Origin of the sequence: Gordonia sihwensis NBRC 108236 (assembly GCF_000333035.1) — a bacterium.
Taxonomy (GTDB): Bacteria; Actinomycetota; Actinomycetes; order Mycobacteriales; family Mycobacteriaceae; genus Gordonia; species Gordonia sihwensis.
In genome coordinates this window covers 1-57671 of sequence record NZ_BANU01000006.1, presented here as the reverse complement: position 1 = coordinate 57671, position 57671 = coordinate 1, and the positions used below count along the sequence as shown (strand labels likewise).

Sequence of the window (57671 nt, the reverse complement as noted above, 5' to 3'; positions counted from 1 at the left end):
GCCGTCGAGTTCGTCGAGTATTTCCTGGTTGAACTCACTCCAGAGGGGCTTGGCCCACGGCCCGAAAGGCCGGTCGGTGAGGACCACCGCGGCGGCCCGCCGGTCGGGGTCCACCCACAGGAAGGTCCCGGCCTGGCCGAAGTGCCCGTGAGTCCGCGGGGAATGAGCGGGAGCCGTCCAGTGCGGGCTCTTGGTTCCCCGGATCTCGAAGCCGAGGCCCCAATCGTTCGGCCGGTGCTTACCGTAGCCGGGGACGAATCCGTCGAGCCCGGGAAACTGCACCGACGCCGATTCCGCTGAGAGACCAATGGAGATCAGCCGGGGTGCGAGCCGCTCGGCGGCGAACCGGGAGAGGTCCGCGACGGTCGACCGTGCACCGTGCCCGGCCGGACCGTATAGTTCCGTCGCCGTCAGTCCGAGCGGATCGCAGACGGCCTCGCGCAGATAGTGGGCGAAGGCGATGCCGGTCTCCGCTTCCACCGCTTCGGCTAGCACCTCGAATCCCGCGCTCGAGTAGATCCGCTGTTCGGCCACGCCTGCGACCACCTGCCGGCTGTCGAAGGCCAGGCCCGATGCATGCGCCAGCAGGTGCGCGACGGTGGCTCCGGGCGGGCCGGCGGGAGTCCGCAGATCGATCGCGCCCTCTTCCACCGCGACGAGCACGGCCTGCGCGACGAGGAGCTTGGTGACCGACGCGAGCTCGTACACGCGGGCGAGGTCGCCGAACGTTCCGGCGGTTCCCTCCGCGGTGAGCACGGCCGCGGAGACGTTGTCGACAGGCCAGTCCGAAAGCGTCTCGAGTGATCTCACGCCTACCGACCCTACTCACCGGCACGATCGCGCGTTCGGTGTCCCGGCGTGGCGGGATCCCGCTCCACCCTGATGATGTTGACCGACCGCGCGTAGACCGACTCCACTGTCAGCACCACCGCGCACAGGATCGCGATCGTGCCCGGTACGAAGACCAGCAGATCGTCGATCCTGTCCCATGCGGCCGGACTCCACAGCGCGACCCACGTCAGCATCAACGCCACCACCGTCGAGAGTTCGCCGAGAAAGCTCACCACCACGAACAGCAACGCGGCCCGCCGGTGACGCCGCACCGACGTACGCGAGAAGTGGAAGTTGGCCGCGAACGCCAACAGCAGGACCGCGAACAATGACAGCAGCAGCCCGAGATCGTCACTCGTCAGCTCACGCACGACACTCCCCGTCTCCGATCGGTGCGGTCAGCGGCCCGGCGTCGGCGTGCCTGCGGGAGCGGGCGTCTCGACATCGGTGTTGACCGAGGGCTTTCCGTCGGAGCCCGTCGTGAACTGGTCGTCGTCGAGCGTGGAGGTGACGTCGTCGACGTCGCCGAGCACGGCGTCGACCCGCTCCACCGGGATCCCGCAGTTGTTGATCGCCTCGGAGACCCACTTCTTCGTCAGCCGGTCCTTGCCGTCAGCATGCGCCTGGTCCACCGTGCCGTCGAGGATCGTCGCCGACCGCCGGAGATCGGGTACGTCGGCGCAGACGTGGAAGACCGAACCGCCCTTGGTGTAGTACACGCGGTTCTTGCCCGTCAGCTGCTCGACCACATTGGTCTCGACGCCGTACTGCTCCACCGAGGGCGGATCCCAGTCGGCGCCGGCCAATCCGACCAGAGCCGCGACGACGATCGCCACTGCGCCCGCGATCCCCTTCTGCTTCCCGTCCATGTCCTTGTTCAGGAAGATCAGGACGATCAGCGGGAGGAAGGCGATCACCGTGACGATCACGCCGAGCTGGTTCTGAACGAAGAATCGGACCCGGTCCTTCTCGGACGCCGGATCGTAGCGATTGGCCTTCTTCCACAGCAGCGATCCGGCCAGCGCGAACGCGCCGATGACGACGATCATCACGATCAGCAGCCACATCCGGAGCGGATCCTGACGCAGCACCCAGAAGATGGTGACGAGTTCACCCGCGATCGCAACTGTCCACAGCACTGCGGCGACGATGCGCAGAGTCAGAGCCGTCGACTTCGCCTCCGGCGAGGCCGCCCAGGCTCCGCCCTCGACGGTCTCGCGCTCGGCGATCTCCGCTCCCCGCTCGGCACGTGAACGCGAGCTCCTCTTCTCGGTCATCTCTCCCCTTCGCCGCCGGCAGTCGGACCTCCGGCCGCTGCCCGGGCCCACTGCATATGAAGATCCGCCGGCCCGATGAGCCGGCGGATCTTCAGGATGTCAGAATCTCGCGAGCGGGGCCTAGCGATCGGCGTCGGTGTAACGGATGACGCCGCGGATGTTCTTGCCGTCGAGCATGTCCTGGTAGCCCTCGTTGATCTGGTCCAGACTGTACTGGCGGGTGATCATCTCCTCGATCTTGAGCTTGCCGATCTTGTACATCGACAGCAGATTCGGGATGTCGAGCTTCGGGTTGGCGCCGCCGAAGATGCTGCCCTGCAAGTTCTTCTGCAGCAGCGTCAGCATCGACAGGTTGAGCGTGACCTGGTTCTCCATCATGTTGCCCATGCCGGTCAGCACGCACGTGCCGTTCTTGGCGGTGATGCTCAGCCAGGTGTCGACGTCCTCGCCGTGCACCTCGCCGACGGTGACGATCACCTTCTGGCACATCCCCCACTCGGTGGCGTTACCGATCTCGTTCATGGCCTCCTCGACGGACGCGAAGGCATGAGTCGCACCGAACTTCAGGGCCTGCTCACGCTTCCACTCCACCGGATCGATGGCGAAGACGTTGCGCGCGCCGGCGATGACCGCACCCTGCAGGGCAGCTGTTCCGACGCCACCGACGCCGATGATCGCCACATCCTCACCCGGGCGGACGTCGCCGCTGCGGGTGGACGATCCGTAGCCGGTCGGGATGCCGCAGCCGCACAGTGCCGCGACCTCGAACGGGATCTCCTTGTCGATCTTCACCGCCGACGCCTCGTGCACCACCATGTACGGGCTGAACGTGCCGAGGAGGGTCATCGGGTACACCGGCTCACCGGCGGCCGTGTGGATGCGGAAGGTGTGGTCGGAGACGGCTTCGCCCTGCAGCAGCATGGCACCGAAGTCGCACAGGTTGGCCACGCCCGCCTTGCAGGAGCGGCACTTGCCGCACGACGGGATGAACGACAGCACCACGTGGTCGCCGACCTCGAAGTCGGTGACGCCCTCACCGATCTCCTCGACCACACCCGCTCCCTCGTGACCGCCGAGGATCGGGAACCCGCCCATCGGAATGCCGCCGGTCATCAGGTGATGGTCCGAGTGGCACATGCCCGCTGCTTCCATGCGGATCTTGATCTCGTGCGCCTTGGGATCACCGATCTCGATCTCTTCGATCTTCCACGGCGTGTTCAGCTCCCGGAGGATGGCGCCCTTGGTCTTCACAGTCATTTACCTCGATTTCGAATCCCGTTGCGGCGAGGCCGCATCCCACAGATGACGTACGGCCTCAGCCGCATCTGCTAGTGAGGGTAGTCACTTCTCGACAAAAATGAAACACGTTACAGTTCTCAATTCTTGAGTCCGGCGTCTTTGCTGCCGTACGCCTCTCGCAACTGCGGCTTGACGACCTTTCCGCCGGCATTGCGCGGCAGTTCGTCGACGATGACGAGATCCTTCGGGTGCTTGAACCGCGCCAGATTCTCGTTCAGGAACGGTTCCATCTCCTCCAGCGTCAGGTCGTCGACCCCGTCGGCGAGGACGACCACCGCGACCGGCACCTCTCCCCACTTCTCGTGCGCGCGGCCGATGATCGCGGCCTCGGCGACCTTCGGGTGGCCGAAGAGCACGTTCTCCACCTCGGCGCAGTAGATGTTCTCTCCCCCGGATATGATCATGTCCTTCGCTCGGTCGACCACGTAGAGGAAACCCTCCTCGTCCTGACGCACCAGGTCGCCGGAGTGGAACCAGCCTCCGGCGAAGGCGTCCGCGGTGCCCTGCGGGTTCTGCCAGTAGCCGGCCATCAGGTTGGGGCCGCGGTACACGATCTCGCCGACCTCGCCCTGCGGCACGTCGTTCATCGCGGCGTCCACCACGCGCGCGGTGACGCACGGGACGACCTTCCCGATGGAGCCGAGTTTGCGCAAGGCGTCCTTGCCCTCGAGCACGCACGTGATCGGCGACATCTCGGTCTGTCCGAACACGGCCACGTTCATCGCGTCCGGGAAGGTCTCGTTCATGGCTCGCAGCACCGTGTCCGAGGCCGGCGCAGCGCCCCAGCTGACCACGCGCAGCTTGAGCTCGCGGGGACGTGCCTGCTGCGCGGCGCACACCGCCTGCCACTGCGCGGGCACCAGGAAGATGGAGGTCGTGCCCTCCGCCTCCAGGACGTCGAGCATCTGCTCGGGATCGAAATTGCCGAGCGGATGAATCACGGTGGTCGCACCCATGTAGAAGGTCGGCGTCATCGCACCGAGCGCCGCGATGTGGAACATCGGGGCGACGCAGGACGCGATGTCGTCGGATGCGGTGTTCAGCGCCTGAATGCACGTGACCGCCTGCGCCTGCAGATTCTGGTGCGTCAGCATCGACCCCTTCGGCTTGCCGGTGGTGCCGGACGTGTACATGATCAGGGCGACGGTGTCCTCCGGCACGTCGATATCGGGCAGCGGCTCACCCTGCTCGGACACGAGATCCTCGTACGCCAGGTGCGCGGGGTTCGCGACGTCGCCGACCGTGATGATCTCCTCGACGGAGCCGGTGATCTGCGAGACGGCGTCGGCCAGCGGGGCCAGCATCGTCTCGGTCGCGATCACCCGGGCACCCGAGTCGGAGACGAGGAAGGCCACCTCGGCGGGTGCCATCCGGATGTTGACCGGGACCGGGATCGCCCCGATCAGATTCGCGGCGAGCGTGAGTTCCACGTACTCGGTCCGGTTGAGCATCAGGACCATGATTCGATCGCCGAATCGCACACCGCGGCGCAGCAGCGCCGCCGCCAGCGAATGCGTCCGGTGGTCGAGCTCCCGCCATGTGGTGCTCTTGCCCAGGAAACGCAAGGCCACCCCGTCCGGGCGGGTCTCGGCGTGTCGGCGGACCTGGTTGTTCCAATGGTTGCGGCGCGAACGGAGCGGTTCGTCGGTGAGCGTGAAGCCCAGGGTCTCGGTCATGTCATCTCCTGTCGAGGTGCGGAAATAGCGGGCGCGGCGAGAAGCACGGGTGACGCCGGTCGGTCAGCGGCCGGCGACGAACGACGTCAAGGCGGACTGGAACTCCGGCGACTGGAGGAGCTCGGTCTGACCGGAGATCTCACGCTCGAGCGCCTCGTCGAATCCGCTCAGCGAATGGCGGTCGAGAGCCGACTTGGTCAGCGCGAGCGCGCGCGGGGAACGGCGGGCCAGTCGTCCGGCAACCCGGTCGACGGCCGCCGCGAGCCCGGCCGGGTCATCGAAGAACGCCGTGATGAGCCCGGCGTCGTACGCATCGGCGGCCGACAGCTTCTCCCCGAGCAACGCCATCGCGTTGGCCCGAGCACGGCCGACCGCCGCGGTGAACAGGGCCGACGCCCCTCCGTCCGGCATCAGGCCGATATTGACGAATGCGAGCATGAAGTAGGTGCGGCTGGTGGCGTAGACGAGATCGGCCGCGACAGCCAGCGACGCGCCGATGCCGACTGCGGCACCGTCGAGCGCGGCGATCACCGGCATCGGCAGCCCCCGAACCGCGCGGACCAGATTCGACCCGTTCTCGATGATCGCCCGGGAGGCGGCCTCGTCGAAGCCTCCCGAGCCCCGCGCGTCCTGCGCCATCCCCGCCACATCGGCTCCCGCGCTGAACGATCCGCCTCGACCGGACAGGATCACCACGCGGACGTCGGGACTCGCCGCCCACTCGTCACACAGGGCGATCACGCGCGCGGACGCGGGCCCGTCGAGTGCGTTCATCTGCCGGGGCCGGTCGATCTCCAGACGCGCGATCCCGTTCGCATCGATGCTCGCCCAGACCCCGTCACGGCACTCGGCCTCGCTGATCATCGCGCTCCTCGACTCGGTGAACCCTGGCAATCGCCCCCACCGTAGCACCGGAAGTGATCTACATCATGCGAATGTAAATTAACTTACCACCCTAATAATTGTCCTCTACCAGCTTGTTCTCTCTTCTAGGTTTCCAGATTCATCGCAACGGAGGTTCGCTAGCATCGTTTCTCATGGAAACCGGAGACGACTGCGGCACCGCCGAACGCACACGCAGACGCCCGGCCGACAGGCGGGAGGTGATCCTTGCTGCCGCCGCGCGCAGTTTCGCTTCGTCCGGATTCCACGCCACCCGCCTCGGGGCGATCGCCGACGAGGCCGGAATCTCAGCGCCCGCGCTGTACAAGCACTTCTCGGGCAAGTACGAACTCTTCGCTGCCTCGCTGATCCATCTGGCCGGACAACTGGCCGCCGCGGTCGCCGCGGTGCCCTCCGAGGACGACCCGCGCAGCGAACTGCTCGCCGTCGTCCGGTCGATTGCCGCCAACGCGCTCGACAACCGCGAATCCGGGAACGTCTACCGGCGCGAACCCCGGCTGTTGCGGGGAGACGATCGCCGACGCCTTGCGGAACTGTCGGCGACGACCCGGAACCGGCTCACCGCACTCCTGCGCGGAATGCGCCCCGAAGTCGACGACCGGACCTCGCGGATTCTGGTGACCGCCACCCTGTCCGTCGTCGCCAGCCCGGTGACGCACCGGATCGGTCTCGCCCGTCGTACCGTCCTCGACGTCCTGTGCGCGGCAGTGGAGACTCTCATCGATCTGGACCTGCCAGAGCCGCAGCCCGCGGCCGGCACTCGGGGTCTCGCCCCGGCCGGTCGGCGCGAGACGATCCTCACCGAATCGATCCGACTGTTCGCCGACCGCGGGTTCCATGACGTGACCCTCGAGCAGATCGGCGCCGCCGCCGGTCTTCCGCCGTCCGGCGTGTACCGCCATTTCCCGTCGAAGAACGCGATTCTCGCCGCGGCCCTGTGGCGCGGCTCGGAACGCACCACCGCCGCGATCGCCGAAGGTCTGGCACACGCGAACACTCCCCGCGAGGCACTCGTCGCGCTCGCCGCCGAGTACAGCGCACTGTGCGTCGGCGACCCCGGGATCATGACGGTCTACCTGCGCGACACGGGAGTGCTCGATCCCGCCGACCAGCGCGCGCTGCGGCGTCAGCAGCGCGTCAACGTCGACGAATGGGCGACGTGGCTGCAGCGCGCCCGGCCCGGGGTGGCCCCCGGCGTCGCCCGATTCCTGGTGCACGCGGCACTGAACGTCGCCACGGACCTGACGATCGCCGACCGCGACCTCGATGCACCGACCATCGCGGTCGTCGTCACGGCGGTGCTCACCGGCGAGACCGCTTCGGCACAGGCCGTCGGGGCGCTCACACCACCGACAGATCCGACAGCTTCCACGAATCACCGTCGCGCGACATCGTGATCTTGATGCGCGACTGGTAGTCGATGCCCTCCTTCGACGCATCGGGCGCCAGCGGCGTCTTGACGTTCTGGTCGATCGCGACCAGGACCACCGCCTCGTCGTCGGAGATCGACACGACTCCGGCTTCCCTGGCCACGGCCGTTCCGGTGGCCTGCGCGGCGTCGTTGCCCTCCCGCGCCTGCTGTGAGGATCGGATGTACCGGTCGGCGAAATCAGGCGTCGAGATCGATCGGATCCGCTTGTCGAGATCGGCGTAGTCGCCCGCCGAGTACGTCAGCACGGTGGTCGCGTACTGCTTCGCTGCGACGATCGCCCCCTGCTCGTCTGAGCGCCCCGAACCCGCCGAGTCCTCCGAGACGAGCAAGTAGGCGAGGATCCCGACGACCACCACCAGAAGCGCCGTCGTCGCGGCGAACGCGATGGCGAGCTTGCGCGGCGAATCGGCCGGTCCGCCGACACCGATCTCGATGAGATCCTGATCGCCGTCGGCCTTCTCGACGCGCTCTTCGTCACGGATCCGGGCCCGGCGTTCGCGGTTCTGCGCCAACAACTCCGCTCGGTCCGGGTCCGTTGCTTCCGGCTTCGTCGCTCGTTCGTCGTCGCTGCTGTCGGCCATGATCACCCACTGTAATGATGCGCGAAGGATGGTCGTATGTGACACATGCCACTTCACCGATCGCTAGATATATGTGATACGACTTGTAGGGATCTGTTTCATTCAGCCGATGTCAAGGAGTCACCCCGTGGTCGAATTCACCCCCGAACAGGCAGCTTTCGCGCAGGCGGTCGCCGACTTCTGTGAGCGCGAGGTCGGCACCCGGCAGCGGCGAGACGCACTCACCAACAACGGGACCGAGGCCCACTCCGACGAGCTGTATCGGAAGATGGCCGGCCTCGGCTGGGCCGGAATCAACGTGGCAGAGGAATTCGGCGGCGCCGGCGCGGGCAACGTCGAGATGTGCATCTTCCTGGAGGAGGCCGTCCGCGGCCAGGCTCCGATCGGCGCGGTGGGCCCGACCCTCATCACCGCTGCCGCGTACGCCAAGTTCGCGCACGACGACCTGCGGCGCGAGGTGCTCGCGGGCGTGGTCGCGGGCGACTCACTATCGATCTCGATGTCCGAACCCGAGGCGGGGTCGGACGTCGGCGCCCTGACCTGTCGCGCGGAGAAGGTCGAGGGCGGCTGGAAGATCAACGGGCAGAAGACCTGGTGCTCCAATGCACACTTCTCGAAGAGCATCCTTCTCATCGCCCGCACCGACCGCTCCGGCGGAAAGCACGAGGGTCTCACCCAGTTCCACGTCCCGGCCGACACTCCCGGGCTCAAGATCAGCGGTATCGACACGCTCGGCGGCCGCGAGGTGAACGACCTCTACTTCACCGACTGCTTCGTTCCCGATTCCGCAGTCGTCGGCGAGGTCGGCAACGGGTGGCGCCAATTGATGTCCGGGCTCAATTCCGAGCGCCTCATCCTGGCGGCGATGCAGTTGGGACTCGCGCGACGCTCATTCGACGACACTCTCGCCTTCATCACCGAACGCAAGCAGTTCGGTCGCCCGGTCGGCTCCTTCCAAGCGCTGCGCCATCGGATGGCCGACCACGCCACGGAGATCGCGTGCACCCGGGAGCTCGTCTACAGCGTCGCCCGGGCCGCGGATGCTCATCCGGACCGGCTGATGCCGCGGGAGGCGTCGATGGTGAAGCTGAAGGCAACCGAGACGAGCAAGAAGATGACCATCGACGGGATGCAGATGATGGGCGGGTACGGCTACGCCACCGAATTCGACGCCGAGCGTCTCATGCGGTCGGCGATCATCTCGACCGTGTTCGGCGGCACCAACGAGATCCAGCGCGACATCATCGGAAAGACCTATGGCCTCTGACGCCACCCCGGTCCGTCAGCGGCGACGCCCGCAACTGTCCGAAGAGGTCGCGTCGATCCTCCGGCACAAGATCATGACCGCCGAGGTGCTGCCGGGAGCGCGGATTCGCATCGACGAGACCGCCGTGGAACTGGGCGTGAGCGTCACCCCGGTCCGCGAGGCACTGCTGACCCTGCGGGGCGAGGGCATGGTCCTCCTCGCCCCGCATCGCGGCTACGAGGTCGCTCCGCTCACTCGGACCGACGTCGACGATCTGTTCTGGCTCCAGGGCGAGGCCGCGGCACGGATCGCCCGTCGCACGGCGCGGGTGGTGACCAGTGCGCAGATCGACGAGCTCGCCTGGGCCAACGCCCGGTTCCGCAGCGCCGTGAGGTCAGGCGATCACGAGGACCTCACCGATGCGGAATTCGAGTTCCACCGCACGCACAATCAGATCAGCGGCAATACGAAGCTGGCCTGGGTGCTGCTCAACACGACCCGCTACACACCCCACGCGCTGTACGCGTCGGACCCTGAGTGGGGAGAGCTGACCGCGAACCTGCACGACGAGCTGATCGCCGCCTACCGATCCGGTGACCCGGACGCTGCGGCCGAGTGCATCCGTCGGGAGTTCACCGACGGCGCCGCGCGGCTGATCGCCCATCTGTCGCAGACTCAGATTTGGCAGAACGCCCCCTGAACTGCTGTTTTGCACTCTCCCGGAGACATGGGATAGAGTCTGTTCTCGTTCGCAACGAGAGCAATCCCCCATAGCTCAACGGCAGAGCACTCGACTGTTAATCGAGCGGTTATTGGTTCGAATCCAATTGGGGGAGCGTAAGAGACCCCAGGTCAGAACTACTTTCTGGCCTGGGGTTTTCTCTGTCCGGGAGACAAATCCCAGGAATATCCCAGGAATTGCCAGCCATCTACCGCCAGTGAACGACGAACCGGTCCCGGTCCGACGACTCCCGCAACGGCAGGATGTCGACGTGATCGATCACCGAAGCGATCAGTGCACGCCGGTCCTCGAGCGGCGTCGATTCGTCCGCCCACCATTGAACGACGTCCTCGTCTGTCAGCGACGGAAACCGGTCCACGACGTCGATCAACGCCAGCGACGACTCCGCCTCCGCGCGCACTTCTCGCGCGGCCGCCACGCCGGCCTCAAACGCCGCGGACAGGACCTCCAACTCAACCGAAACCGGCTCATCCCAATCGGGGGTGTAGGAGTTGGGGTCTGAAGCCGCCGGTCTCGAGCAGGCTTCGGGCGATGTAGTTGGTCAGGTTGCGGAACCCGAGTGCGGAGCCGCGCAGGTGTTCGAGCCGTCCGTTGAGCGCCTCGGTCGGCCCGTTGCTGGTGCCGGGTCGTTCGAAGTAGGCGAGCACGTCAGCGGCTCGCTTCTTCAGGGTCCGGCCCAGGGGGGGTGAGCTCGGTGAGCACCTTGGGGACGCCGGCGCTGAGGTCGGTGATCAGCTTCTCCATGAGCTCGCGGCCACGTTGCCGGTCCTCGTGGCGATAGGCGGCGATCATGCGCTGGTAGACACCCCAGGTCGCCTCGACCTCGACGTGAGCGTCATCAACGAACAGCGCGCGTAGCCTGTCGCTCTGCTTGTCGGTGAGCAGGTCCGCGCCGGTGTGCAGCGTGCGCCGCGACTTGTAGAGCGGGTCGTCCCTGAACCCACGGTGCCCGTGGGTCGCGAGTTGGACCCGGCGCCGGCACCTGTCGAGGGCGTCACCGGCCAGGCGCACGACGTGGAAGGGATCCATCACCGTGACCGCGTCCGGGATCTCCTCTGCAGCGGCGGTCTTGAACCCGGTGAAGCCGTCCATCGCGACCACCTCGACCGCGTCACGGAAGGCGTCGTCGCGGTCGGCGAGCCAGGTCTTGAACGCCGCCTTCGACCGGCCCTCGACCATGTCCAGCAGCCTTGCTGGGCCGGCGCCATCGCGGACCGGGGTGAGGTCGATGATCACGGTGACGTACTTGTCGCCACGCCTGGTGTGGCGCCAGACGTGCTCATCGACGCCAATGACCTTCACGCCCTCAAACCGCGTGGGGTCGTTGATCAGCAGCCGCTTGCCTTCAGCCAGGACCGCGTTGTTGGCGGTGTCCCACGCGACCCCGAGTCCCTCGGCGACACGGGCGACGGTGAGGTGTGCGACCACGATCCCTTCCAGCGCCCACCGCAGCCCGGTGCGCGAGAGCTTCGCGCGTGGCTCCGCCGCGGCGCTGGTGTCTTGGCGCCACACGTGTCCGCAGTCGGCACAGCGGTAGCGGCGCACTACAACTTCCAGCACGGTCGGTCGCCAGCCCAGCGGCTCGTGGGCCAACCGCCGGATCACGGTGTCACGAGCAGCGCCTTCGCTGCCGCACCGTCGGCACCACTGATCTGGTTCCACCACGCGGCACGCGAGGACCGCACGATCCGGTTCAAGTCGTTGTCCGGTCACGCTCAGACCGAGGCTGTCGAGTCGAGCGAAGGCGGTCAGGTCAGGGCGGCCGAAGCCGGCCGGCGGGGTAGCGTCGGACACGTCGAGGTCTTTCGGATGGATGGCGTAGGAACCTCCGTCGTCGGGAGACCTCGACGTCTATCTGCGGACCGACGCGCCCAGCCGACCTACACCGTCAGCTGAGAAGACCCCTGAAACGTCTTCGACGACGACAGGACCGGCGAGGAGGAGGGCGCGGTGAGCTAAAGGAATGGAGCTTGCTCGGCTTCGACGCCGCCGCAAGCTCCGGTGAAACGGTCGGTACTGGTCGGTACTGGTCGGTCGTCGTCGGTCACCACCGGATGGCGGCGTCCCCCACGCTCGGCGTTTGAGCAGGTCAGCGGCTCGTTCGCCCAGTGGGCGCATCAAGCGATAGACGCAAAGCCGACGTGATTAGGTCGTCGGTTCGATTCCGACAGGCGGCTCCGGCGAACAGCCCCTGACCTGCGCAAACGCAGGGCAGGGGCGGTTCGGTTCTGGTGGTCGCGCGATGCGCTGGCCTCACGGCTCTGCCCGACACCGACGTCGCTCTCCTCTGCGACGGACCCCTCGCCGGCTGAGCGCTCGCGGCCGGCATCCTGTCCGTGTGCCGATAGGCCTCGCACCGCTCGGCAACGCAGCGTGGCGTTGCGTCGCGACCTGGCGACGGCTCGGCGGGGCGCGATCGTCTCGTGCGTTGGCGGACTACGGGAGCTTGGACGCGAGGACGTCGGCCGCCAGGATCTCGGGTGCTGCGCCGAGGAGGTGCTGATTGTCCGTCAGGGCTGCGACGATGGCGCCGTTGGCGTGGGCGTCGCGAGCGGCCTCGTCGGGGAATGCATCGAAGATCCAGAAAGTGTCGGCGTGGGTCCTGACCGCGAACCAGACAATCGTTCCTACTTCTTCGTTGGCGAGCGCGACAGCGCCGGCGAGCAGATCGGCGAGCGCGTCGTGCTGTCCATCGGCCGCGACGATCTTGGCGACGAAGGCATACGGAAGTGATGCGGGTGTGGACATGAGGGGTTCTCCTAGGTGTCGAGGTTTCCCGGTGAAGCAAGTTCAGCGTAGGACGAGCAAGGGCATGTGAGAAGTGGCGTATACGGCAGTATTGCTATTGTTTGCGCCATGCGTATCGGACTGATCGCGATCGACGGCTGCTTCGGTTCGGCTGTCGCGTCGGTCATCGACATCGTGCGGGTGGCCGACGGAGCCCGCGGCGATGTCGACCCGCGGATCGACCCGATCGAACTCGCCATCCTCGGACCGAAACGGAGAGTGACCACGACGGCATCGATGACCCTGTCGGTGGACCACCCGCTGTCGGAGTCCGCAGAGTTCGACGTGGTCGTCGTCCCTGCGCTTGGAACCCTCACGGCCGCCGCTACCAACGACGCCCTCCAGAGCCGAGATGCTCGTTCGGTCATCGCCTCGCTCGGGCGCCTCGACGACGCGACCACCCGGATCGCCGCGGCGTGCACCGGCGTGTTCGCTGTCGCCGAGACCGGACGGATGCATCATCGGCGGGCGACGACCAGCTGGTTCCTGGGGCCGGAGTTCCTGAAGCGCTATCCGACCGTCGCCCTCGATCTCGACACCATGGTCGTGGTCGACGGAAACCTCGTCACCGCCGGCGCCGCGTTCGCCCACATCGACCTCGCGCTCTCACTCGTGCGATCGATCAGCCCCGACCTGGCCCAACATGTCGCCAAGCTCCTCATCATCGACGAGCGCCCGTCGCAGGCGGCCTTCGTCGCCTACGAACATCTCCGGCACGAAGACCCGATCGTCGTCGAGTTCGAACGCTTCGTGCGCGCCCGCCTGGACGAACCGTTCAACGTCGCCTTCGTCGCGCAGTCGCTCGGCACCAGCCGGCGCACCCTCGAACGACGAGTCCGTGCGGCGCTCAACCTCACTCCGCTCGGCTTCGTCCAACGGCTTCGCATCGAACGAGCTCGGCACCTCTCAGCAACCACGGACCTCACCTCCGCCGAGATCGCGCTACGGGTCGGCTACGCGAACGCCGAGACTCTGCGCTCCCTCCTGCGCAGGGAGCGACGCCGTTCCTGACCTATCGCCATGCCTGTAGCCGGTGTCCTAGCGCTCGACTGGAACCACCTCTCAGCACGTCGCGTCGACGCCCCGGCGTCGCCCCTGGACGACCCACTCGACACACCCGCAGCACAGGCCATGTGACGTGCCCCGGCTTCCCGGACGGTCGGGGTCGGGTGGCTGTGATGTCGCTGCGTTCTCGTCGAGGGGGTCAGCAGACTCGATCAGGGTCGATTGGGATGAGACGCGAAGGCGGTCAGGTCAGCGCGGCCGAAGCCGGCCGGCGGGGTAGCGTCGGTCACGTCGAGGTCTTTCGGATGGATGGCGTAGAAACCTCCATCGTCGGGAGACCTCGACGTCTATCTGCGGACCGACGCGCCCGGCCGACCTACACCCTCATCTGGGAAGAGCCCCGAAACCAGAGGCTCGCCGGAGGAAGGCGAAGGCTGAGCGGCTACGCGCAGATCAGCCAGAAGGCGACAGTCCCGATGCAGTTGATGCCCTACACCGAATGCGCCAAAGCCGGCCGAAGTAGAAGCGACGCTCAATACGATGCTGGACTCGATACGTAACGACGTCCCCACTTACGACGGCGCTGGAGAACCGCAAGTGTCCCGCACGAGAATCGTGAATGGGCACCACGTCCAGGCATTTATTTGCGCGCCGCGGCGCTCCGCGCCGAAGAGCCCGACTTGTATCTCGAGCCCGATGAACTCGAACTCGCCGGGATACCGCAGGCGCTCGGGCATGCGACGAATCAGCAGCTTCTCGACGAGATTCAGCAGCGCGTTGACCCGGAAGCAGCACGACTGTTCCGTGGAGAGGGCGACGCGGTCATCATCACGCCGAAGTTCGCGAGCGCCGACGATGCGATCGAGGAGGAATGCTGGGCGGCCCGTCGCATCGACGAGATGTCGCAGTCGGACTACATCAACCGGGCATCCGCTCGTCGCTGCGAAGAGCCCGATCCCGAAGGTCCCGAGAACGGGGCATAGCAGACCCAGTGTCAGATACGACCGATACGATCCACGCCACACGGTGCGCGACAGGACAGCGCGCCTCACACGAAGGGGATCAAGATGGGGCTCTATGTCGGAGGAGGGATCGGGCCAGTCGGCTGGTCGATGCCGCTGGTACCCCGCGGCCTCGGCAAGGACATGGTCAGCGCAACCGGCGGACTGCTCTACCTCTGCTGGCAGATGGTGCGCTGGTTCTTGCTGCTGACGTGGTGGATGCTCTACGGCGTCTGGCTGTTCTACAAGTACCTCGCGATCGGATGCTGGTGGCTCGGCCGGAAGGGCTGGGAATGGTGGCAGATCCGCCAGGGGAACCGAGCCGCCGTGGAAGCGGCGAACCGCGCGTACGCGAAAGCTCTCGCGGACCGTGCTGACGCCGAGAACGCCGCATGGAACTCCGGCCAGCCCGGCGCCGAGTACGGCCAGTACCAGCCTCACCTGCTGACGCGACATGACCTACCCGATCAGGACCGTCGCGCCAGCTAGCCCCGACTACGACCCCGGCACAGTCTCACCAGCCGTGCCGCGCGAAGGAGATCATCATGCGCTACCACCCGTGGCGGGAGGCATCCGGAATCAAGGACTCGAAATCGTGTTCGTCGACAACCTCCCGCCCGGGGTGCGCGGCCAGAGCTGCGCTGCGGGAACCGCATAGAGATCAGCGCCGGTGCGCTCAGCGACGAGCGACGCTCGACACTGTCCCACGAGATGGGCCACATCGAACGCGGCTGCTTCATCCCCGTTGACCCGGTTCTGCACGCTCGCGAGGAAGCCGCTGTCGAACGCATCGCCACGCGCCGTTTCGTCACCCTCGACCAACTCCTCGATGCCCTCTGCTGGTCGCAGCACGTCGGCGAGATCGCCGACGAGCTCTGGACCGATATCCCGATGCTCAAGGCCCGCGTCGCCGACCTCACACCAGCCGAACAGCGGTGGATCGAGGACGAACTCGAACGTCGGGTAGCCTGATGGGGCGCCGGCGCCTCGAGGTCGGCGAGCACGGACAAATCGCGGTCACGCCGCTCGCCTCGAATAAGTACCGTGCGCGCTGAGAAGTCCGATGCCGCGACGGGAAGATCCGATCCGTTCAGGCAGACGGGCCCTCCGAAGGCGCGGCCACCGACGCGGTCACGAAACGCGCAGCGGAGCGTGCAGCATCCGCCGGCCGTCCCGTCTCTGATGCCGCAGTCGCAGAACTTACTCCGAACCCTGGTGACCGTACTGGCAGATAAGTGGCGGGAGCAGAAGGAGTCCGCGGTCTCGGAACAATCTGTCCAGACCTCGAGCCTTACCATCTCGCGATCACGCGATCGGCGAACTCCGGATCAATAAGGTCACCACGTAGACGATCGAGTGGCTGATCGATCGAGAAGCGTCTGGGCGCCCAGCTAAAGCGAAGGGCTTACGTCGTCAGGTATCGGAGATGTTCGCAATCGCGATCCGGCACGACGCTTACGACGGCGCGAACCCTCTCTTCGCGTTTTCCCACCGGTCTGGCGACACGGCGAAGCCGGTCAACACCGCATCAGCGAACGCCCGGCGTTCCATGCATCGACGAAGGCATCGTCCAGCCTGCTCTCCACTGCCTGGAGGGCCCGGATCCCGAACACGACGTCGTCGGCGAGATCCGGCTCGTCGGCGATGAGCGGCGCGACGACTTGATCACGCATCACGAGCTCGTGCACGGCGTCGGCCTCGACGTGTTCACGGTAGAAATGCCGGGCCGCCTCCGGAGCGTCGATCCGCTCGAGTCCTTTGAGAAGCCACGCCGAGCCCACCGGCGAGGTCATCTCCGTGGCGGCGAAGTGTCCGACCGTCGCTCCGCGGCGTGAGCCTCGCAGCGCGAGACACGACATGAGGTTCACGGTCGCCAGCACCACGGCGGGAGCGTCGTTGAGATAGCCGAGATAACTGTGGTCGAGCCCTGTGGCCGACAGCAGATCGGCGTACAGCTCCTGGTGAACACGCTCACCGCGTCCGCCGCCGTACTCGTCGAACTCCACCGCCACGAAGGCCGCCTTGGCATCTCGACGCAGCCGGGGAATCGCCCACGCGTGGGGATCGGCCTCCTTCAAGTGGTAGATGGAGCGCGCCTTGAAATAGTCGGCGAACTCGTCTTCGGTGCCGTGACGGCGCAGATGCGCCGTCGCTCCCTCGGGAACGGCCCGTGCGAGCGCGTCGAGTTCGGCATCGGCGGTGCCTTCGTCGCTCAGCGGCGACAGCCGATCCGCCACGGCGTCGAGGAACCGGTCCTCGAGACGGACGCGCGCGTCGATGACTGCCGGGTCCCACTCGCAATCCCTCCCGGCGTCGGCCCACCCGCGATAGTGCAATTCGTGGCACACGGTCAACGACAGCTGCAGATCGTCGCCCCACGGATCGAGCCCGTCCGGCACGTCGATCCGGGACGGACGACTGTCGACCTTCGCGCGTATCGCTTCGATGAGGACTTCGGACATCGGTCCGCGCGGTTCCGGCATTCGCGCAATCACGCGTTCCCGAATCGATCCCGGTCGGGACATCGGGCATCACCTGCCTTTCATCGCCACGGCAGAAGTACCCTCCCTGAACGAAAGCAAACCATCGCAGGACGTGACCGACGCCCGGTCGGGTACCCGATGCTTCATCAGGCACTGAACGAAACACGCGAGACGGAGCGAGATCGATGGCCGACGAGAACACCCCGCAACGGAGCACCGCTCCCCTTTTCACCCGTCAACCGCCGCCGACACCCCGGCTGCGCACGCTCGAGACATTGGACGACGTCGTCGACGAGATCGCCGACCGCGAGCCGGTGTACATCAGATACTCACACGGTCCGGCGACGGACGCGGAGGCCGGACCGAGCCTCGACTACGAGGCGGCATTCACGTTGCCCGGGTTGTCGGTCGCATCGCTGACTCCCGAACCGTGGTGGACACGGAGCCCGAAGCCGTGGATCGCGCGACGCATTCGCAAGTATGCCGAACTCGACGCCCCCGACCGCTACGCCTGGCTTCTGGCCGGCGAGGTGGTGGGCCGCGGGCCCGACCACGAGCCGCTGGTCCGCCGGGTCGACGTCATCGCCCGCCTCGCTCCGCAGGTGCTGTCGGAGGCGGCTGAGGTCTACGAGGAGATGTTCGAGGCGGGCCGCGATTCCCGGGCCGACGCATCCGACGGTTGATCGGCCGCACGGCGGGGTACTCCTCACTCGACCGACGAGCCCGTGTGCTCGTACCCAGATGGCCGGAGGTTTGTCCATGAGCACGACCGCGTCGAGAGCTGAGTCCGTATCGAGGCAGCGACCCCTCGGAGTGCGAAGCGCCGTCACCGACTCGCTCCTGATCACGTCGGACGTGTCCGCGCTGCACCGTGTCCAGGACGTCTATCGACCTCAGGAGGACACCGCTCTGCTGGTCGACGAACTGACCTCGGCAGACCTCTCAGGACTCCGCGTGTTGGATCTGTGCACGGGTTCAGGCGCGGTCGCCGTTGCCGCCGCTCTGGCCGGCGCCCAGGTCACCGCCGTCGATTCCTGCCGCCATGCGGTGGCCCGAACGCGCCGGTCAGCCGCGGACGCCGGGGTCGAGGTACGGACCGTCTGTGCCGATCTCGCGGACGTGAGCGAGACCGGCTTCGACGTCATCACGTGCAACCCGCCCTATGTGCCGACCCCGCCCGGCACGGAGATGTCGGCGGTCGGGCCCCGGCACGCGTGGAACGGTGGCCCTGATGGCCGCGCCGTGCTCGACGTGGTGTGTGCCATCGTGCCCGGGCTGCTCGCCGACGGTGGAACGGTGTTAATCGTGCAATCCGAACTGTCCGGCGTCGACGCCACGGTGGCCGCACTGCGCGCCGCGGGTCTGCGGACCGAAGTCACGTCCGAACGACGGATTCCGTTCGGGCCCGTCGTCAGGTCGCGTCACGACGCCCTCGTGGAGTCGGGATTCCTCGACCCTGAGTCGGACGACGAAGCGATCGTCGTCATCCGGGCGCAGCGGACCGGGGACCGCCCGGGACGAGCGGAGCCGGCATGACCGACGGACGCCGCCGAGTACGAGTGGTGCCGAAAGGCCCGATTCTGGTGGAGGGGCCGGTCGACGTGCAGCGGCCGGACGGATCGGTGCTCCACTGCGACCGTTTCCAGGTGGCTGTCTGCGCGTGCGGCTTCAGCGCGACGCCGCCGCTGTGCGACGCCTCCCATCGTCGGCGGCGACCGCGGAAGCCGACCGGCACCGCCGAGGCCGCAAACGGAGACTAAGCACCTCGACCTCGGCGCGGCCGGTCGGGCACGAAACCGTGGTGCACACCCCAGAGAACGGCCTGCGCACGCGTGGTGACACCGATGCGGCGATAGCACGTGCGGATATAGGTCTTCACCGAATTGATCGACAACCCGGTGCTGTCGGCGATGTCGGCATTGCTCAGCCCCTGCGTGATGAGGGCCAGTACCTCGGCCTCCCGCTGGGTGAGACCCTCCTCCCGGCCAGGCCAGTCGCCCGCACTGCTCACCGCGGTCTCCTGCCGGCTCGCGAAGACGGTCGAGGACGGTTTCGCCGCGTGGATCTGCTCCAAGGCGTCCACGAGTTCCCCTGCGGGGAGTTTCTTGGATACGAGCGCGGCCGCACCGTTGTCGAGGGCCGCAGTGACAGCCGGCTCCGAGACCTCCCATGCGTACACGACCACCTTGCGCACCCGATGGTTCGCGACCAGGTCGGAGATCATCGAACGGTCGGCCGGCGGATTGGCGAAGGAGTCGTACAGCGCGATGTCGACGTCCTCGGCGACCTCGCCCGAGGTCGAGAGCGCCTGTACGCGCACGCGGTCGGAGTACCGCCGGAGCATCGTCGCCAGCCCCCGCACCACCACGTCGTAGTCGTCGATGAGGGCTACTCGAATCGGATCCATACCCAACCGTACCCATTTCCGGTACACCCCTAGGGGTGAGCCTTTTAACCCCTCGAGTCGCTTACGGTCGACGCGACGGCGGATCGAATCCCTCCGCCCGACGACAGGTGCAGGCCCGGCCCGCACCGACTCCGAAGAGGACACTCCTGTGCAAGGACACGACGGCGTCGCCGATCCCGTCGACCCCAGGCTCGCGGTCGACCAAACCTTCCAGTTCGGACGGTTCTGGTATTACCGCGATGACGACCGCTGGGAGTGGTCGGATCAGTTGGCCCGCCTGCACGGCTACGAGTCGGCCGAGTCGGTGGTCCCGACCAGCGACCTGCTGCTCAGACACAAGCACCCGGACGACAAAGACCGAGTGGCCGACCTCATCGATCGTGTCCGGCGGGCCGGCGAGCCGTTCAGCAGTCAACATCGCATCATCGACACCCGCGGCGCGGTGATTCCGGTTATCGTCATCGCCGACGTACTGCAACACCCGGACGGTCGGCGACAAGGCACGTTCGGCTTCTACGTCGCGGCATCGCACAGCGGGACTGCGGCAGGCGGCAGCGCGGTGGTGCCGTCCGGGCGGGCCCACATGGACATCGACGAAATGGTCCGCCGGCGGTCGACGATCGAACGGGTCAAGGGCGCACTGATGCTGGTCTACCGGCTCGACGCCCAGCAGGCCTTCGACTTACTCGTCTGGCGCTCGCAGGAGTCGAACACGAAGCTGTACTCCCTCGCAGCCGCCATCGAGTCGAGATTCGTCGACGTCGACATGCCCTCGCGCGCCCGAACCAGCTTGGATCGAGTCGTGCTCAGCGCGCACGAGCACGTCCGTCGCGACCGGTCGGAGCACGCCTGAACCGCCGCGCGCACGTTTAGATCCGGGCGCACCCGGGCAACCACACCGTGGACACCATGTCTATCGAGTGAGGAGTCCCGATGCGTGCCGTCACATGGCAGGGCCGACGCGACGTCCGGGTGGAGACCGTCCCCGACCCGCGGATCGAAGAACCGACCGACGCCGTGATCCGCGTCAGTTCGACCAACATCTGCGGATCGGACCTACACCTGTACGAGGTCCTCGCGCCGTTCATGAAGGCCGGGGACGTCCTCGGCCACGAGGCGATGGGAACCGTGGAAGAGGTGGGGGCCGACACCGGCGACCTCCGAGTCGGTGACCGCGTCGTCATCCCGTTCCAGATCTCCTGCGGTCGTTGCTACATGTGCGACAGATCGCTCTACACCCAATGCGAGACCACCCAGGTCCGCGAAAAGGGAACGGGCGCGGCGTTGTTCGGCTATTCGGAGCTGTACGGCTCGGTCGCCGGCGGTCAAGCGGAGTATCTCCGCGTGCCCCAAGCCCACTTCACCCATATCAAGGTGCCGGACGGACCTCCCGACAGCCGGTTCGGCTACCTCTCCGACGTGCTGCCGACAGCGTGGCAGGCGGTGGAGTACGCGGACGTTCCCGACGGCGGGTCGCTGACCGTGATCGGCCTGGGGCCGATCGGCGATATGGCCGCACGCATCGCCGCGCACCGCGGGATCCGCGTGATCGGCGTCGACAGAGTGCCTGAGCGGCTCGCCCGAGCCGACGCGAACGGAGTCGAGACGGTCTCCGCCGACGACGACGTCGCCACCGCGGTGCGCGACCTGACGTCGGGCCGGGGCACCGACTCCGTGATCGACGCGGTGGGCATGGAAGCGCACGGATCACCCGTCGCGAAGGCTCTGCAGCACGCCGTGGGCCTGCTCCCCGACGCGGTCGGTCGGCGGATCGACACCGCCTTCGGCGTCGACCGGATGTCGGCGCTGCACACCGCGTGCGACGTGGTCCGGCGAGGTGGAACGGTCTCCGTCTCCGGTGTGTACGGCGGTGCGATCGACCCGATGCCGATGTTCAAGCTCTTCGACAAACAGGTGCAACTCCGGATGGGACAGGCCAATGTGAAGCGCTGGACCGACGCGATCATGCCGCTGCTGACCGACGACGATCCCCTCGGGGTGGACCGCTTCGCCTCGCATCGGCTGCCACTAGACGACGCCGCAGACGCGTACCGGAAGTTCCAGGAGAAGTCGGACGGATACGTCAAGGTCGTCCTCGAACCCTGACGCCGCGCCGCCCGTCGCGGGTTTCACAACGAGAGGAGAAGCTCATGCTGGCGCTGGACTCGGACGAACCATGCGTACTGCTGACCGATCACGTCGACACTCTGGCGGACTTCTGGTCGAAAGCGCTGCACCTCGCCGTCGGGGACGCGGACTCCGATCGCGCCGAACTGGTCGATGACGGCCGGCGCGTCCAGCTCATCGTGCGACGCGTGATGCCGCCGCGGCCGCAGTCTCGGATCCGATTGTCGGCCTTCGATACTCAGGACGTCGCCGCCGCTGTCGAGCGGCTGATCGCGTTCGGCGCCTCGTCGCCCCGGACCCCCTATCCGTCGACTCCCGGGCACGCTGTGGTCATCGATCCCGACGGCAACACCGTGGAGATCACCGCGACGGTGGGCTCGGACGACTGACCGCGGCGCACCACGGGGCCGATCACGTCGCCGTCAACTCCTGCCGCAAGGTGGCGATCGACTGACGCAACAGCCGAGAGACATGCATCTGCGACATCCCCGTGCGTTGGGCGATCGCGCTCTGCGAGAGGTCTTCGAAGAATCGGAGACCGAGGATGCGGCGCTCCCGCGGCCGCAGTCGCGCGAGCGCCGGCCGGAGAGACTGCGCGACGTCGACCAGATCGTAAGCCGGGTCGGGACGGCCGATCCGGTCGATCGCGGATCGGTCGTCGGCTGCGCCCGCCGGCTGATCGAGCGAGGCCGGAGCCGATGCGGCGGCCGCCATCCGCGCTTCGTCGATGTCGGCGAGGTCGGCATCCAGTTCGGCCGCCAGCTCGGCACGCGTCGGTAGCCGATGGAGTCGGTGCGTCAGGTGTCCTTCAGCCGTCCCGATCCTCGATGACAGTTCCTTGATGCTGCGAGGAGTGCGAAGGACCGCGGTCCGGTCCCGGAAGTGCCTGCGCACCTCGCCCATCACTGTCGGGACGGCGAATGACAGAAAATCGGACCCGCGAGACGGCGCGTACCTGTCGACGGCCTGGACCAGTCCCAGTCGTGCCACTTGCACGAGGTCGTCGTGGAACTCCCCTCGGCCGCCGAACCTCTGCGCGATGTGCTGAGCGAGCGGGAGGCTCGCCACCACCGCCTCGTCTCGAAGGCACTTTCTGCGGGGATCCCCCGCGGGAAGCGCTTCGCGCTGCGCGAGCAGGTCCCGCACGTGGTCGTACCCGTCGTCGGTCATGGCAGAGCTCCTTCAACGCCGACCGCACCCAGGCGTGGTCACACGTGACCGGAGCCCGCTGTGCGGTGATGATGTGAACGCCCGGGCGCGGTGCGCCTTCCGGGCAGGAGTTCGGCTGCCGTTTCAACCGAGTGGATTCGACGCTACCCGCTGCGAGCGTCCCGCGGAAGGCAATCGGCCCCACCGACGCATATCGCCCCCGACCTGCGGGTCGGGGGCGATAGGTTTTCCGGCAGTGCCTGCGCAGTTCGGTGTCAGACGGACTTGACCTTCGACCGCAGCATGAACGCGTGCACGATCTCGACTGCGCCGACCACCACGAGCATGATGCCCGAGACGACGGTGAGGGTGGCGACCGACGAGATGGGCCAGATGATCAGGATGCCGCCGGCGATCACGGTCACGATTCCCAGGAAGATGCCCCAGCCACGGCCGGGCAGGCCGCTCGCCGAGTCCATGAAGACCGACAGTTCGGTGACTCCGCGGAAGATCCAGCCGATACCGACCCACAGTGCCAGGAGAATCACCGCGGTCTCGATGTTCCGGAAGGCCACGAAGGCCAGCAGGATCGAGATGGCGCCGGAGAGGAACGAGAGAACGCGCCACCAACCGTGGGTGTGCTGCACTCCGAAGGTCGCGGCGACCTGGAAGATGCCCGAGATCAGCAGATAGATGCCGAAAAGAATGGCGACCACCAGAAGTGTCGCCGCCGGCCAGATCAGGACGATGACGCCGAGGATCAGCGAGGCGATGCCGATTCCGAGGAGGCTCTGCCATGTGCGGGTCGCGATGTCCTTGACGGCGTCGCGCGCCGCAGCGCTGAGCGGATCATTGATTGCCAAAGTGCTCGTCGGCCTTTCTCTTTCGATGGGTGACGATCGGTGTGGACCGTCTCCGGGAACCGGGCGAGAGGCGAACTCTGTCCGGATTCATCGGAGCAGGACGATACTAGCGCGGACGGCCTTCCCCGTCTCGGCACATCGGCCCAGGTGATACGGCGTCGTCACCGAGTCCGCACACCCGCCGCGCGATGCGCTAGCGTGGAGTCGACATGATCACTCGCATTCAGGAGATGTCCGGCGCGTTCCGCGCCGCGAACAGATGACCGCGCTCCGCAGCCGATTCCGATGGATCGGCCAGTGGATCCTGCCGTCGCACCCGCGCCCGCGGGCCGACCTCACCTCATCTCTCCCGCGCGATCACGCGCATTCGACTGATCGGTCATCGATGAAGCAGTACACCCAACAGCAGATCCTCGACTCGTTCCGCGGCGCCACCCGCAGCGAGATCAAGAAGGTCACCTTTCCCCTCGACTTCGACGACGTCGACTTCTCGCGCCTCGAGTACTACGGCTGGCGCGACCGCAAGATGCCCCGCCGCGCCTACATCGCGGTGGAGCACGACGGCCGGCTCGTGTCGTTGGTCCTCAACCGCGCCGAGGCGACGCCGTCGCGCCGCACGATGTGCACCTGGTGCCGGGACGTCGACCTCAGCGAAGAGGTGGTGCTGTACACCACCAGGCGCACCGGTGCGCAGGGCAGGCGTGGCGACACCATCGGCACGCTGGTGTGCTCGGGGTTCCACTGCTCGAAGCACGCCCGTAAGCTGCCGCCCGCCTATCACAAGGCCACCGACCTCGACGCCATTCGGGCCGAGCAGGTGGCCGGACTGCGCAACCGCGTCGGATCGTTCGTCGCCGAGGTGCTCTCGACCGAGGACTGACGCGCGGCGCGGGCCGCACGGCGGCCCGCGCGGGTCGCGCCGAGCGTCGAGGCACTGCGGCCGTAGCCCACCAGGAACAGACCGGGGACCCGGACCACGCTGACGTCGTCGTCGGCCATCAGCACGCCGCCGGAGGGCTCCCGGATCCCGAGCGGGGCCAGGTGTGCGAGCGACGGCCGAAAGCCGGTGGCCCAGATGATCACGTCCACCGGTTCGCTCGTGCCGTCGGCGAACTCGACACCGTTGCGCACCAGACGCGCGAGCGGACCGCGCGAGGACAGGACACCGCTGTCGATCGCCGGCGCGAACCGCGGGGTTCGCGGCAGCCCCGTGGCCGCGACCACGCTCAGCGGTCGCAGTCCCGCACGGGTCCGGGCCGCGACACCGTTCTCGACGGCGAGCCCCCATCGAGCGTCGAACGGGGTGTCGCGCCAGCGCGGCGGCGTGCGCGTCGACCAGATCGGGACGGCACCGGCCTCGTCCAGGAGTACGACGAACTCGACAGCGGATATGCCTCCGCCGACCACCAGGACCCGCTGTCCGGCGAAGTCCTCCGGTTCCGGAAAGTCCCGGGTGGTCAGTTGACGGCCCGCGAAACGACCCGGGTACCACGGCACATAGGGGCGATCCCACGTGCCGGTACCACTGATCACCGCCGACGCACGGTAGGTCCGCGTCGCTCCGTCGCGGCCCTCGGCACGGACGAGGAAGCGCCACACCGGTTCGCCCGTCGGTTCGACCGCGACCACTCGCCACGGTCGCGCCACCCGGAGACCGTGCTCGGCCTCGTAACGCCCGTAGTAGCGCTTGATCACCTCGCGCGCGGGCTCGTCAGGATCGGCACCGGTGAGCCGTGTGCCGGGCAGGTCGTGGACGCCGTTCACCAGGCTGAAGGTCAGGGCGTCCCAGCGATGGCTCCACGCTCCGCCCGGAGTCGGGTTTGCGTCGAGCACCTCGAAGTCGCTGCCTGCACGCAATCCGCCGCGCTGGAGGAAGTAGGCGGCCGAGAGTCCGGCCTGGCCGGCGCCGATCACCACGATCCGGCGGTCGACCGCGGCCGCAGTCAGCGTCGTCGGCACTTCTGGGTCTCGGCTCATGACTGAGGCAACCGCACGTACCTCCTCGGTGTTCCGAGACAGTTGCGTCAGTCACAGTTGCGTGCACAAAACTTTTCACTCGTGCAATACTGCACTAGTGCAAAATATTTCTGAACTAGGCCTTCGGGAACGCCAGCGTCTTGAGACGCTGCGTGCACTGCGAACGGCCGCCGTCGAACTGGTGGGTGAGAACGGACTCCACGACACCACGGTCGCCGAGATCGCCGACCGCGCCGGAGTGTCACGACGGACGTTCTTCAACTACTACGCGTGCAAAGAGGACGCCGTCCTCGGAGCCGTGCCGCCGACAGTGCCCGACCAGGCGCTCAAGGATTTCGTCGAAGCCGGTCCCGGCCCGGACCGCCTCGACCGTGCCGTCGATCTGGTGATGGCGGTCGCCAAGAGCATCCGACAGGGCGGCGGCCCCCATTCCCACCACCGCGAGCTGATCCGTCGGTTTCCCGAGCTCGTCGAACGGATGCAGCAGCACGGCACCGCCGCGCAGGAGCTGCTGAGTTCGGTGATCACCGAACAGATCGGTGAGCGAGCCGGCCCGGAATCGGTGGACGACGCCCGTGCGCTCATCATGCTCGCCGGCGCCGTCCTGCGCTTCGCCTACAAGAAGGACCCCGAAGTCCTCGACAACCCCGACTCGCCCGCCCTCGCCGACGCCGGCGCAGTCTTCCGCCGAACCATCAAGGACCTGCTATGACCACTTCCCTCGCCGAACCAACGGACGGCACTACCGGGAATACCGAGCGCCGCAGCGTGATGCTGCTGTTCATCGGACTGATGATCACGATGCTGCTGGCATCGCTGAACCAGACCGTGCTCTCGACAGCTCTGCCGACCATCGTCGGTGAGCTCCAGGGCGTCGACCAGATGACCTGGGTCATCACCGCCTACATCCTCGCGTCCACCATCGTGATGCCCGTGTACGGCAAGATCAGCGACCTGTTGGGCCGCAAGCCCGTACTGATCGCCGCGATCCTGATCTTCCTCAGCGGTTCGGTGGTCGGCGCACTCTCCGGGAACATCACCTGGCTGATCTTCGGCCGCATCCTCCAGGGCATCGGCGGCGGCGGATTGATGATCCTGTCGCAGGCGGCCATCGCCGACGTGGTTCCCGCCCGGGAACGCGGCCGCTACATGGGCTTCCTCGGCGCGGTCTTCGCCGTCTCCTCGGTCGCCGGCCCGCTGCTCGGCGGCTGGCTCACCGAGGGCCCGGGCTGGCGCTGGGCGTTCTGGCTGAACCTCCCGCTGGGTGCTCTCGCGATCGCCGCCACCCTGGCCTTCATGAAGCTGCCGAAGGTGCAGCACGAGGTGCGACCGCGACTGGACTACCTGGGTATGGCTCTGATCGCCGGCGCCACTACCAGCCTCGTGCTGATCTGCACCTGGGGCGGGCACACCTACGACTGGCTGAGCCCGCAGATCATCGGCCTCGCGGTCGCGACCGTCGTCCTGGCTGTGGGATTCGTCGTCGCCGAGCTGCGCGCCGACAACCCGGTCATGCCGATGAAGCTGTTCGCGGATCGCAACTTCACGTTGACGACCGTCGCGAACCTGATGATCGGCGTCGCCATGTTCGGCGCTCTGGGCTACATGCCGACCTACATCCAGATGGTCACCGGAGTCGACGCGACCGTCGCAGGCCTGTTGATGATCCCGATGATGGGCGGACTGCTCATCACCTCGATCGCCTCCGGTCAGGCCGTGGCACGCACGGGCCGCTACAAGATCTTCCCGATCGTCGGCTCCATCGTCATGGGCGTCGGCCTGGTGCTGATCGCGTCGATGCACATCACCACACCCACCTGGCTCATGTGCGTGTATCTGGCCGTCTTCGGCATCGGCATCGGCCTGTCGATGCAGATCCTGACCCTGATCGTGCAGAACTCGTTCCCGGTCACCATGGTCGGCACCGCGACCGCCGCGAACAACTACTTCCGTCAGGTCGGCGCCACCCTGGGATCGGCGGTCGTCGGATCGATCTTCGCCTCCCGGCTGGCCACCCTGCTCACCGAGAAGCTCGCGGGCAGCGGTGCGGGAGCCGGCGGCGACGCGGGTCGCAACGGTCTCACGCCGGCAGCGGTGAACGCCCTGCCCGACGCCGTGCGCATCCCGATCATCGAGTCGTACAACGAGGCGTTGCTGCCGATCTTCCTGTTCTTCGTTCCGCTGGCCGGGATCGCACTCGTGGTCCTGCTGTTCGTGAAGGAGAAGCCGCTCGCGACGACCGTCCAACGAGAGGCAGCCGAAGTGCTCACCGAGGAGGAATTGCTGACCGAGGCCGAGATGATCACCATCGAAGCCGCCGAGGAGGCCGGCAACGACAAGGCCGCGGCGACCCGCTCCCGCGAGTAGTCGTCGGCGCGAGCCCGTCACCCGCTCAGCCGGCAAGGGGTGGAGCGCATCGGAACCGATGCGCTCCACCCCTTTCTCGTACCCTCGTCTCAGGCGACGGCGAGCGCGTCCACCGGCGTCACCGACACCGCACGACGACTGGGCGGCAGGGCGGCGATCGCCACCAGCACGACCGTTCCCGCAACGATTCCCGCGAACGCGCCCAGCGGCAGTCCGATCGGGAATCCCGGCGTGATCGCACCGATGAGCGACTGGCTGCCGACCGCCCCGAAGATCACGCCCAGCGCCAGACCCGCCACCATCGCCGTCCCGGACAAGGCGATCGATTCGAGAGTGATCGTGGCGCGGACCTGCCTGGCGGTGAAGCCCATCGCGCGCAGCATGCCGATCTCACGAGTCCTCCCGATCACTGTCAACGACATCGTCGACACGAAGCCCACCGCCGCGATGAGCACCGAGATGAGAATCAGTCCCACCAGCACCCAGGTCATCATCGACATCACGTGCCGGTTCTCCTCCACCTGCTCGGGCGTGAGATCCCAGCGGTCGATGGACTGCTGCAACGACCTCATACCCGCGACGATCGTGGTGATCAGGGTGACGCCGATGAACAGTCCGACGGTGGAGCGTGTGGTGCGGCCCGGGTCGGCGACCGAGTTCTTGCGCGCGAGGATCGCCGCCGGGCTCGCGCCCAGGAGCCGTCCCACACCGGCGACCATCGCGGGCACGAGGATCGGCGCACCGACCAGCAGTCCCACCGCGGCCGTCGCGGTGCCGAGGAAGGCGACGACGAACCCGCTCATGCTCCCCTCCTCCCCCAACAGACATGCGGCTCCGAGCAGGAGCGCGCCGACACCGGTCGCGATGACGGCCGCGGTGCCGCGAAGCCACCGCATCGAGCCCTTCGGCGCGACGACGGCGGTTCCGGAGAGCGTCTTCCGCGAACCCACCAGTGTCGCGCCCACCGCGACGCCCACCACCACGATCGCCGCGAGCACGGTGGTCGGGGGAAGGTAGCTGTACCGGATGGACGGAAGGATGTCCCGCGACACCATCACGGTCCGTGCGGCGTCGGCCAGCGTCACTCCGGCGACCAGCCCGATCCCGGCACCGATCGCCGCGACCTTCGCGACCCCGCGCACCAGACTCGACCGCAGCTGTCTCGACGAGGCGCCGATCAACCGCAGCAGCTCGAGTTGCTTGCGTCGGCCCGCGATCACCGTGTCGACACCGTTGCCGATCACCAGCGCGGCCACGAACAGCGCGATGAGGATGAACACGGACGACACGATGCCGAGCACCACTCCCACGTTGCCGCCGTTGTGCTCACCGGCACGGCCGAGGAAGTCGGAGGCCGTGAGCACCATTCCGGCGTACGCCGCCGACAGGCCGCAGACCACGCCCACGGTCGACAGTTCCCGCAGCGAACCCGCCGTCAGGCGGTAGTCCGTGGCCCTCATGCCGCCGCCCCCTGCAGATTGATCAGGAGGTCGGAGATCTGATGCGGGTCGAGGCCCCGGTACTCTCCGACGATCCGGCCGTCGGCCAGTACCAGGATGCGATCGGCGTACGACGCGGCCACCGGATCGTGCGTGACCATCGCGATCCCCTGCCCGTACTCGCGAGCGGCCGTCGTCAGCAAGGTCAGCACCTCGCGGCTGGTGCGCGTGTCCAGGGCGCCGGTCGGCTCATCGGCGAGAATGATGGTCGGGCGGCCGGCCAGGGCCCGGACGATCGCCACCCGCTGCTGCTGTCCGCCCGACAGCTGGGACGGCAGATGGTCCAGACGATCACGGAGTCCGAGCGAACCGACCAGGTGAGCGATCCACGCCTGCTGCACGGCGTCCGGCTTGTGTCCCGCCAGGACGAAGGGCAGCCGGATGTTCTCGTCCGCGGTCAGCGTCGGGATCAGATTGAACGACTGGAAGACGAAGCCGATGTTGGTGCGGCGCAGGAGCGTCCGCGCGGTGTCGTCGAGCCCGACGATGGGCGTCTGGCCGAGCCAGATCTGACCGGATGTCGCCTCGTCGAGTCCGGCCATCACATTCATCAGGGTCGATTTGCCCGACCCCGACGGGCCCATGACGGCGGTGAACTCGCTGCGGCGGATGTCGACCGAGACGTCGCGCAGCGCGTGGACTGGGTTCGCCGGATCACCGTAGGTGCGCGACACGTGGCGCATGACGACGGCGGGTCCGGTACTGATCTCGTTGGCGTTCATACGTCGAAGTTATGGCTCTGACCTGGCTCTTCGCGTCCGCCTACCGGCGCAAATCGCATCCTCCGACGGGCGGGTGCGGGGTCATCCCGCAGATGTACACCGCTGCGTCCTCCGGCTCGTCAGACGAGGCCGTGCTCGTACGCGTACACCACGAGTTGTACGCGGTCGCGCAGCGACAGCTTCGCGAGAATCCGGGAGATGTGCGTCTTGACCGTCGCCTCCGACAGAAACTCGGCTTGCGCGATCTCGGCATTCGACAGCCCGGACGCGGCACGCACCAGGATTTCGCGTTCGCGGACCGTGAGCGCGTCGTACTCCGGTCCGGGACGGGCGGTACGGGTTCCGTGCCGCTCGAAGAGCCTTCGGGTGGCCGATGCCGCGACCACCTGGCTGCCGTCGGCCACCGCGCGCACCGAGGCCAGCAGGAACTCCGGTTGCGCGTCTTTCAGGACGAATCCGCTCGCACCGGCTTCGATCGCCCGTGCGGCGGCCTCGTCGACGTCGAATGTGGTGAGCACGAGGATCTTCGGCGCCTCGTCGCCGAGGTCGGCCACGAGTTGACGGGTCGCGGTGATCCCGTCGATGCCCGGCATGCGCACATCCATGAGGATCACATCGGGCGCGGACGCGCGCACCGTCGACGAGAGGTTCAGCGCCGACGACTCCTGCGCCACCACCTCCACATCGGGTTGGCTGTCGAGAATCATCGCGATCCCGCCACGGAACAGCGGCTGATCGTCGATGAGGGCGACGCGGATCATGACGGTCCTTCCGGACGAGCGGGGATGACGAGTTCGACGAGCCAGCCGCCTTCGACGGCGGCGCTGGTCAGCGTACCGCCGGCGAGTTCGGCCCGCTCTGCCATGCCCCTGATGCCGTGGCCCGCGCCACCGGGAGCCAGCGGCTTCTCCGACAGCGAGTTCGCCACCGTGAGCCGGCATCCGTCCGACCAGTCCTGCCGGACGTACACCGGCGCACCCAGGTCGCCGTACTTGAGCGCATTCGTCAATGCCTCGGTGAGGACCGCGAAGGCGACCCGCACACTCAGCGGCGACGCCGCGTCTTCGTCACCGATCTCGGTGGACTGCAACGTCATTCCGGCTGCGCGCATCCGTGCGTAGAGCTGGTCGCGGTCGGTTCGCGCGTGCTCGGCCGTCGACTCGGCGCTGCGCAGTTCCTCCAGCACGCCCCGGACGTCGGCGAGCGCCTGCCGCGCCGTGTCGGCGATGACGCCGAGCGCCTCCTTCGCCGCCTCGGGACTGGCGTCCAGGGCGAAGCGTGCTCCTTCGGCCTGCGCCACCACCACCGCGAGCGAGTGCGCCACCACGTCGTGCATGTCGCGGGCCAGACTCGACCGCTGGGCCTGCTCGTCGTACAGGTCGAGCAGTCGCCGTCGTTCGAGTTCGGAGATCTGCTCGGCGATCCTCGCCTGTTCCACGCTGTGGCGCTGATACCGGATGAATCCGAAGGTCCAGCTGCCCACCAGCAGCACCGCGATGCCGACGAAGGTCATCGTGTGCGAGACGATCGTCGACGCCTCGGCATCGGTGCCGAACGCCGTCGACCTCGGATACACCCACGCCGCGATCGCCGAACCCACGACTGCCACGGCCAGCGACGCGCCCCGGACCCGACGATCCGGATGATTGCCCGCCGTGTAGTAGAGCACCGAGTAGAGCAGGCACGGTCCCACCGCGACGTCGTAGGTCGCCACCTGGATCACCGCCGACGTGACCGCCAGCAGCATCATCACCGACGGCGCGGACCGGCGGCACATCAGAGCCAGCCCGATCAGCAGGCTGACCACCTGCACCGTCGTGGTGAGACCCGACGAGAAGGCCAGCATCAACACCAGCAGAATCAGACCGATGACGGCGTCGGCGATCGTCGACCGTCGTGAGAGGTTCGGGAACGCGAGGGGGTCGGCGACGCGGTACCTGCCGATCATGACCATGCCACTACCGTGCCACGCCCGGAACGCATGGCCGACTCGATCCCCTGTGACCGGCGCTGCATTCGACGCTCGATCCGCCGATTGTGCCAATGAGCGTTGTACCGTTCACGTGTGACTTCGTTAGCAGACCGTGGGAGACGGAGCGTCACGGGCATCGCACAGCAGTCGACCGCACTGGTCGGCCGGGCCGCGGCCTCCGCCACCGACGCCCTCGCAGTGCCGGGAGCCCGAGCGCTGGCGACCGCGCGCACCTTCACCAGCCCGATTCAGGCACAGTCCGCCCCGGTTCCGGTGGACGGTGTGGAAGCCGCCAACCGGCTGCTGCGCCAACTCGGCATCACCACGTTCACGCCGACCGTCGGACTCAGCACCGACCTCACCTTTCCGGTCGCGGTCGGCGGCGCCGTCGCCGGTCCGTACACCCCGGGAATCGGCAACCTCACCATTGCGAACGTCAGCGTGAACGCGGTGCGCGGCGGCGAGATCCTCTACGGTTTCCTGCCCGTGGGCGTGTTCGCCGACTTCGGCGACAAGTCCGGCGTCCACGTCGCTTGGTTCAACGTCACCACGCTGCGCGGTGGGCTCGGCGCGCCTCTCGGCGGACTCACGGACACGGTGATCGACGCGGTCTCCAAGCGTGTGAAGTCCGCACCGATTCCGCCGGTGATGTACGCCGGCACGGTCTCTCGCCTCAAACGAGCGCTGCGCGTGATCCCGTCGAACGGCGTTCGCGGAGGTCTGGTCGACACCGGCCAGGGCGTCGTGGTGTGCGCCGTCTACGGCACCGTGCGACGCGGCCGGACCTCGTACTTCTTCCTGCCGTCGATCGGGGTGACCCGGGCCTGAGCGGGGCGGTCGGCGGGAGCAGGGATGTTGACGGACGCAGGGATGTTTCAGTGGGGCGAGCGGGGCTCGAACCCGCGACCAGCTGATTATGAGTCTGGCGATGCAGGCGGACTCGAACGGACTGGAGCGGACTGCACGCTATCTGACCTCCTACGAAGCGGACTGGAACGGACTGGAGCGGACACGGACTTGTGACTGCCTCGTGACTACGACGCACGATCGCACATACTCGCTCCTGATGCGCTGCCGCGCGACCGCTGCGCTGGGTCGCTTGCCACCAGAACTGACGGCGACAATGCGCTCCACCACGGTGCGGTCGCGACCAACGGAACGAAACGCCGGGACAGGCAGAATGCGGCCCAACCCGACACCTGGGTACGGACGGATGTACCAGCACCGCGTTCAAACGCGGGCCTGGTGTGCACCAACCCTGGAACGGGTGACTGGTCGATTCCCTTGTGACACAGTTGATCGGTGTCTAGTTCAGAGGAGAGCACGTCGCTCGATTTAAGCCCTACAGTCGTGGCATTCGGCAGCACTGTGAGCGTCGGAGTTCGAAACTACCGGTCGGGAATTAATCTTTGGTCAGCAAAGCGTGCGGCATCAGAATGTGCCAAGATCGAGGAAGAATGTGCTGGTACAGGCAAGACATCGATCGCATTGAACGCCGTTTCCACTAATGCAGTCCTACTCTCAGTAGCATTCATGGAAGCCTTCGTTAACGAAATGATCGATGATCTCGCCAGTTCGTCCGAAACTGCGATATCCAGCCGCTGCAAGGGCATCGATCCAGCGGCAATTGGCGCATTCAAGGAGCTTTGGCAGGGCCCCGCAAAGCTGGACCGAGCGTCACTCCTTGCAAAGTTCCAGGTTTCTCTCATTGCAGCCGCGAAAAATCCCTTCGACCGAGGTGCACAACCATACCAGAACGCCGATAACCTAATCACGCTTCGAAATTCTCTCGTCCACTTCAAACCCGAATGGCAGATGGACAACACAGACCATAAGCTAGAAAAGCGACTAAAAGGGCTTTTTCCGGATTCTCGAATATTTCCAGAAGGAATTTCACCGTGGTACCCGAACGCATGCCTCGCGACAGGATGTGCGACTTGGGCGCACGAATCTGCTACAAAATTTGTAGATACCTGGTGTAACAAGATGGGATTCGAATACGATTCAACCAAAGCCCTCGCCGGACTTCCTAATGAGGATTGATCAAATTGACCCCCGTGACACCCCACCAAGACCATGAACATTGACGAGAAAATTAGGCACACGCAGCGCATCGGCAATCGAATCAACGCGCTTGCGCAAGCTGAGTGCGCCGCAGTAGAGGCCGAAGGACCACCGCCTGCCATCGCCGCTCAACTCGACCTCCTTATTGACACGCTTTTATCCAAGCCATAACCACCAGAGCGTGCACCAGAATCCAAAAGAGTTGAAATACTCAGATAACACGCAGGCCGCAGCCCTTCTCAGGATCGCAAGACACTATCGTCACCGAGCCCTGAGCGTCTCCATGCGCAGTCTCTACGCCCGCCAGAGAGCTCAGTCGGACACGAGCAAGTCGGAACCGCCGTCTACGTCGGCGTCCGCGATGGCCGCTCCGGAACGAATGCCCGCACCCTGCTCTTCTGACACCTCCTTGAGTCGATCGTTTTCGATTTCACATGCACCTATCCGATCTCAGTGCACGAAGAACAAATAGGCCGCATACTGTCCTTATGAGCGATTTGCCTCCCAGAACATTTTAGTCACAGTGGATCGACGAATTCACACAGAAGCTTGCCAAGGACTACACGACCGCACGGGAACGCTATAAGTCATCAGGAGGTTCGTCGAACCAGGAATCTGGCCACATCGGAGAGACTGGGTGGAAACAGGTCCTAGAAGGATGGCTGCCACCTCAATATGAAGTGGGAACAAGGAAGTATATCGTGACTGATTCCAGTGCAAACACGGAGCAGTCGAAGGAAACTGACCTCGTCATTTTTCATCCATCTTATCCAAAAAGACTGCGGGAACAGACCCACATCCTTGCGTCAGGGATAGTCGCAGCATTTAGCGTGAAGATGACCCTTAACGCCCAGGGAATACGCGAGGCACAAGACGAGGCAGCGGCACTTCGAAGACTCCTTCCACCTCCGAATGCAACAATCCGCGACGATATCATTTCACCAATCCTGTTCGGAGTACTTGCTCATTCTCACCAATGGACCGCGCCAGGATCTGACGCCCGTGGCAACGTTGAACGCGCTCTGGAAGATCGACCACCACGTAACCCCAGAGAATGGATCGACGTCGTCTGTATCTCAGATCTCGCCTGCTGGTCACGACTCGCCGTCGTAATCCTCGATCATGTCTTAATGGCAATACGCAAAAGTCCAGGCAACACGATATCGGACACCCCGCATGTACAAGACGGACTATCCCGTACCGACAATTCCTCTGCCCTGGGCGTTCTCGTGGCCTTCCTCAATTCGAGGTTTGCAATCTTCGATCCAACACTTCGGCCGATCGCGGCCGGATTACGTGGGCTTTTACCCGACGGGTCAAGTCGGCTGGTCGTCAAACACCGCTGGGAGTTAGACGATGCACTAAGTCGTGAAACGCGTGACACTCTCCACCGCGGAACGCCACGATCGCCAGAATGGGAAGTCGTCTACTTCTAATGACCGCGTCCACAACGCAAGGGAATCTTCGATGTCGTGAGACCGACGTTGCCCCCTACTCCTGTAGCAGCGTCGACTGTGCTAGAAGTCATGTGTCGGATTTGTAAGTATTCGTCGAGCTGATCCGCTTGGCCTTGCATCTACCGACAGAGGGGGAATGATGACTATTTCCGAATCACGCGACCTCGCCCGCCGCGCACGCGGCATTGGATTCACCCGCCGCGAGGTTCTGAAGTTCGGCATGCTCGCTGCTGGCGCCGCGCTCGCGACCGCGTGCGGGAGCGATAAGAGCGCGGCCGACGCAGTGGTCGAGGAGTTCGCCGTCGGCACCTGGAAAGTCAAGTATCAGCTCTCTTCCAGGAGCTCTGCCACGTCGAACCCGAAGCCTCTGGTCGAGTTCGATCTGACTGTGAACAAGGACTCAACGTTCACGATCTCCGGGGACCCCAACCTCCCCCAGTCCGGAACCTGGATGGTTGGCAACGCATTCATCCAGATCTCCGCCGACGGGACCGGCATGGCCAGCAATGTGCCCGAGAAGATGGGCGACGCCTCGTTGACCTGGCAGTGGGACAGCAGCCGCGCCGCTGGAGCATCATTCGAGGTCCCCGCCAAGTGGGACTCCAGCAGCAGCACGCTCACCCTGACGGGTGTTGACGGCAACCGTAATCAGTTCCCGATCACCGCGACGAAACAGTAGAAACAGTAAGGCTTCACATGAGAAAACTCATTGCAACGCTCGCCGTCGGCATCGCTGCCATCGCCGGAGTCACGATGGCTCCTTCCGCCCCAGCAGAGGCCCGGACCGCGCCCGCCCAGGCCATCGCAGTCAGCGGCAATCGCTTCTGGGTCAAGACCGGCCAGTGCAGCGGCACCATTCGCGTGAATCTCTACACCGACGCTCGCCGGCCCGGCACCGTCACTGTCAAGCTCACGCCGAGTCGCTTCACCCGTCAATGCACCGTCCGGCCCTGGTTCGGCTGGGGAATGATGGGCGTCGATCAGATCCGCATCCCGGTCACTTCGGGCCCACGCGGCGGCAAGTCCGTCACCCGGACCTACCGCACCGGTCCCGGCGTGATGGTTGTCGCCGCTGGACACCGTGCGAGCCTGTCCGCCGTCCAGTTCTACACGTACGTGCCGTTCTGACGCGCACATGACTGTGGCCTCTACCGATTGGGTAGAGGCCACAGTCGTTACGGCTCGGCATGTGCGGGTAGTACGAAAATCAGTAAGAGCCAACTGATTCAGCCCCACGCGCGCGAGTAACTACCCCTACTGAAATCGGTGTAGCAGCTTTCGCTACTTCCACTTGATCGTGTCGAGCGCGTCCTCGCTTTTCTTCTCGATCGCAATCAGGTCGTCGAGCTGATTCGAAATCTTCGTCAGCAGCTGGTGCAGACGATTGAACTGCTGGTCATCCATGGTTTTCCTCCCGATTAGCGCGATACTGAGACCGCCGCAAGAACATTGCCGACAGGCCCTGTTCATTCTTGTGGGGTCACTCCTGATAATAGTCTCTTATCGACGCGTCGACGGCGGCCCTATCGTTGATCGAGTTCCCTGACGAGGTCAGCAACAGCAGCGGGATCGCCTCCGGACTCGATGAAGGCAAGCGGGGTCAGGTCGTCGCAGTCTTCGTTTTCGATGTTTAGGAATGCGACCAGCGACTCGATCGGGCAATCGACGGGTACTGCGGCAGCGATGATGCCCACGCCGGGTAGGACGCCACCCTCGGTGAACTGCCAGCGCGGTATTCGATCGATACCGTCGACCGAATACGCGATGAGAGCGCCCTCTGCGAGGAGATTCTGGATCTCCACCGATGTCATCCCGGCGATGTCGGCAGATTCGTCGAGCGACAGGGTGAGGTCCAGCTCCGACCGCCTGTGAGCGACCGCAAGCTCTGCCAGAAGTTGTCGATTCTCCTGATCAACGTCCGCATCGTTCCCAAGCCGGTCGAGCAGATCCCGATCATGCACGAGGATCTCGCGAATCGCAGCATCTAGGTAATGATCGTCCTCGCTCATTACCTCATTATAGGTAAGTGCGCCCCAAAGACTCGCCGGGTAGCGGAAGCAACGTGGTCGTTCACCTGCAGTTCTCGGTTGCGTGACTGGCCGTCGCCCGGGCTCGATACGCTGATCGCGTCCGCTACCTACGGCAGGAGTCATAGTTCCATGGGGTCGATCCACGAAGTCATCTAAGCGTTCCGCCAGGCACCCTCGAACGCCGAACGCGGAACCCGGTTCGAGGAGCTGATGGTGCGGTACTTCGAGCTCGATCCGGTGCTGTCGCAGCAGTACGACGCGGTGTGGCTGTGGATGGACTGGCCAGGCCGCAACGGCAAGCCGGACACCGGGATTGACCTCGTGGCTCGTGAACGCGACACGGGCGAGTACACGGCGATCCAATGCAAGTTCTACGAGCCGACCCACACCCTGCGTAAAGAGGACATTGACTCGTTCTTCACCGCCTCGGGCAAGCAGCCGTTCACCAACCGAGTCATCATCTCCACAACCGATCGGTGGGGCAAGCACGCCGAAGAGGCTCTGGAGGGACAGACGATCCCAGTACAGCGGATCGGGATGGCCGAAATCGCCGAGTCTCCGATTGCGTGGGATATCGCCTGGCCCGGTGAGACGCCGTCGATCAGCCTGGCTCCGGCGGTCAAGCACGAGCCGCGCAAGCATCAGCGTGAGGCGATCGAGGCGGTGTTCCGTGGGTTCGACGCAGGCCATGACCGAGGCAAATTGATCATGGCGTGCGGAACGGGAAAGACGTTCACCGCGTTGAAGATCGCCGAACGCACCGCCACCGAGAATGGCGGTAAGGCCACGATCCTATTCGCGGTGCCATCGATTTCACTACTGTCGCAGACACTGCGCGAGTGGTCCGGACAGAGGCAGCTCGACCTGCGTGCGTTCGCCGTGTGCTCGGACAAGAAGGTTTCCCGCGCCGCCGAGGACATCACCACCGTCGACGTCGCGATCCCGGTAACAACCGATCCCGCGCATCTCGCTGCCGAGATGGGCCACCGCAAACGTGCGGCCGGCTTAACAGTCGTTTTCACCACCTACCAGTCCCTGCCAACGGTGGCCGAGTCGCAGAAGCTAGGCGTGGATGCGTTTGATCTCGTGATCGCGGATGAGGCTCACCGCACCACCGGCGTGACCTTGCTCGATGCTGGTGAGTCGAACTTCGTCCGCATCCACGACGGCGACTACCTGCACGCGTCGCGTCGCCTCTACATGACAGCGACACCGCGCATCTATGACGACAAGGTCAAAGCCAAAGCCGACGAGGCGTCCGCGGAGGTCACCTCGATGGACAACGAGGATGTCTACGGCCCCGAGTTCCACCGCCTCTCATTCGGTCACGCTGTCGAGCGCGGTCTGCTGTCCGATTACAAGGTCCTCGTGCTGACTGTCGACCAGGAAATGATCGCCGACACCGTTCAGCAGGGCATGTCGGAAGGGTTCGGCGAGCTGCGTCTTGACGATGCGTCCCGAATCGTCGGCTGCTGGAACGGACTCGCCAAGCGCGCCGGAACCACACCGTGCGGAACCGGGTTCGCACCCGGCGAGGCGCCGATGCGACGAGCGGTGGCCTTCGCCAAGGACATCAAAGCCTCCAAGCAGGTCGCCGACGTGTTCCCTGCCGTCATCGACGGCTACCGCACCCTGTTGCAGGATGCACGCGATGACGGCCGCAGTATCGACGAGACGAACCTGGACTTGGCGTGCAAAGTCCATCATGTCGACGGCACATTCAATGCCCTCGAACGCGGCCGCGAGCTGGCGTGGCTCAAAGCGCCCGCCGCCGAGGACGAGTGCCGCATCCTGACCAACGCCCGCTGCCTGTCCGAGGGCGTCGACGTGCCCGCACTCGATGCCGTGTTGTTCCTACATCCCCGCAACAGTGTCGTCGACGTCGTCCAGTCTGTCGGCCGCGTGATGCGCAAAGCCGACGGCAAGGACTACGGCTACATCATCCTCCCGGTCGCAGTCCCGGCAGGTGTCGAACCGTCGAAGGCCCTCAACGACAACCAACGGTTCAAGACCGTCTGGCAGGTCCTCAACGCCCTACGCGACCACGACGACCGCTTCAACGCCTTCGTCAACTCCATCAACCTCAACACCACCGCCGAGACAACCGGGAAAGGCTCGGACACACTGTTCGCTGGCCACGTCGGCCCCGTCAGCCCACCCAAACCCGAGACCGGCGAGGCCGAAAGCCTCGACAGCACCGGCGACCCCTACGCCACCGATCCCGCCCAGGCCGATCGTGAGCTGGCCAAGCAGATGGCCCTGTTCTCCCTGTCGGAGTGGCAGGAGGCAATCTATGCACGGATTGTCGATAAGGTCGGCACCCGTACCTACTGGGAAGACTGGGCCAAAGACGTCGCCGACATCGCCTCTGCCCTCGTCAGCCGTATCCGCGCCATTGTCGACGACGCCGACAACACCACCACAATCGGGTTCGAGCAGTTCGTCACTGGCCTGCGCGACAACCTGAACGACTCCATTACCGACGACGACGCGGTCAGCATGCTTGCCCAGCACCTGATCACTAAACCGGTCTTCGACGCCTTGTTCGCCGGACACGCTTTCGCCGAAAGCAACCCCGTTTCGTTCACCATGCAAAATATGATCGAAACCCTCGAAGATGCAGGACTGGAAGCCGAAACCACCAAACTCGAAGGCTTCTACGCCTCTGTCCGCACCCGCGCTTCCGAGGTCACCACCGCCGCCGGCAGCCAGCAAGTGATCGCCGAACTCTACGAGAAGTTCTTCAAACTCGGCTTCGCCAAACAAGCCGACGCCCTCGGCATCGTCTACACCCCCACCGAAATCGTCGACTTCATCCTGCGCGCTGCCGACCACGCCTCCCGCGACGCCTTCGGACGAGGCTTGACCGACGAAGGCGTCCACATCCTCGACCCCTTCACCGGCACCGGCACCTTCATGACCCGACTCCTGCAATCAGGAATCATCACCCCCGCCGACCTGGCCCGCAAGTACGCCAACGAACTGCACGCCAACGAGATCATGCTCCTGGCGTACTACATCGCCGCAGTCAACATCGAAACCACCTACCACGCGATCACCGAAGCCGACGACTACCAGCCCTTCGAGGGCATCGTCCTAGCCGACACCTTCCAAATCACCGAAGACGGCGACACTTTCGACGAGGTGATCTTCCCTCAGAACAACGAACGCATCACCCGACAACTCGCCGTCCCTATCAACGTCATCGTCGGCAACCCGCCCTTCCGTAAAATGTCGGCGTGTTGTGGCATCGTATGTTGCCGTGGAGCAGCGCAGAGGGGGCGCACGAGTGGCGGATGTCCTATGCGCGGCCTAGCCGCCGCCAGCTGACCTCGTCGGTGGCGGCGGAGTACGCCTCCACACTCGATGCCCGCGAAGCCGCCGTGGGAATCCGCCGCGACCAGCCCTTCCTGCTTCCCGCGACCGGTCAACCGGACATCGACGTCTCACTGTTCTTCGCTCCCGACACGTTCAAGCGCCTGGCCGCCGACTCCCAGATCTCGTACGCCATGGATCTCAAGGTGTTTCTGTCGTTCCTCGCCGGCCAGGAGTTGAATTGGCGAGACGCCACGCGGGACGACCTCGTCGACTTCGAGTTCTGGCGCAGGCGCGACGACCGCAATCCTCGACGGGTGAGTGCCGCCAAGTTCTCCCGGGAGCTTGCTGCGATCTCGAAGTTCTACAGCTGGCAACAGCACCAAGGGAAGGTGAGCCGCTCACCGGTGGCGATGATTGACAACCGGAGGCCGACAGGGCCGCCGAGTCTGCGTCCGGAACTGCTGCCGAAGAGCGTGCGCTCCACCCGAGTGAAGTGGTTGACCCCCCCGTGCGTACATGCGGTGGCGTGATGTCGGGCTCGGCGGATACCTCGCGGACGGTACGCGTGACGAACGGTGGCGCGGCCGCAACGACGGACGGAACCTTGCCCTGGCAGAAACCTTGTGGTCCAGCGGATTACGACTCCGCGAGGGCGGTTCCTGGTACTCAATGAGCTGCCCTTATTCGACTCGGAACTGCAATATGCCCGGGGCCGGGTCGGGGAATCGGTGGCCAAGGGTGGGCGGGGCCGTGACTTCTGGATCTCGGGCCGCACCCTGAAGATGATCGACAACTATCGGGAGTCGACCCGCCGCGAAGCGGTCTACAGGGCGCAGCGTGAAGGCCGCTACGCCGCGATCACCTCGATGAAGGTCGTGGACCGGGTCGACAACCGTCGGATCGTCCACTACCGGGATGATGACGGCCGGCCGGGCAGCGTGCCGCTGGACAACCTCGACTGGAAGGATCGGCTCGGCTTCTTCGTCGACGGCGACAACGGGCTCGAGCCGTGGATGCTGTGGCTGTCCGAAGCCGGCCTTCCGCTGCCGTACCGCACCTGGGAAGCGGTGTTCTCGACTGCCAACGCGCGCTGTCACGGGCTCGGCGTTGATATCCGATGCCACCCACACATGCTTCGACACTCGTTCGCGCTGCGGATGCTGGTCGCGCTCATCTACGCCCATGACAGGAGGATGGGAATCACTGCGGACGAACGCCGCGAGTTCCGGCATCTGTTCGGCGATCCGTGGGTGCTCGTGCAGACGATGCTCGGGCACGCGAACCTGGCGACGACGCGGGACTGTTACCTCGAGCCGGTATCGGGACTGCAGGTCGAGTTGTTCCTCAACTCCGACCCGGCTGACGATTCGCTGATTGGTGACCTCGTCGCACGAGTCGCGCAACTCTCTCCCCGGATCCAGGACAGCGAGGTGCCGCGATGAGCCCGTCGAAGTCGGCAGCACTGCCGCCCACCAAATACGTGCGGCCGACCCTGGTCGACGACTCCGTGCGGCAGGTGAACTTCGTCGACCCCGACGGCCGCGGCAAGGTCTTCGACTTTAGTGAAGTATCGGCAGCACCAACGCTCCTCGACGACCTTGTTCGCGCGTTCGCCAACGGTGTCGCACCGGGAGGCCGCTGGCAATCCATCACGACTGCAGAGGCGGCAGCTGGCGCAGTCAAGCACCTGGCCCGCTACCTGACCGAGTGCCATCCGCATGTCGCTTCTCTGTCCGACCTCGACGCCGAAGTGTGGTGGGCATGGCGGGCGGAGAAGGACCAGAGCACCCGCTGGCCCGGGCAGGTCACAATGATGCGGGCGTTGTTGTCGGAGGCGACGACCCTGCCGCACTCGACCCGACGAGCAATGCGCGCGAAGGCCGTCAAGCCACGCAAACGGCTGCCGGCGAACGACGCCTACACCCGTGAAGAGTTCACGGCGATCCGCAACACCGCGAAACAGCGGGTGAACCAAGCCCTGCGCCGCATCGAGGCGAACACCGCGGTCCTGCAGCGGTATCTCGGCGGCGACGAACCTGCGGACGTCCAGGTGTTCCAGGTCCAAGGCACTCGGTGGACGGTCGGTTCCCTGCTGTCCCACCTCGCCCGCACGGGGACGATGCCGTCGCAGTACCTGGCTTGGGCGGTTGGCCAGAAGGGCTGCTTCGACCTGCGCGGTGTCACCAACCCCGCGCAGGCGCTGTTCCCGAGCATCGACGAGGTGCTCTGCCTGATGGTCCTGCTCGTATGCGAGCGAGGCTTCAACCTGTCGGTGATGAACAACCTGACCGTCGACTCGTTCCGGGCATCGGATCCCGATGCTGAGGGGCCAGTTCACACCGTAGGGGTGGACAAGCCGCGGCGAGGCACCAAACGCCACTCGGACGAGGTCCTCGCCGGCGAGGCCGGAAAGCTGTGGGAACGCGCAGTCATCACGCTGACCCAGCCGTGCCGTGACGCGCTGGACACGATCGGTCGCCCCACTAGCAAGCTGCTGGTCGCCCACCGTCACAAGGACCTTCATCAGCACGGACCCTTTCGGATCGAATGGGCGACTGCGTGCCTCGGTGCCGGCCGAGCCGGGCAGGAGGCGCAGACCGAAGCCGGCCCGCAGTGGAGCTTCCGGCGGCTCCGGTTGACCGAACAGGTCTTGAACCACACCGCACGGCAGAACTCCGAGACCGACAGCGAGGACATCTACCGCCGACCGGATCCACAGACTGCACAGGCATCGTCGGAGACGATCGTCGAAGGACTGAACGAGGCCGTCGCGCACGCGCACGCCTCGGTCCATGTCCGCGCGATGGATAGCCGTGGGGTCGAGTCGGCAAGGAAGGACCCGGACACAGCGGCCGCAGAGCTGGGCGTGTCGGTTCAGGTGCTCACGTTGTTGCTGGCCGGCCGCCTGGATACGCCGACTGCAGCCTGCGTGGACTTCTTCGAGAGCCCGTTCGCCGACGATGCCGGCCAACCGTGTCCGGCTTCGTTCTTCGCGTGTTTCGGGTGCGCCAATGCCGTGATCACACCTCGGCATCTGCCACGGCTGGTCATCCTGCTCGACGCGCTCGACGACGTCGCCACCGTGGTGACTTCGTCCCGATGGGATCGGGACTTCGCCGAGCACTACGCCCGGCTGCGCACGGTGCTCACGACCAATGCAACGACCGCCGAGATCGCTCAGGCGCGTGGTGTCGCCGGTGACGAGGATCGCGACGTTGTCAGCCGGCTTCTGAGTAGGAAGCTCGACGGATGAGTCAGTACGCCGCCGCGGTCTCGACACCACCCACTGTGGTGGCCACGGTCGACTCCGACCCGATCATCCTCGACAAGACTCGACTCTCGCCCTCGTACACACAGCCGCTGTCACGGATCGGGGACAGCCGCTGGGACCTGGGGCCGCTGCTGCACAAGCCCACCGTCACAGGAACCCAGTCCGTCAACTTCGACACCTACCCACCGTGTTTCCGCCCGGCGGCGAAGCGGCTCGTCTGGCTCTGCGTGAACGTCCCCACCCCGGTCGAGGATCTGGAGAGACCGACCGCGACACGATCCCAGCTGTCCGTCGGCTCGATCGTCGTCTATGCGGGGTTCATGCGGTTGTGGATGGAATGGCTTGTGGCACAAGCGGTCCACGAGTTCAGCGAGGTCACCGTCGAGTTGTATCGGCGGTACTGTTCCGAGGTCACCGCCAGTGGCCTCAGCCGGGAAAGCCAAGCCAATCGACTCTTCGCGATCACCCGATGCTGGCTGTACGGGCCATACCTGCCCGACAGCGACACCTTGATCCGACCCCACTGGGAGGACACGCTCGTTCGAGCAGATGTCCTCGGTGACCCGAAGTGGTCCGCGGAGAACCGCACACCGCCGATCCACCCGCAGACGATGTCGGCCCTGCTCGTCTGGGCGATTCGGTTCTGCGTCGACTTCAGCGACGACATCCTCGCGGCACGACACGCGAAGTCAACGCCACAGACCCCACCCCTCCTGGAGGGCAGGTCTGCCTGGGAACGGTTCAAGGACTACGCACGGCAGCAACGGGCGACGTCCGGAACGGTGCCGGGGTTCTATCCGGCCAACCGCCCACAGCGGCGCTGCATCGCCATGCAGTTCATCGGTTGGCAGCTCGGCCTGACCGCCGCGCAAGTTTCAGAGTCCGGCGGGTCGTCGCTGCTCGCCGACCTCGACCCCACGGACGAAGCCGTCCTTCCGGTCGCGATCACCGGGAGGATCGACACACAGCCGTGGACACGAGGAGTCAACTTCTACGAGGTCGACGAGCTCTCCAACCTGCTCGCGACCGCGGCCTTCATCGTAGTGGCCTACCTGACCGGTATGCGCGGCGAGGAGTGTCGGGCGCTGCAACACGGATGCTGCCGAACGATCACCGACGAGAGCACGGGGCAAACCCGGTATCTGATCTACGGCCGAGTGTTCAAAGATGCACTCGACGAGAACGGGAACACGATCCCGGCCGGGACACAACGTGACCAGCCCTGGCAGGCGATTGCACCCGTCGCCAAGGCCGTTTCGGTGATGGAAGCGATGTACCCGGACAGCCAACTGCTGTTCCCACTCCGCGCTTACACCTCGTTCACCGGCCATGCCGAACGAGACAAGGCGGTGCATCCGCGGATGATCCGCGACCGCACCGCGGACCTGATCGCCTGGTGCAACGCCAAGTCCGACGAGTTCGGTCGTGCACACGAGTCCATCCCGGCCGACCCCGACGGCCCGGTAGTCCTCAAACGATTCCGCCGCACCCTCGCCTGGTTCATCTACCGCCGACCGGGAGGACGTATCGCACTGGGAATCCAGTACGGGCACCTTCGAGGCCACACCACCGATGGCTACGGCTCCCGAGTAGCCAGCGGACTGCGAGACGTGTTCCCCATGGAGGAAGCCCTCGCCGCCGCCGAGTACCTCGAAGCCGCCCACACACGCCTGGACGACGGTGAGACGGTCACCGGGCCGGCCGCCCCGAGGTACCGGGACGGTGTCCGCCTCTACCACCAGCAGTTCGGGGGCCGGTATCTGACCAACCGCCAAGCCGCAGCACTGCACGCGAACCCCCGCCTGCGGATCTACGACAACAGCGAGCAGTTCGTCACCTGCTGCTACGACCAATCGAAGGCACTGTGCCACCCCGACCGGGCCACAACAGCGCGCATCGACGCGTCACCGGACATCACCAACTGCCAACCGAACTGCGGCAACATCGCCCGCACCGACCACAACATCGCCAACGCCGAAGCCGCCATCGATCGACTCCGCGAGGAGATCGCGAGTCCGGTCATCCCGCTACCGATGAAAGCGCGCCTGGAACAACGCATCGGCAACCTTCAACGGATCATCGACCACCACCGGAACCCCGAGGGACACCGATGACGACCACCACCGACGACGACGTACGGCGGGCAATCCGCGACGCGATGGATCGCCTCATCGCAGGAGACCCGCTCTACTCTGACGGCAAACTCACCATCAAAGCGCTCGCCGAGGAGGCCCGCGTCAAGCGCTGGCTTCTCACGCACCGCCACACCGACCTGCAGGCGGAGTTCCGGGCACGGGTCGCGAATACCGACACCCCACCCGCTCTGGTGGCACTTCGCGACGAGCGCGACGATGCCCAGCGTCGCATCGAAGAACTCACCGCGGACGTCACTGCCCTGCAGGAAACCATCCACCAACTCGAGCGGATCATTCAGATGTTGGCGCTGGAAAACGATCAGCTCCGAGAAGGTCAGCATTCCGGACGAGTCATACCGATCGGACCAGGCCGGGGAGGCCAACGATGAGAACACGCCGCGCCATTGTTGCCACGTTGGCCACGCCAACCCACTCAGTCTGTGGACCGAAACCCAACAGGTAGGGCAGGCCAATGCCGCCACCTAATTGTGCGACGCTCCCGTCTGAAGCCGCCCCCTTTCGGATGAAACCGTCCTAACCGGGTTAAACCCAGACTAAACCTGTAAAGTCCCGAGAGGCTGATACACGATCGGTCGGCGATTCGGAGGGGCAACAGTGACGGAGCCTTGGCTGTCCGCTGACGACATCGCCGCCCACCTCGGCGTCACCAAGGACACCGTCTACACCTGGATCGCCGAGAAGGGTATGCCCGCCCACAAGATCGGCCGGCTGTGGAAGTTTCAGGCCAGCGAGGTCGACGACTGGGTCCGAGGCGGGGCCGCAGCAGACCACGACACGGTGGAGGGCTGACGTGCGGATCATCGACAATGTCAACGACCGGCTCGGGGACGACCTCAAGTCCGAGATCACCGCGGGGTCGAAGCTACGCATCGCTGCGTCGACCTTTTCGATCTTCGCGTTCGAGGCCCTACGCAAAGAGTTGGAGCAGGTCTCCGAGCTGGAGTTCATCTTTACCTCCCCGTCCTTCGTGACAGAGAAGGTGACCGACAGGCTGCGCAAGGAGCGCCGCGAGTTCTTCATCCCAGGCGGGCACGCCGAGTCGAGCCTGTACGGCTCCGAGTTCGAGATCAGGCTGCGCAACCAGCTGACCCAACGCGCGATTGCGAGGGAGTGCGCCGATTGGGTGCGTAGGAAGGTGACGTTCCGGTCGAACGCCACCGGGAGCCCGATGCAGCCGCTCGCCGCGGTTGACGAGACGGCCGTCTACTTCCCGATCCAGGGATTCACGACCACCGACCTCGGCTACGAGCGGGGGCCGGCGGTCTCGAACATGGTCACCAAGTCCGAGGGCGCCGCCGAGACTCGGCAGTTCCTCGCCATCTTCGACCAGATCTGGAACAACCCGGACCAGCTCGACGACGTCACGCAGGCGGTCCACGACCACATCGCGAGTGTGTACGCCGAGAACTCCCCGGCCCGCATCTACTTCCTGATCCTGCACACCCTGTTCGCTGAGTTCCTCGACGACATCAACGAGGACGTCCTGCCGAACGACCGCACCGGCTACCAGGACACCACCGTCTGGCAGAGCCTCTACAACTTCCAGCGGGACGCCGCGACGGGGATCATCAACAAGCTCGAGACCTACAACGGCTGCATCCTTGCCGACAGCGTCGGCCTCGGTAAGACGTTCACCGCATTGGCGGTGATCAAGTACTACGAGTTGCGCAACAAGTCGGTACTCGTGCTCTGCCCGAAGAAGCTCGCGGAGAACTGGACGAACTACAACGCGAACCTGACCACCAACATCTTCGCCGGCGACCGCTTCAACTACGACGTGCTCGCCCACACCGACCTGTCCCGCACCCGAGGGGAATCGCTGGGACTGCGGCTCGATCGGATCAACTGGGGCAACTACGACCTGGTCGTCATCGACGAGTCCCACAACTTCCGCAACGCCGACTACGCCGAGGAGAAGGAGTCCCGCTACCAGCGCCTGATGCGGAAGGTCATCCGCGAGGGCGTGAAGACCAAGGTGCTGATGCTGTCGGCGACGCCGGTCAACAACCGTTTCAACGACCTGAGGAACCAGCTTCAGCTCGCGTACGAGGGTGAGTCGGAGACTCTGTCCCGGCACCTGAACCTGTCGAGCACGGTGGAGAAGGTCTTCAAGGACGCGCAGACCGTCTTCAACGAGTGGTCCAAGCTCGACCCGGACGATCGCACCTCCGATCGCATCCTCCAGATGCTCGACTTCGACTTCTTCGAACTGCTCGACGCGGTCACGATCGCCCGCTCCCGCAAGCACATTCAGGCGTTCTACGACACCACCGAGATCGGCGCGTTCCCCGACCGGCTCCCTCCCCGATCGGTCCGTGAACCGCTCACCGACCTCCCCGACGTGCCCGGCTTCAACGACATCTTCGAGCAGCTCCAGGCACTCACCCTGGCTGTCTACACCCCGCTCGCGTACGTGTTCCCGAGCCGGATCGGCAAGTACGAGGACCTCTACAACGTCACCGCGGGCAACGCACGATCCAACCTCGGTCAGCAGGGCCGCGAGCAGGGCCTCAAGAAGCTCATGACCGTCAACCTCCTCAAACGTCTGGAGAGCTCGGTCGACGCGTTCCGGCTGACCCTGGCGAAGATCGAGGCCACCGTCGATCGCACCCTCGGCCTGATCGACTCCCACAACGGAGCCACCGTCGACCTCGGCACCGATGTGTCGGGCTTGGACCTCGACGTGGACGACGAGGACGACGCGAACGTCGAGGCACTCACCTTCGGCGACAAGATCAGGATCGACCTCGACGACATCGACCTCGACTCCTGGCGACGCGACCTGTGGAACGACCACGAAACCCTCGGCCCGCTCCTCGGCGAGATGCGCAAGGTCACCTCGGACCGCGACCTCAAACTCCAGGCCCTCACGCGGATCATCGAGGACAAGGCCGCGCAGCCGATCAACCCGGGTAACCGTAAGGTGCTGGTGTTCTCCGCGTTCGCCGACACCGCGAACTACCTCTATCGCGAACTTGCGCCGGCCCTCACCGCCGCGGGCCTGGAAACGGCCATGATCACCGGAAGCGGCCACGGCGCGAAGACGACCCTGGGCACCGGATTCGACTTCCAGCAGATCATGTCGATGTTCTCGCCACGCTCGAAGCAACGGCACCTGATCATGCCGAAGGAGACCCGCGATCTCGACGTGCTGATCGGCACCGACGTGATCAGCGAGGGCCAGAACCTGCAGGACTGCGACTACCTGATCAACTACGACATCCACTGGAACCCGGTGCGGATCGTCCAACGGTTCGGCCGCATCGACCGGATCGGCTCGACGAACTCCCGGATTCAGCTGGTGAACTTCTGGCCCGACATCTCCCTCGACGAGTACATCAACCTCAAGGAGCGGGTGGAGAACCGGATGGTGATCGCCGACCTCGCCGGCACCGCCGACGACAACGTCCTCACCCTCGAAGACTCCGACGCCGCGTTCCGCAAGCAGCAGCTCCGCAGGCTGCAGGACGAGGTCATCGAACTCGAAGACGTCCGCACCGGTGTCTCGATCACCGACCTGGGGCTCAACGACTTCCGCATGGACCTGCTCGGCTACGTCAAGGAGTACGGTGACGTCGCAGCCGCACCGAAGGGCCTGCACGCGGTCGTCCCTGCGGACACTGCCAAGGGACTCAAGCCCGGTGTGATCTTCGCGCTGCGGAACGTGAACGCCGACGAGAACATCAACCGCGGCAACCGGCTTCACCCGCACTACCTCGTCTACCTCGACGACGACGGCGAGGTGATCGCCGACCACACCGAGGCCAAGCACCTGCTCGACCTCATCCGTTCGGGCTGCCGTCCCCACGACCAGCCCGTCACCGACGTCGTCCGCATCTTCAACGCGGCCACCGGCGAGGGCGTGAACATGGGCCGGTACTCCGAACTGCTCACCGACGCGATCCACTCAATGATCGAGGTCACCGAGGAACGCGACATCGACAGCCTGTTCACCGGCGGTGGCACCACCGCCCTCACCCAGACCATCGCCGGCCTCGACGACTTCGAACTCATCGCGTTCATCGCCGTCGTCGACCCCACCGCAGCGGCCGATGAGTGATCTGCTGTATCGGTGGCCGGCAACAGCCGAGTTCGGTGCCCGGGTGTCGAAGGAGAAGGTCTACGAGCACGGCAACGTCCAGACCGCGGTGCGAGAGAAATTCGTCTCCGAGGTGAGGCGTATCACCTGGGCGTACAAACTCGCCGAGGCCACCATCCACCTGCCTGGTACTGACGCCGTCCCGGAGATCCAGGTGTTCCGAATCGAGGCAAAAGGCGCCGACGTCTCCGATCCGGTGTTGAACGCGATCGACAAGGCCATCCCGTCCCCGATCGTCTTCGAGATCAGCCGCAGCCAGGGCGATGTCGAGCTTGTTCGGATGGCGGCAGCGCACAAGCAACTCAGCTCCGGCGCGCCACGACTGAGCGCCTACTACTCGACCGGCTGGCTGCCCGCCAATACGCGTCGGCAACCGCTGCCCACCGCGATCGCCTTGCCCGCGCTGTACACCGCCCTACTCGACCCGCTGACACCGGTGGCGGCGCGACCGGGTGAAAACGTGTCAGAGGTCGCAGCCAGACTGGAGACGGTGCGCAAGCTCGAACGCGAGATCGCGGCACTGGAGCGCAAGCTCCGCACAGAGCCGCAACTCAACCGCAAGATCGAGCTGCGGCGGACCTTGAAGACAAAGCAAGCAACATTGGACTCATTGAGATGAAGAGGCAGAACTGACCAGTGGAGAAACTGCGCATGACCTCCCCCGACCTGACCGACGGCAACATCGACAAGCTCGCCGCACTGTTCCCCGGAGTCGTCACCGAGACCCTCGACGCCGCGGGTAACCCGAAGCGGGCAATCGACTTCGACCTGCTGCGTCAGGAGTTGAGCGACCACGTCGTCGAGGGGCAGCAGGAGCGTTACCAGCTCGACTGGCCCGGCAAACGCGCCGCCGCATTCGTCGCCAATGCTCCCATCGCCAAGACCCTCCGACCCGTCCGCGAGGAATCCGTCGACTTCGACACCACCAAGAACCTGTTCATCGAGGGCGACAACCTCGACGCACTGAAGCTGCTCCAGGAGTCCTACCTGGGCAAGGTCAAGCTGATCTATATCGACCCGCCATACAACACGGGCAACGACTTCGTCTACGCGGACGACTTCGCCGAGTCGACGTCGGAGTACCTGCTCAGGTCCAGCCAACTCGATGCAGAGGGTGTTCGACTCGTGGCAAACCTCGAATCCAACGGCCGTTTTCATTCCGACTGGCTAAGCATGGTGTATCCGCGTCTGAAGTTGGCGCGTGCCCTACTGAGCCCCGATGGACTCTTTGTCGCGAGCATCGATAGCCACGAGACGCATAATCTGCGAAAGATCTGTGATGAAATCTTCGGGGAGCGCAACTTCGTCGCCGAGGCAATCGTTGTAGCTAGTCCCCGAGGCCGGCAGTCGGATTCCTTCCTTGCTGGAGTCCACGACACGTTGTTGGTATACGCGCGCGACCGCTCAGCGGCAGTCGTCGGGGGTCGTCCGCTTGAGGACGAACAACGTGGCGAGTTCAAGATGAACGATCCAGAGCTAGGACCGTACCGACTACTTGGCCTTCGCCAGCGAGGTACCGCATCCAAGCGGAGTGATCGACCGGAGATGTACTTTCCATTCTTTGTCTCGCCAGACGGTGAGACGATCTCGCTTGAGCCGCAAACGGGTTGGTCACAGGTTCTTCCACGAAAGGCCGATGGAACTGATGGTCGATGGGCGTGGGGCAAGGATCGATGCTCAAAGATGACGCACCTCTTGGTTGCCAGGTGGATCGAGCGACGAAACGAGTTCGACATCTTTGTAAAGGACGCGCTCTTTCGTGAAGGGGCGGAGCGGCAACGGAAGTTCAAGACCGTCTGGGACGCCAAGGGCTTCGATAATCAAAACGGCACGCAGGAGACAAAGGCCCTACTAGAAGGCGATTTCATGAGCTACCCGAAGCCGGTGGCCCTCATGCGAGAGATCTGTCTCCTCGGCGCTCCAGATGGCGGAGTGGTTGTTGATCTCTTCTCGGGTTCCGGGACGACCGCGCAGGCAGTACTTGAGACGTCTGCTGCCGACGGGAAACAGCGCCAGTTCATTTTGATTCAGCTCGATGAGGAGTTACCTGAAACATCGCCAGCTGGCCAGGCTGGCTACCGAACGATTGCTGACTTGAGCCGGGAACGTGTTCGACGCGCCGGAAAGAAGACTATCGAGGACGCCGGCCTGGCTGCTAATGGTTACGACGTCGGATTCCGTGCGCTGAGGGTAGACACGACCAACATGACCGATGTGCTGCGTTCGCCAGATGAAACCGATCAGCTGTCGCTGTCGGAACTGGAAGGCAGTGTGAAGCAGGGACGATCGGGCGAAGACCTGCTGTTCCAAGTGATGCTCGACTGGGGCCTCGAACTCACCATGGAAATCGCTATCGAGCAGATCGACGGGCACGAGGTCTTCGTGGTCGAGGACGGTGCGCTGATCGCGTGCTTCGACTCGGAGGTCAGCGCCGAGGCCGTTCGCGTCATCGCCAAGCGTGAGCCTCTGCGGGCAGTGTTCCGGGATTCCGGTTTCTCCTCGGACGACGCCCGGATCAACGCGGAGCAAGTGTTCCGTGAGGTCTCGCCGGCCACGGACGTGAAGGCAATCTGATCGGATGAAGCTTCAGTTCAAGGTCCAGCAGTACCAGACCGACGCCGTCGACTCGGTGGTCGAGGTGTTCGCCGGGCAGCCCAAGCACGACGGCATCTCCTACCGAATCGACCCCGGCAAGGCGAATCCGGTCTCGAATCCCTCACTGTTCGAGGCGAACTCGGCACCGGATTCCGGTCTCCGCAACGCCGAGATCGCCCTCAGCGGCGCCCAGCTGCTGGAGAGCGTGCACAAGGTGCAGCGATTCCGGAACCTTCCGCTGTCAGCCAAGGTGGCGGACAGCAAGGCCGCGCCGGGGGTGCCGAATCTCGATGTCGAGATGGAGACCGGTACCGGTAAGACCTACGTCTACATCAAGACGATCATGGAGCTGCACAAGCGGTACGGCTGGTCGAAGTACATCATCGTCGTGCCGTCGATTGCGATCCGCGAGGGCGTGCAGAAGTCGTTCGACGTGACCGCCGACCACTTCCAGCAGATCTACGGTACAAAGCCGCGCTCGTTCATCTACAACTCGGCGCAGCTGCACGAGATCGAGCGATTCAGCTCCGATGCCGGCGTGCAGGTGATGATCATCAACATCCAGGCGTTCAACGCCACCGGCAAGGACAACCGCCGCATCTACGACGTGCTCGACGACTTCCAGTCCCGCCGGCCCATCGATGTGATCAGCGCAAACCGTCCAATCGTCATCATCGACGAGCCGCAGAAGGTCGGTGCCGCAAAGTCGTTGGAGGCGCTCTCACGGTTCAACGCGCTGATGATGCTGCGCTATTCGGCCACTCACAAGGTCGAGCACACGAAAGTGCATCGGCTCGATGCCGTGGACGCGTACAACCAGAAGTTGGTCAAGAAGATCGCGGTCCGTGGAATCACCGTCAAGGGGTTGGCCGGCTCGACCGCGTACCTGTATCTCGATGCGATCGAGATCGCCAAGGGAGCCAAGCCTCGTGCGCGCGTCGAGCTGGAGGTGCAGACCAAGGGGGGACCGATCACACGTCAGATCAAGCGCATCGATGTCGGCGCCAACCTGCACGACCTCTCCAACGGTATCGAGGCCTACAAGGGTCTGTTCATCACCGACATCGACGCGAACCGTGACGTCATCGAACTGAGCAACGGCGATATCGTCATGGCCGGCCAGGTCACCCAGGACGTGACCGAGGAAGCGAAGCGGCGCATCCAGATTCGTGAGGTTGTCCGCGCGCACTTCGACAAAGAGCGCGAGCTGTTCGGCCGGGGCATCAAGGTGCTCTCGCTGTTCTTCATCGACGAAGTCGCGAAGTATCGCAACTACGACCGCGAGGACACCCTCGGCGACTACGCACGCTGGTTCGAGGAAGAGTACGAGACAATCCGCGACGAGGTACTCGGCGAACTCGCACTCGACGAATCTACCGCCGCACACCAGGTATATCTGCGGCGTGACGACGTCCGCGCGGTGCACGAGGGCTACTTCTCCATCGACAAGAAGACCAAGCGTCAGATCGACGGCAAGGTCAGCGGCCGGGGCGACGACAAGGGTCAGTCCACCGACACCGTCGCCTACGACCTGATTCTGAAGAAGAAGGAACGCCTGCTGTCGTTCGACGAGCCGGTTCGGTTCATCTTCTCCCACTCCGCACTGCGTGAAGGCTGGGACAACCCCAACGTGTTCGTGATGGGGATGCTCAAGAAGAGCGACAACACGATCTCGCGCCGTCAGGAGATCGGCCGCGGACTGCGCCTGGCGGTCGACCAGCACGGCGAGCGAATGGACAACCCGGTCACCGTGCACGACATCAACGAACTCACCGTCGTCACCGACGAGTCCTACACGGACTTCGTCACCGGGCTTCAGAAGGAGATCGCCGAATCGCTTACTGTCCGTCCCCGCAAGGCGAGCGTGTCGTTCTTCACCGGCAAGACGATCCTGACCCAGTCGGGTGAGTCCGTGGTGGAGGAGAAGCTCGCCACCACGATCTACTTCCATCTGGTGCAGAACGGCTACGTCGACGAAGACGGACTCGTCACCACCAAGTACAAGGACGACAAGGCTGCCGGCGCCCTCGCGCCGCCGACCTCTAAGGCGCTCCAGCCTGTCATCGACTCCGTTTGGCCACTCGTGGACATGCTCTACCTCGACGTCCCGGTCCCGGCCGACGACCGCAAGCCGAAGAAGATTCCCCTCAACGAGGCCAACTTCGCCAGAAAAGAATTCCAGGCACTCTGGAACCGGATCAATCACAAGGCCGTCTATCAGGTCGAGTTCGACTCGAATGAGCTGATACGCAAGTGCATCCAGTCGCTCGACACGCACCTCAACGTCGCCGCGATGCAGTACGTCATCCACGAAGGTGCACAACGCGGCGCCCTCGAGGCCGACGACCTGGCCAAAGGTACCGGGTTCACGGTCTCGGACACACGCACCGAAGTCGAGACCGCGACAGCCGGCTCACAGGTGAAGTACGACCTTCTCGGTGAGATCACAGAGAAGACGAAGCTCACCCGCCGCACCGTGGCAGCCATCCTCAGAGGGATCACCCCAGCAACGTTCGCGAAGTTCCGGCTCAACCCGGAGCAGTTCATCACCGAGACTGCCCGGTTGATCAACGAGCAGAAGGCCACTGCGATCGTCGACCACCTGACCTACGACGCCTTGGAAGACCGGTTCGACTCGGCGATCTTCACCGAGAATCAGACCAAGCAGGATTTCGCCCGTGCCGGCGAAAAGCTGAAGAAGCACGTTTACGAGTACGTCATCACGGACTCCAAGATCGAACGCGACTTCGTCACCGAGCTCGATACCAGCAGTGAGGTCGCGGTCTATGCGAAGCTGCCACGGGGATTCTTCATCCCCACCCCGGTGGGCGACTACAACCCCGACTGGGCGATCGCCTTTACCGAAGGCAGCGTCAAGCACGTGTACTTCGTCGCCGAGACCAAGGGATCCCTCTCAACCCTCCAGCTCAAAGGGATCGAGGAGGCCAAGATCAAGTGCGCCCGCGAGTTCTTCAACTCACTCAACAAGAAGAACGGGCAGGACATCACATACAACGTCGTCACGGACTACACGGAGTTGATGCAGCTCGTGACCACGTAGCCGAGATGAGCGGCCTTCTCATTTCCTCGAAGTGAGGAGGCCGCATGGCAAGCTGACCAACGCCTGGTTGTCCATCGACGCAAGGGCCGAGTAGAACGGCGTGATGTTGAAGCAGCACTACCAGTATTCGGATATACCGGACGCGCTCCGCGAGGCCCACGACTCCTCGACACCATCGCCGATCGTGCATTCGGCGGGAAGACCACCGATGGGAGTACAGACGAACGAAAACGGGTCCTCTCCACCTCATACGTCGAACTGACCTCCCTCGACCATCTTCCGATACCCCCGAAAGTCAGGGCAAGGGGATGAGCCTGGCGCTGAATGAGTTGGCTGCCGAGGCCGCGGTGAATGGATGGGTCACAGCGAGGGCAGACCTGCAGGAACTGAGGCAGGTTGCGCGCTCGCTGGGTTGGCACGAGGTTCCTGCCCGACTCGGCGACGAGCCCGTGTCCGAGCTGTACCCCGTGCCAGCGCGCAAGGCGCACCCCAGGTCGCTCAGCGTCCAGTACGGACTGGGAGCTCAGCCACTCCACACCGACGGGGCGCATCTACCTCTGCCCCCGGAGATCGTGGCACTCCAGGCCCAAACACCCAACCGGACTGCCACCCGCCTCTGGACAGCCGCCAACACCACAGCGCGACTCAGTCGGGCAGTTCCCTGGTCCGCACTGCGGCACGGCGTGTTCCTGATGTCGTCCGGCCGCCGGAGGATCCACGCAGTCGCCGCGAGCCACGGCCAAATCCGGTACGACCCTGGATGTATGAAGCCCTGCGACCAACGAGCACGGCGACTCGCGGCCTTCTTCGAGGAAGTGCTGAATGACGCCCATGCCCACACATGGGATTCAAATCGGGAGGTGCTTCTGATCGACAACCGGATCACCTTGCATGCTCGTGCCCAGGTGTCACCGGATGACGAAGATCGTGTCCTGCGCCGGGTCGCGTTCAGATTTGGGAGAGGCGAATGACAGCTCCGTGGAACCCTGATGCTCTCTGGATCAAGGCCAAGTTGTTCATCAACCATGCGCTGGACGACGACGAACCGCGCGACTTCGACGAACGAGCGCTGTGGGCATCGTTGGCGCTTGAGTTGCTGGCGAAAGCGGCCCTTGCGCGAGTGTCCCCGCTGTTGATCGCGGTTCCGAACGAAGACGGTCACAACCTGCTCGTCGCAAGCGGGCTGGTTCAGGGTGAGGCACGGTTCACGTCGGTGCAAGCGAGGACTCTCTTCTCCCGCTGCGCGAAAGCCTTCAAGCCATTCAACGAGAAGG

The 57671-nt window shown here is 65.1% G+C and carries 51 protein-coding genes, 1 tRNA gene and 3 pseudogenes (1 of these 55 running past the window's edge); 34 read left to right on the top strand and 21 right to left on the bottom strand.

Translation table 11 applies throughout. The features are described 5' to 3' along the window. The 6 genes from GSI01S_RS04300 to GSI01S_RS04275 form a co-directional block, all read right to left on the bottom strand. Positions 1-810, bottom strand: partial view of a serine hydrolase domain-containing protein gene (locus tag GSI01S_RS04300; RefSeq protein ID WP_006895199.1) — the 5' portion only. 12 nt of this gene lie to the left of the window's left edge; only the first 810 of its 822 coding nucleotides appear in the window; the start codon lies at positions 808-810; its stop codon lies off the left edge, out of view. Positions 811-821: 11 nt separating this feature from the next. Beyond that, entirely contained in the window at positions 822-1202 is a 381-nt protein-coding gene (locus tag GSI01S_RS04295) for a hypothetical protein (protein ID WP_006895198.1), read from the bottom strand. A 27-nt stretch (positions 1203-1229) separates the two neighbouring features. Continuing rightward, complete coding sequence (locus GSI01S_RS04290) at positions 1230-2108, bottom strand: hypothetical protein (RefSeq protein ID WP_006895196.1); 879 nt, start codon at positions 2106-2108, stop codon at positions 1230-1232. 120 nt (positions 2109-2228) lie between these two features. Then, positions 2229-3359 (bottom strand): NDMA-dependent alcohol dehydrogenase, encoded by a 1131-nt coding sequence (locus GSI01S_RS04285; protein ID WP_039866974.1) that lies wholly within the window; start codon positions 3357-3359, stop codon positions 2229-2231. 125 nt (positions 3360-3484) lie between these two features. Continuing rightward, positions 3485-5083, bottom strand: coding sequence for a fatty-acid--CoA ligase FadD5 (gene fadD5 / locus GSI01S_RS04280; RefSeq protein WP_006895192.1), 1599 nt, complete (start codon positions 5081-5083; stop codon positions 3485-3487). Between the two features lie 63 nt (positions 5084-5146). Next, positions 5147-5947 carry an enoyl-CoA hydratase-related protein gene (locus tag GSI01S_RS04275; protein ID WP_006895190.1) on the bottom strand — a complete coding sequence of 267 codons (801 nt, stop codon included), beginning with the start codon at positions 5945-5947 and terminating at the stop codon, positions 5147-5149. Between the two features lie 173 nt (positions 5948-6120). Between GSI01S_RS04275 and GSI01S_RS04270 the strand changes: the two genes are divergently transcribed. Then, positions 6121-7383, top strand: coding sequence for a TetR/AcrR family transcriptional regulator (locus GSI01S_RS04270; protein ID WP_006895189.1), 1263 nt, complete (start codon positions 6121-6123; stop codon positions 7381-7383). Here GSI01S_RS04270 and GSI01S_RS04265 read toward each other — a convergent pair. After that, entirely contained in the window at positions 7328-7999 is a 672-nt protein-coding gene (locus GSI01S_RS04265; RefSeq protein WP_006895188.1) for a hypothetical protein, read from the bottom strand. The genes GSI01S_RS04270 and GSI01S_RS04265 overlap by 56 nt on opposite strands. A gap of 127 nt (positions 8000-8126) precedes the next feature. Between GSI01S_RS04265 and GSI01S_RS04260 the strand changes: the two genes are divergently transcribed. From GSI01S_RS04260 to GSI01S_RS04250, 3 genes are all read left to right on the top strand, one after another. Continuing rightward, complete coding sequence (locus GSI01S_RS04260) at positions 8127-9266, top strand: acyl-CoA dehydrogenase family protein (protein WP_006895186.1); 1140 nt, start codon at positions 8127-8129, stop codon at positions 9264-9266. Further along, positions 9256-9945 (top strand): GntR family transcriptional regulator, encoded by a 690-nt coding sequence (locus tag GSI01S_RS04255; RefSeq protein ID WP_006895185.1) that lies wholly within the window; start codon positions 9256-9258, stop codon positions 9943-9945. Before GSI01S_RS04260 ends, GSI01S_RS04255 begins: the two co-directional genes overlap by 11 nt. Before the next feature lie 64 nt (positions 9946-10009). Further along, a tRNA-Asn gene (locus GSI01S_RS04250) sits at positions 10010-10081 on the top strand. 93 nt (positions 10082-10174) lie between these two features. Here GSI01S_RS04250 and GSI01S_RS04245 read toward each other — a convergent pair. The 3 genes and pseudogenes from GSI01S_RS04245 to GSI01S_RS04235 form a co-directional block, all read right to left on the bottom strand. After that, complete coding sequence (locus tag GSI01S_RS04245; RefSeq protein ID WP_157225309.1) at positions 10175-10405, bottom strand: hypothetical protein; 231 nt, start codon at positions 10403-10405, stop codon at positions 10175-10177. Positions 10406-10454: 49 nt separating this feature from the next. Continuing rightward, a pseudogene (locus GSI01S_RS04240) lies at positions 10455-11781 on the bottom strand (ISL3-like element ISPfr2 family transposase). A 642-nt stretch (positions 11782-12423) separates the two neighbouring features. Then, a complete protein-coding gene (locus tag GSI01S_RS04235) occupies positions 12424-12735 on the bottom strand; it encodes a putative quinol monooxygenase (protein ID WP_006895180.1) in 312 nt (103 codons plus the stop codon). 108 nt (positions 12736-12843) lie between these two features. Here GSI01S_RS04235 and GSI01S_RS04230 point away from each other — a divergent pair, with 108 nt between their 5' ends. The 4 genes from GSI01S_RS04230 (at position 12844) to GSI01S_RS04215 (ending at position 15752) form a co-directional block, all read left to right on the top strand. Next, a complete protein-coding gene (locus GSI01S_RS04230) occupies positions 12844-13785 on the top strand; it encodes a GlxA family transcriptional regulator (RefSeq protein WP_003941078.1) in 942 nt (313 codons plus the stop codon). A 674-nt stretch (positions 13786-14459) separates the two neighbouring features. Beyond that, positions 14460-14762 (top strand): hypothetical protein, encoded by a 303-nt coding sequence (locus GSI01S_RS04225; RefSeq protein ID WP_157225308.1) that lies wholly within the window; start codon positions 14460-14462, stop codon positions 14760-14762. An 84-nt stretch (positions 14763-14846) separates the two neighbouring features. Continuing rightward, positions 14847-15269: a hypothetical protein gene (locus GSI01S_RS04220; protein WP_006895178.1), complete on the top strand. Its 423-nt coding sequence runs from the start codon at positions 14847-14849 to the stop codon at positions 15267-15269. A gap of 222 nt (positions 15270-15491) precedes the next feature. Continuing rightward, positions 15492-15752 (top strand): hypothetical protein, encoded by a 261-nt coding sequence (locus GSI01S_RS04215; protein WP_006895177.1) that lies wholly within the window; start codon positions 15492-15494, stop codon positions 15750-15752. A 545-nt stretch (positions 15753-16297) separates the two neighbouring features. Here GSI01S_RS04215 and GSI01S_RS04210 read toward each other — a convergent pair. Then, positions 16298-17305, bottom strand: a complete 1008-nt coding sequence (locus tag GSI01S_RS04210; protein WP_006895176.1) for an iron-containing redox enzyme family protein — start codon at positions 17303-17305, stop codon at positions 16298-16300. A 143-nt stretch (positions 17306-17448) separates the two neighbouring features. Here GSI01S_RS04210 and GSI01S_RS04205 point away from each other — a divergent pair, with 143 nt between their 5' ends. From GSI01S_RS04205 to GSI01S_RS04195, 3 genes are all read left to right on the top strand, one after another. Further along, positions 17449-17946, top strand: coding sequence for a DUF6098 family protein (locus GSI01S_RS04205; protein ID WP_006895175.1), 498 nt, complete (start codon positions 17449-17451; stop codon positions 17944-17946). A 76-nt stretch (positions 17947-18022) separates the two neighbouring features. Further along, positions 18023-18799 (top strand): HemK2/MTQ2 family protein methyltransferase, encoded by a 777-nt coding sequence (locus tag GSI01S_RS04200; RefSeq protein ID WP_006895174.1) that lies wholly within the window; start codon positions 18023-18025, stop codon positions 18797-18799. Further along, positions 18796-19023 (top strand): CDGSH iron-sulfur domain-containing protein, encoded by a 228-nt coding sequence (locus tag GSI01S_RS04195; protein ID WP_006895173.1) that lies wholly within the window; start codon positions 18796-18798, stop codon positions 19021-19023. The genes GSI01S_RS04200 and GSI01S_RS04195 overlap by 4 nt, the downstream gene beginning before the upstream one ends. Here the strand turns inward: GSI01S_RS04195 and GSI01S_RS04190 are convergent. After that, entirely contained in the window at positions 19020-19670 is a 651-nt protein-coding gene (locus GSI01S_RS04190) for a response regulator transcription factor (RefSeq protein ID WP_006895172.1), read from the bottom strand. The two genes, GSI01S_RS04195 and GSI01S_RS04190, sit on opposite strands and share 4 nt — an antisense overlap. A gap of 148 nt (positions 19671-19818) precedes the next feature. On the opposite strand from GSI01S_RS04190, the gene GSI01S_RS04185 reads away from it, so the two are divergent. The 3 genes from GSI01S_RS04185 (at position 19819) to GSI01S_RS04175 (ending at position 22186) form a co-directional block, all read left to right on the top strand. Next, positions 19819-20523, top strand: a complete 705-nt coding sequence (locus GSI01S_RS04185; protein WP_006895171.1) for a PAS and ANTAR domain-containing protein — start codon at positions 19819-19821, stop codon at positions 20521-20523. Positions 20524-20603: 80 nt separating this feature from the next. Next, positions 20604-21776 (top strand): zinc-dependent alcohol dehydrogenase, encoded by a 1173-nt coding sequence (locus tag GSI01S_RS04180; RefSeq protein WP_006895170.1) that lies wholly within the window; start codon positions 20604-20606, stop codon positions 21774-21776. A 44-nt stretch (positions 21777-21820) separates the two neighbouring features. Beyond that, positions 21821-22186 carry a VOC family protein gene (locus tag GSI01S_RS04175; protein ID WP_039866925.1) on the top strand — a complete coding sequence of 122 codons (366 nt, stop codon included), beginning with the start codon at positions 21821-21823 and terminating at the stop codon, positions 22184-22186. Positions 22187-22208: 22 nt separating this feature from the next. On the opposite strand, the gene GSI01S_RS04170 is transcribed toward GSI01S_RS04175, so the two are convergent. Both GSI01S_RS04170 and GSI01S_RS04165 read right to left on the bottom strand, forming a co-directional pair. Next, positions 22209-22967 carry a SigB/SigF/SigG family RNA polymerase sigma factor gene (locus GSI01S_RS04170; protein ID WP_006895168.1) on the bottom strand — a complete coding sequence of 253 codons (759 nt, stop codon included), beginning with the start codon at positions 22965-22967 and terminating at the stop codon, positions 22209-22211. Between the two features lie 254 nt (positions 22968-23221). Then, positions 23222-23809 (bottom strand): HdeD family acid-resistance protein, encoded by a 588-nt coding sequence (locus tag GSI01S_RS04165; protein ID WP_006895167.1) that lies wholly within the window; start codon positions 23807-23809, stop codon positions 23222-23224. A 385-nt stretch (positions 23810-24194) separates the two neighbouring features. Between GSI01S_RS04165 and GSI01S_RS04160 the strand changes: the two genes are divergently transcribed. Continuing rightward, the gene (locus GSI01S_RS04160; protein ID WP_006895166.1) at positions 24195-24689 is read left to right on the top strand and encodes an FBP domain-containing protein; all 495 of its coding nucleotides are present in this window, start codon (positions 24195-24197) and stop codon (positions 24687-24689) included. Here the strand turns inward: GSI01S_RS04160 and GSI01S_RS04155 are convergent. Continuing rightward, entirely contained in the window at positions 24587-25786 is a 1200-nt protein-coding gene (locus GSI01S_RS04155; RefSeq protein WP_051999605.1) for an NAD(P)-binding domain-containing protein, read from the bottom strand. The genes GSI01S_RS04160 and GSI01S_RS04155 overlap by 103 nt on opposite strands. A gap of 97 nt (positions 25787-25883) precedes the next feature. On the opposite strand from GSI01S_RS04155, the gene GSI01S_RS04150 reads away from it, so the two are divergent. Both GSI01S_RS04150 and GSI01S_RS04145 read left to right on the top strand, forming a co-directional pair. Beyond that, a complete protein-coding gene (locus tag GSI01S_RS04150) occupies positions 25884-26498 on the top strand; it encodes a TetR/AcrR family transcriptional regulator (RefSeq protein WP_006895164.1) in 615 nt (204 codons plus the stop codon). Beyond that, entirely contained in the window at positions 26495-28153 is a 1659-nt protein-coding gene (locus GSI01S_RS04145) for an MDR family MFS transporter (RefSeq protein WP_006895163.1), read from the top strand. The genes GSI01S_RS04150 and GSI01S_RS04145 overlap by 4 nt, the downstream gene beginning before the upstream one ends. Positions 28154-28242: 89 nt before the next feature. On the opposite strand, the gene GSI01S_RS04140 is transcribed toward GSI01S_RS04145, so the two are convergent. The 4 genes from GSI01S_RS04140 to GSI01S_RS04125 form a co-directional block, all read right to left on the bottom strand. Beyond that, positions 28243-29613 (bottom strand): ABC transporter permease, encoded by a 1371-nt coding sequence (locus GSI01S_RS04140; protein ID WP_006895162.1) that lies wholly within the window; start codon positions 29611-29613, stop codon positions 28243-28245. Then, positions 29610-30374 (bottom strand): ABC transporter ATP-binding protein, encoded by a 765-nt coding sequence (locus GSI01S_RS04135; protein ID WP_006895161.1) that lies wholly within the window; start codon positions 30372-30374, stop codon positions 29610-29612. The genes GSI01S_RS04140 and GSI01S_RS04135 overlap by 4 nt, the downstream gene beginning before the upstream one ends. A gap of 119 nt (positions 30375-30493) precedes the next feature. After that, positions 30494-31135: a response regulator transcription factor gene (locus GSI01S_RS04130; RefSeq protein ID WP_006895159.1), complete on the bottom strand. Its 642-nt coding sequence runs from the start codon at positions 31133-31135 to the stop codon at positions 30494-30496. After that, on the bottom strand, positions 31132-32328 hold the full coding sequence (locus GSI01S_RS04125) for a sensor histidine kinase (RefSeq protein ID WP_006895157.1): 1197 nt from the start codon (positions 32326-32328) through the stop codon (positions 31132-31134). The genes GSI01S_RS04130 and GSI01S_RS04125 overlap by 4 nt, the downstream gene beginning before the upstream one ends. Before the next feature lie 111 nt (positions 32329-32439). On the opposite strand from GSI01S_RS04125, the gene GSI01S_RS04120 reads away from it, so the two are divergent. From GSI01S_RS04120 to GSI01S_RS04110, 5 genes are all read left to right on the top strand, one after another. After that, positions 32440-33174, top strand: coding sequence for a hypothetical protein (locus GSI01S_RS04120; RefSeq protein ID WP_039866923.1), 735 nt, complete (start codon positions 32440-32442; stop codon positions 33172-33174). Between the two features lie 474 nt (positions 33175-33648). Next, positions 33649-34389 carry a hypothetical protein gene (locus GSI01S_RS19740; protein WP_006895155.1) on the top strand — a complete coding sequence of 247 codons (741 nt, stop codon included), beginning with the start codon at positions 33649-33651 and terminating at the stop codon, positions 34387-34389. A 548-nt stretch (positions 34390-34937) separates the two neighbouring features. Next, complete coding sequence (locus tag GSI01S_RS20055; RefSeq protein WP_324804787.1) at positions 34938-35846, top strand: DUF6602 domain-containing protein; 909 nt, start codon at positions 34938-34940, stop codon at positions 35844-35846. A gap of 160 nt (positions 35847-36006) precedes the next feature. After that, a complete protein-coding gene (locus GSI01S_RS04115) occupies positions 36007-36546 on the top strand; it encodes a hypothetical protein (RefSeq protein WP_157225306.1) in 540 nt (179 codons plus the stop codon). 17 nt (positions 36547-36563) lie between these two features. Then, the gene (locus GSI01S_RS04110) at positions 36564-36995 is read left to right on the top strand and encodes a hypothetical protein (RefSeq protein ID WP_006895150.1); all 432 of its coding nucleotides are present in this window, start codon (positions 36564-36566) and stop codon (positions 36993-36995) included. Between the two features lie 153 nt (positions 36996-37148). Here GSI01S_RS04110 and GSI01S_RS20610 read toward each other — a convergent pair whose 3' ends face one another. Both GSI01S_RS20610 and GSI01S_RS20050 read right to left on the bottom strand, forming a co-directional pair. After that, positions 37149-37271 (bottom strand): hypothetical protein, encoded by a 123-nt coding sequence (locus GSI01S_RS20610; protein ID WP_267892721.1) that lies wholly within the window; start codon positions 37269-37271, stop codon positions 37149-37151. Between the two features lie 119 nt (positions 37272-37390). Beyond that, entirely contained in the window at positions 37391-37876 is a 486-nt protein-coding gene (locus tag GSI01S_RS20050; RefSeq protein ID WP_006895147.1) for a hypothetical protein, read from the bottom strand. Positions 37877-38026: 150 nt separating this feature from the next. Here GSI01S_RS20050 and GSI01S_RS04100 point away from each other — a divergent pair. From GSI01S_RS04100 to GSI01S_RS04045, 12 genes and pseudogenes are all read left to right on the top strand, one after another. Continuing rightward, positions 38027-41122: pseudogene (locus tag GSI01S_RS04100) on the top strand (restriction endonuclease); the annotation flags it as partial. A 71-nt stretch (positions 41123-41193) separates the two neighbouring features. Continuing rightward, positions 41194-41745 carry a site-specific integrase gene (locus tag GSI01S_RS19445; protein WP_006895145.1) on the top strand — a complete coding sequence of 184 codons (552 nt, stop codon included), beginning with the start codon at positions 41194-41196 and terminating at the stop codon, positions 41743-41745. Positions 41746-41790: 45 nt separating this feature from the next. Next, the gene (locus tag GSI01S_RS19440; protein ID WP_157225305.1) at positions 41791-42657 is read left to right on the top strand and encodes a site-specific integrase; all 867 of its coding nucleotides are present in this window, start codon (positions 41791-41793) and stop codon (positions 42655-42657) included. Further along, the gene (locus tag GSI01S_RS04090; RefSeq protein WP_006895143.1) at positions 42654-44468 is read left to right on the top strand and encodes a hypothetical protein; all 1815 of its coding nucleotides are present in this window, start codon (positions 42654-42656) and stop codon (positions 44466-44468) included. Before GSI01S_RS19440 ends, GSI01S_RS04090 begins: the two co-directional genes overlap by 4 nt. Then, the gene (locus tag GSI01S_RS04085) at positions 44465-46600 is read left to right on the top strand and encodes a hypothetical protein (RefSeq protein ID WP_006895142.1); all 2136 of its coding nucleotides are present in this window, start codon (positions 44465-44467) and stop codon (positions 46598-46600) included. Before GSI01S_RS04090 ends, GSI01S_RS04085 begins: the two co-directional genes overlap by 4 nt. Next, a complete protein-coding gene (locus GSI01S_RS04080; protein WP_006895141.1) occupies positions 46597-47010 on the top strand; it encodes a hypothetical protein in 414 nt (137 codons plus the stop codon). The genes GSI01S_RS04085 and GSI01S_RS04080 overlap by 4 nt, the downstream gene beginning before the upstream one ends. Before the next feature lie 226 nt (positions 47011-47236). After that, a complete protein-coding gene (locus GSI01S_RS04075) occupies positions 47237-47431 on the top strand; it encodes a helix-turn-helix domain-containing protein (protein ID WP_006895139.1) in 195 nt (64 codons plus the stop codon). 1 nt (position 47432) lies between these two features. Further along, the gene (locus tag GSI01S_RS04070; RefSeq protein WP_006895138.1) at positions 47433-50702 is read left to right on the top strand and encodes a helicase-related protein; all 3270 of its coding nucleotides are present in this window, start codon (positions 47433-47435) and stop codon (positions 50700-50702) included. Next, positions 50695-51360 (top strand): DUF4391 domain-containing protein, encoded by a 666-nt coding sequence (locus GSI01S_RS04065; protein WP_006895137.1) that lies wholly within the window; start codon positions 50695-50697, stop codon positions 51358-51360. Before GSI01S_RS04070 ends, GSI01S_RS04065 begins: the two co-directional genes overlap by 8 nt. Before the next feature lie 32 nt (positions 51361-51392). Next, positions 51393-53315 carry a site-specific DNA-methyltransferase gene (locus tag GSI01S_RS04060; RefSeq protein ID WP_199502568.1) on the top strand — a complete coding sequence of 641 codons (1923 nt, stop codon included), beginning with the start codon at positions 51393-51395 and terminating at the stop codon, positions 53313-53315. A gap of 4 nt (positions 53316-53319) precedes the next feature. Next, positions 53320-56397 carry a type III restriction-modification system endonuclease gene (locus GSI01S_RS04055; RefSeq protein WP_006895134.1) on the top strand — a complete coding sequence of 1026 codons (3078 nt, stop codon included), beginning with the start codon at positions 53320-53322 and terminating at the stop codon, positions 56395-56397. 967 nt (positions 56398-57364) lie between these two features. Further along, positions 57365-57671 (top strand): annotated as a pseudogene (locus GSI01S_RS04045) (hypothetical protein); the annotation flags it as partial.

What these genes read in the sequence shown, in the direction of transcription:
- GSI01S_RS04115 (WP_157225306.1), top strand. Translation starts at nt 36,007, where the DNA reads ATGACTATTTCCGAATCACGCGACCTCGCCCGCCGCGCACGCGGCATT.
- GSI01S_RS04270 (WP_006895189.1), top strand. Translation starts at nt 6,121, where the DNA reads ATGGAAACCGGAGACGACTGCGGCACCGCCGAACGCACACGCAGACGC.
- GSI01S_RS04235 (WP_006895180.1), bottom strand. Translation starts at nt 12,735, where the DNA reads ATGTCCACACCCGCATCACTTCCGTATGCCTTCGTCGCCAAGATCGTC.
- GSI01S_RS04060 (WP_199502568.1), top strand. Translation starts at nt 51,393, where the DNA reads ATGACCTCCCCCGACCTGACCGACGGCAACATCGACAAGCTCGCCGCA.
- GSI01S_RS04160 (WP_006895166.1), top strand. Translation starts at nt 24,195, where the DNA reads ATGAAGCAGTACACCCAACAGCAGATCCTCGACTCGTTCCGCGGCGCC.
- GSI01S_RS04230 (WP_003941078.1), top strand. Translation starts at nt 12,844, where the DNA reads ATGCGTATCGGACTGATCGCGATCGACGGCTGCTTCGGTTCGGCTGTC.
- GSI01S_RS04130 (WP_006895159.1), bottom strand. Translation starts at nt 31,135, where the DNA reads ATGATCCGCGTCGCCCTCATCGACGATCAGCCGCTGTTCCGTGGCGGG.
- GSI01S_RS04195 (WP_006895173.1), top strand. Translation starts at nt 18,796, where the DNA reads ATGACCGACGGACGCCGCCGAGTACGAGTGGTGCCGAAAGGCCCGATT.
- GSI01S_RS04145 (WP_006895163.1), top strand. Translation starts at nt 26,495, where the DNA reads ATGACCACTTCCCTCGCCGAACCAACGGACGGCACTACCGGGAATACC.
- GSI01S_RS20610 (WP_267892721.1), bottom strand. Translation starts at nt 37,271, where the DNA reads ATGGATGACCAGCAGTTCAATCGTCTGCACCAGCTGCTGACGAAGATT.
- GSI01S_RS04175 (WP_039866925.1), top strand. Translation starts at nt 21,821, where the DNA reads ATGCTGGCGCTGGACTCGGACGAACCATGCGTACTGCTGACCGATCAC.
- GSI01S_RS04135 (WP_006895161.1), bottom strand. Translation starts at nt 30,374, where the DNA reads ATGAACGCCAACGAGATCAGTACCGGACCCGCCGTCGTCATGCGCCAC.
- fadD5 (WP_006895192.1), bottom strand. Translation starts at nt 5,083, where the DNA reads ATGACCGAGACCCTGGGCTTCACGCTCACCGACGAACCGCTCCGTTCG.
- GSI01S_RS04275 (WP_006895190.1), bottom strand. Translation starts at nt 5,947, where the DNA reads ATGATCAGCGAGGCCGAGTGCCGTGACGGGGTCTGGGCGAGCATCGAT.
- GSI01S_RS04215 (WP_006895177.1), top strand. Translation starts at nt 15,492, where the DNA reads ATGGGCCACATCGAACGCGGCTGCTTCATCCCCGTTGACCCGGTTCTG.
- GSI01S_RS04265 (WP_006895188.1), bottom strand. Translation starts at nt 7,999, where the DNA reads ATGGCCGACAGCAGCGACGACGAACGAGCGACGAAGCCGGAAGCAACG.
- GSI01S_RS04080 (WP_006895141.1), top strand. Translation starts at nt 46,597, where the DNA reads ATGACGACCACCACCGACGACGACGTACGGCGGGCAATCCGCGACGCG.
- GSI01S_RS04055 (WP_006895134.1), top strand. Translation starts at nt 53,320, where the DNA reads ATGAAGCTTCAGTTCAAGGTCCAGCAGTACCAGACCGACGCCGTCGAC.
- GSI01S_RS04140 (WP_006895162.1), bottom strand. Translation starts at nt 29,613, where the DNA reads ATGAGGGCCACGGACTACCGCCTGACGGCGGGTTCGCTGCGGGAACTG.
- GSI01S_RS04220 (WP_006895178.1), top strand. Translation starts at nt 14,847, where the DNA reads ATGGGGCTCTATGTCGGAGGAGGGATCGGGCCAGTCGGCTGGTCGATG.
- GSI01S_RS04205 (WP_006895175.1), top strand. Translation starts at nt 17,449, where the DNA reads ATGGCCGACGAGAACACCCCGCAACGGAGCACCGCTCCCCTTTTCACC.
- GSI01S_RS04170 (WP_006895168.1), bottom strand. Translation starts at nt 22,967, where the DNA reads ATGACCGACGACGGGTACGACCACGTGCGGGACCTGCTCGCGCAGCGC.
- GSI01S_RS04155 (WP_051999605.1), bottom strand. Translation starts at nt 25,786, where the DNA reads ATGAGCCGAGACCCAGAAGTGCCGACGACGCTGACTGCGGCCGCGGTC.
- GSI01S_RS04255 (WP_006895185.1), top strand. Translation starts at nt 9,256, where the DNA reads ATGGCCTCTGACGCCACCCCGGTCCGTCAGCGGCGACGCCCGCAACTG.
- GSI01S_RS04110 (WP_006895150.1), top strand. Translation starts at nt 36,564, where the DNA reads ATGAGAAAACTCATTGCAACGCTCGCCGTCGGCATCGCTGCCATCGCC.
- GSI01S_RS20050 (WP_006895147.1), bottom strand. Translation starts at nt 37,876, where the DNA reads ATGAGCGAGGACGATCATTACCTAGATGCTGCGATTCGCGAGATCCTC.
- GSI01S_RS04190 (WP_006895172.1), bottom strand. Translation starts at nt 19,670, where the DNA reads ATGGATCCGATTCGAGTAGCCCTCATCGACGACTACGACGTGGTGGTG.
- GSI01S_RS19445 (WP_006895145.1), top strand. Translation starts at nt 41,194, where the DNA reads ATGTCCTATGCGCGGCCTAGCCGCCGCCAGCTGACCTCGTCGGTGGCG.
- GSI01S_RS04125 (WP_006895157.1), bottom strand. Translation starts at nt 32,328, where the DNA reads ATGGTCATGATCGGCAGGTACCGCGTCGCCGACCCCCTCGCGTTCCCG.
- GSI01S_RS04065 (WP_006895137.1), top strand. Translation starts at nt 50,695, where the DNA reads ATGAGTGATCTGCTGTATCGGTGGCCGGCAACAGCCGAGTTCGGTGCC.
- GSI01S_RS04210 (WP_006895176.1), bottom strand. Translation starts at nt 17,305, where the DNA reads ATGTCCCGACCGGGATCGATTCGGGAACGCGTGATTGCGCGAATGCCG.
- GSI01S_RS04085 (WP_006895142.1), top strand. Translation starts at nt 44,465, where the DNA reads ATGAGTCAGTACGCCGCCGCGGTCTCGACACCACCCACTGTGGTGGCC.
- GSI01S_RS04180 (WP_006895170.1), top strand. Translation starts at nt 20,604, where the DNA reads ATGCGTGCCGTCACATGGCAGGGCCGACGCGACGTCCGGGTGGAGACC.
- GSI01S_RS04090 (WP_006895143.1), top strand. Translation starts at nt 42,654, where the DNA reads ATGAGCCCGTCGAAGTCGGCAGCACTGCCGCCCACCAAATACGTGCGG.
- GSI01S_RS04290 (WP_006895196.1), bottom strand. Translation starts at nt 2,108, where the DNA reads ATGACCGAGAAGAGGAGCTCGCGTTCACGTGCCGAGCGGGGAGCGGAG.
- GSI01S_RS04200 (WP_006895174.1), top strand. Translation starts at nt 18,023, where the DNA reads ATGAGCACGACCGCGTCGAGAGCTGAGTCCGTATCGAGGCAGCGACCC.